The sequence below is a fragment of the Aliikangiella coralliicola genome (assembly GCF_007004725.1).
Classification (GTDB): Bacteria; Pseudomonadota; Gammaproteobacteria; order Enterobacterales; family Kangiellaceae; genus Aliikangiella; species Aliikangiella coralliicola.
This window is the reverse complement of the sequence record NZ_ML660160.1, coordinates 288358-346028: the sequence shown is the minus strand read 5'-3', so window position 1 is coordinate 346028 and position 57671 is coordinate 288358. Positions and strand designations below refer to the sequence as shown.

The 57671-nt window shown below is 41.2% G+C and carries 31 protein-coding genes (2 of these 31 only partly in view); 10 read left to right on the top strand and 21 right to left on the bottom strand.

Translation table 11 applies throughout. From position 1 onward, the window contains the following. Positions 1–69: the 3' end of a transposase gene (locus tag FLL46_RS01255; RefSeq protein WP_142891604.1), read on the top strand. It extends 921 nt beyond the left edge of the window; the window shows 69 of its 990 coding nt (coding positions 922–990); its start codon lies beyond the left edge, outside the window; its stop codon occupies positions 67–69. Between the two features lie 147 nt (positions 70–216). Here the strand turns inward: FLL46_RS01255 and FLL46_RS26885 are convergent, their stop codons facing one another. From FLL46_RS26885 to FLL46_RS01235, 5 genes are all read right to left on the bottom strand, one after another. Further along, complete coding sequence (locus FLL46_RS26885) at positions 217–375, bottom strand: hypothetical protein (protein WP_168203993.1); 159 nt, start codon at positions 373–375, stop codon at positions 217–219. 110 nt (positions 376–485) lie between these two features. Further along, positions 486–911, bottom strand: coding sequence for a hypothetical protein (locus FLL46_RS01250; RefSeq protein WP_142891603.1), 426 nt, complete (start codon positions 909–911; stop codon positions 486–488). Between the two features lie 215 nt (positions 912–1126). After that, a complete protein-coding gene (locus tag FLL46_RS01245; RefSeq protein ID WP_142891602.1) occupies positions 1127–1882 on the bottom strand; it encodes a hypothetical protein in 756 nt (251 codons plus the stop codon). Positions 1883–1908: 26 nt separating this feature from the next. Beyond that, entirely contained in the window at positions 1909–2271 is a 363-nt protein-coding gene (locus FLL46_RS01240; protein ID WP_142891601.1) for a hypothetical protein, read from the bottom strand. A 110-nt stretch (positions 2272–2381) separates the two neighbouring features. Next, positions 2382–4154 (bottom strand): WD40/YVTN/BNR-like repeat-containing protein, encoded by a 1773-nt coding sequence (locus tag FLL46_RS01235; protein ID WP_142891600.1) that lies wholly within the window; start codon positions 4152–4154, stop codon positions 2382–2384. A gap of 205 nt (positions 4155–4359) precedes the next feature. Between FLL46_RS01235 and FLL46_RS01230 the strand changes: the two genes are divergently transcribed. Beyond that, the gene (locus FLL46_RS01230) at positions 4360–4635 is read left to right on the top strand and encodes a hypothetical protein (protein WP_142891599.1); all 276 of its coding nucleotides are present in this window, start codon (positions 4360–4362) and stop codon (positions 4633–4635) included. Positions 4636–4685: 50 nt separating this feature from the next. On the opposite strand, the gene FLL46_RS01225 is transcribed toward FLL46_RS01230, so the two are convergent. The 4 genes from FLL46_RS01225 to FLL46_RS01210 all read right to left on the bottom strand — a co-directional run bounded on the left by FLL46_RS01225 (position 4686) and on the right by FLL46_RS01210 (position 13845). After that, positions 4686–9236, bottom strand: a complete 4551-nt coding sequence (locus tag FLL46_RS01225; RefSeq protein ID WP_142891598.1) for a COR domain-containing protein — start codon at positions 9234–9236, stop codon at positions 4686–4688. 829 nt (positions 9237–10065) lie between these two features. Then, positions 10066–11556 carry a DUF4407 domain-containing protein gene (locus tag FLL46_RS01220; RefSeq protein ID WP_142891597.1) on the bottom strand — a complete coding sequence of 497 codons (1491 nt, stop codon included), beginning with the start codon at positions 11554–11556 and terminating at the stop codon, positions 10066–10068. Between the two features lie 380 nt (positions 11557–11936). Next, positions 11937–13118 (bottom strand): hypothetical protein, encoded by a 1182-nt coding sequence (locus tag FLL46_RS01215; RefSeq protein WP_142891596.1) that lies wholly within the window; start codon positions 13116–13118, stop codon positions 11937–11939. 133 nt (positions 13119–13251) lie between these two features. Continuing rightward, positions 13252–13845, bottom strand: coding sequence for a TetR/AcrR family transcriptional regulator (locus tag FLL46_RS01210; RefSeq protein WP_142891595.1), 594 nt, complete (start codon positions 13843–13845; stop codon positions 13252–13254). A 178-nt stretch (positions 13846–14023) separates the two neighbouring features. On the opposite strand from FLL46_RS01210, the gene FLL46_RS01205 reads away from it, so the two are divergent. Continuing rightward, the gene (locus FLL46_RS01205; RefSeq protein ID WP_142891594.1) at positions 14024–14518 is read left to right on the top strand and encodes an SRPBCC family protein; all 495 of its coding nucleotides are present in this window, start codon (positions 14024–14026) and stop codon (positions 14516–14518) included. 100 nt (positions 14519–14618) lie between these two features. Here the strand turns inward: FLL46_RS01205 and FLL46_RS01200 are convergent, their stop codons facing one another. Continuing rightward, positions 14619–17195 carry a PKD domain-containing protein gene (locus FLL46_RS01200; protein ID WP_168203992.1) on the bottom strand — a complete coding sequence of 859 codons (2577 nt, stop codon included), beginning with the start codon at positions 17193–17195 and terminating at the stop codon, positions 14619–14621. A 747-nt stretch (positions 17196–17942) separates the two neighbouring features. On the opposite strand from FLL46_RS01200, the gene FLL46_RS01195 reads away from it, so the two are divergent. Then, on the top strand, positions 17943–20618 hold the full coding sequence (locus FLL46_RS01195) for a TonB-dependent receptor plug domain-containing protein (protein ID WP_142891592.1): 2676 nt from the start codon (positions 17943–17945) through the stop codon (positions 20616–20618). A gap of 150 nt (positions 20619–20768) precedes the next feature. On the opposite strand, the gene FLL46_RS01190 is transcribed toward FLL46_RS01195, so the two are convergent. Further along, the gene (locus FLL46_RS01190; RefSeq protein ID WP_142891591.1) at positions 20769–22904 is read right to left on the bottom strand and encodes a winged helix-turn-helix domain-containing protein; all 2136 of its coding nucleotides are present in this window, start codon (positions 22902–22904) and stop codon (positions 20769–20771) included. A gap of 1032 nt (positions 22905–23936) precedes the next feature. On the opposite strand from FLL46_RS01190, the gene FLL46_RS01185 reads away from it, so the two are divergent. Then, complete coding sequence (locus FLL46_RS01185) at positions 23937–26516, top strand: M9 family metallopeptidase (protein ID WP_142891590.1); 2580 nt, start codon at positions 23937–23939, stop codon at positions 26514–26516. A 124-nt stretch (positions 26517–26640) separates the two neighbouring features. Next, positions 26641–27558, top strand: a complete 918-nt coding sequence (locus FLL46_RS01180) for a PPC domain-containing protein (RefSeq protein WP_142891589.1) — start codon at positions 26641–26643, stop codon at positions 27556–27558. A 42-nt stretch (positions 27559–27600) separates the two neighbouring features. On the opposite strand, the gene FLL46_RS01175 is transcribed toward FLL46_RS01180, so the two are convergent. From FLL46_RS01175 to FLL46_RS01135, 9 genes are all read right to left on the bottom strand, one after another. Next, positions 27601–28749, bottom strand: a complete 1149-nt coding sequence (locus FLL46_RS01175; protein WP_142891588.1) for a GGDEF domain-containing protein — start codon at positions 28747–28749, stop codon at positions 27601–27603. Between the two features lie 274 nt (positions 28750–29023). Next, a complete protein-coding gene (locus tag FLL46_RS01170; protein WP_142891587.1) occupies positions 29024–29296 on the bottom strand; it encodes a hypothetical protein in 273 nt (90 codons plus the stop codon). Between the two features lie 87 nt (positions 29297–29383). Beyond that, on the bottom strand, positions 29384–40066 hold the full coding sequence (locus FLL46_RS01165; protein WP_142891586.1) for a Calx-beta domain-containing protein: 10683 nt from the start codon (positions 40064–40066) through the stop codon (positions 29384–29386). 364 nt (positions 40067–40430) lie between these two features. Beyond that, positions 40431–40703, bottom strand: a complete 273-nt coding sequence (locus FLL46_RS01160; protein WP_142891585.1) for a hypothetical protein — start codon at positions 40701–40703, stop codon at positions 40431–40433. Between the two features lie 45 nt (positions 40704–40748). Beyond that, complete coding sequence (locus FLL46_RS01155) at positions 40749–41024, bottom strand: hypothetical protein (RefSeq protein ID WP_142891584.1); 276 nt, start codon at positions 41022–41024, stop codon at positions 40749–40751. Positions 41025–41064: 40 nt separating this feature from the next. After that, a complete protein-coding gene (locus FLL46_RS01150) occupies positions 41065–45216 on the bottom strand; it encodes a Calx-beta domain-containing protein (protein ID WP_142891583.1) in 4152 nt (1383 codons plus the stop codon). Positions 45217–45242: 26 nt separating this feature from the next. Beyond that, on the bottom strand, positions 45243–47024 hold the full coding sequence (locus tag FLL46_RS01145; RefSeq protein WP_142891582.1) for a tail fiber domain-containing protein: 1782 nt from the start codon (positions 47022–47024) through the stop codon (positions 45243–45245). Between the two features lie 239 nt (positions 47025–47263). Next, positions 47264–51391, bottom strand: a complete 4128-nt coding sequence (locus FLL46_RS01140; RefSeq protein ID WP_142891581.1) for an ATP-binding protein — start codon at positions 51389–51391, stop codon at positions 47264–47266. A 242-nt stretch (positions 51392–51633) separates the two neighbouring features. Then, complete coding sequence (locus tag FLL46_RS01135) at positions 51634–53427, bottom strand: serine hydrolase domain-containing protein (protein WP_142891580.1); 1794 nt, start codon at positions 53425–53427, stop codon at positions 51634–51636. A 275-nt stretch (positions 53428–53702) separates the two neighbouring features. Between FLL46_RS01135 and FLL46_RS01130 the strand changes: the two genes are divergently transcribed. From FLL46_RS01130 to FLL46_RS01120, 3 genes are all read left to right on the top strand, one after another. Next, entirely contained in the window at positions 53703–54788 is a 1086-nt protein-coding gene (locus FLL46_RS01130; RefSeq protein WP_168203991.1) for a winged helix-turn-helix domain-containing protein, read from the top strand. Positions 54789–54922: 134 nt separating this feature from the next. Beyond that, a complete protein-coding gene (locus FLL46_RS01125) occupies positions 54923–55663 on the top strand; it encodes a DsbC family protein (RefSeq protein ID WP_142891578.1) in 741 nt (246 codons plus the stop codon). A 68-nt stretch (positions 55664–55731) separates the two neighbouring features. Continuing rightward, positions 55732–56331 (top strand): thiol:disulfide interchange protein DsbA/DsbL, encoded by a 600-nt coding sequence (locus tag FLL46_RS01120; protein ID WP_142891577.1) that lies wholly within the window; start codon positions 55732–55734, stop codon positions 56329–56331. Between the two features lie 117 nt (positions 56332–56448). Here the strand turns inward: FLL46_RS01120 and FLL46_RS01115 are convergent, their stop codons facing one another. Further along, positions 56449–57378, bottom strand: a complete 930-nt coding sequence (locus FLL46_RS01115) for a LysR family transcriptional regulator (RefSeq protein WP_210418561.1) — start codon at positions 57376–57378, stop codon at positions 56449–56451. Positions 57379–57539: 161 nt separating this feature from the next. On the opposite strand from FLL46_RS01115, the gene FLL46_RS01110 reads away from it, so the two are divergent. Further along, positions 57540–57671, top strand: partial view of a nuclear transport factor 2 family protein gene (locus tag FLL46_RS01110; protein ID WP_142891576.1) — the 5' portion only. Its footprint extends 255 nt past the window's final position; the window shows 132 of its 387 coding nt (coding positions 1–132); its start codon is at positions 57540–57542; its stop codon lies beyond the right edge, outside the window.

Sequence of the window (57671 nt, the reverse complement as noted above, 5' to 3'; positions counted from 1 at the left end):
GAATTAAAACTAAGATATCTCCGTGGAATTTCTGCTGCCCAAAAACTTTATAATTCAATCGCTAACTAATTCAATTATTAGCTTCCCTACTGACCTAATTTCAACATTGAAAGGCTTTTTGCCGTTTTATTTCTTCTCCCCCCTAACTTATTCAGTCAAAAGGACCATATCAAGACCAAAAATCAGCATATATTCAAGCTAGCTCTACAGAACTTTTTATCTTTTCTTTCTTGAAATTAGTTTTTTAATTTTTGTGGATAGAGTGTCTTTTAGTTTTACTTTTACAACCTGGATAAGTTCCTTAATCTTTTCTTGTTGTTGCTCAACGTCTTTCTTCAAAAGCGCTACTTCTGTTTCTAATGAATTTTTAGGCATCGTTTTTTCCAAATAAAAGACGCGCCGAAACCTACGGATATACCGTACGACGCTAGTGTTATTGCTTTTTATTTAAGGGAGAAAAAGAATTTCGGGTATAAAAAAAGCGTCTAATTTGACGCTTTTGGTTTGGCTTTTACTGCTGTATGCTTCTCGGGAATTTTCAAGCACCAAAGAGAATCTTCGGGAATAGTTCCATCTTTGTCTTTAATTATTTGCTTTTCTTGCATACAAACTGTTTCTTCAACATTATCAACTTTAAACGTAGTGACCGTAGCCCTACCTTTTTGCACGGCTTTTATAGCCTTATCATCGTTCTGAACAATCTCGAATGTTCGAGAAAAAGGAAACAGTTTAATTCCTACAAATCCTGTTCCATCCGAAGGTTTATATATGTTTGCAATCGCTTCAGTGCAGACTTTAGTTTCCATGTCACAACTTAACCTAAAGGCGTGTTCGTCAGCATATACAATAGTGGACCCTGGACCAGATACAAGATGCCACTTGCCTGTGACCATCAATTTATTATTATCCATGTATATGTCTGTATGAATACTTTCAACTTTGTGAGAGTACGCGGAAATCGAAAATGTGAGTAACAGCAATAAAAATGTAGTTTTCATATTTTATCCATAAAAAAAGCCGCGTCCCGTGAGGGCGCAGCTTTCAACATAGTTTTTTTATGGGCCTAATCTTAACATCTTGTTAACAGAATGCAAATATTTTTTAAACTGCCTGTGGATAAATTATTTTACGATGGTGGTTCTCCAAACAATCCCTTAACCTGAGAGGGCATTTCCTCCAACTGATTTAATCCCCAGAATACATTATGATATTTAATAACATAAAACCTTACAGGATATGAATCTTTCGCGTATCTTTCTAGACGCCCCATCTCTACTAAAGCCCAACCGATTAACTTCATCTGTTCATGGACTCTAAACGCTCGAGCCAAATCGGCGTCAGATAGATATTTAGTAATGGAGAATGTCGACGCTTTTGCTTTACCCCAATTCATTATGTGTTCCCCGACGTTTCTTGCGCTTGGCTCTCCCTGCCTTACCAACACAAAATCTGACCGTAAGTTCGCATGCAAATATTCATCAGCCATTTTGATGAAATATCTTAAGCTCTCGATTTGCATTACATGTTCATTATGTTGAATAGTTTGCTGCAATCCATCATTTGATGTTTTCATTTCCCCGCGTGCTAACTCCATTTCTTTACGAGCCAATGCCATTTCGTGCTTGGTCATACTGACAGATATAATTAACCATACAACAGCAACAAATGCGACAAGAGGGTTTAAGAACCCTCCAAAAAAATCTCCAGTAGCTCCCCAATCACCAACTTTCGATGATGCTTGAAGAGTTCCAAGATTAATCAAATATGCGAAAACCAATCCCACTACTACAACTGCGAAGGCAACTAGTGTGCCTTTTCCCATTCGGATTAACGATTTAATTTCTGGATCTAAACTTGATGTATTTTCAGTTACTGGCTCCATGTTAGTTCCTTTCTATTTTTCATTTATTAATCACAAAGATGAGAGATAACCCTTTTGCCAGTAGTAATAAGTGCACTGGCTTGATGTCGGCTTATTCTCATCGCTTCACCTATTTTGCTCACGTTGTAATCTTCGTGATAATGTAAATATACAGCGGTCTTTAAATCTAAATCCAGTGAAGAAATAACTTTATCAATTTGAGTTGCTCGGTCATCAGTAATGGTAATTGGTTGCTTTATCTCATTTGGGTTATATTCCCAGTCTAAAGGCGCACCGGCCAACCTTCTATATGAAGTCATCTTTGGATAACCAATGCCTGGATTGTTTTCAGTTCTGGCCCATAAGCCCCACTGAATTAATTCTTGATGTATGTCGTCAGAATTACTCATACTTTTTACCAAAGTTTTAGATTGAAAGTCGGGTGTGATTATCGGAGGTTATGACAAGGAACACATCCGAGTCGTAAATTTTCAAGAATCAATACAATGGGATGAGAATATTAAGGAGTAGTTGGCTTATTAATTAGATTTTCTATCGGAAATTGAGCCTGTTTACCAAACTCGAGTCCATGATGTGTTAATGCTAAAATTTCTTGGGCAGAACAGTTTTTCAATTGCTCTTCAGAAATAAGAGAAAACAATTGAACTCTAGAAAGATAAAAATCCGCTAGTTTAATTTGGTAGCGGTAGTTATTTAGTAATACCTGAACTAAAAAAATTAACAAACCTAATATAGAAATTCTAATAATAAGCTGAGTAGCCTTGATAAATATCGCTTGCTTATTTTGCTTATTGGCATCAATTGCTTCTAAAGCAGAATGTAGAGTATGTATATAACTTTCAAGTCGTATGGTAAAACTATCGAACTCATTAGGAAACTTATCTAAGATTATTTTTAATTTGCCTTCAATGATTTTAAAATCAACATTTCTAGCTTCTATATCTTCTATTATTTTTTTAATTTCCTGAATATCAGGCTTACTCGGCTCAGATAGTAACAAATAAGTTGGAGAATGCTTAGCAACAGGGAGCAGTTTAATCGAATCTGAACTTAAAAATACATTAAAAAAACCTTCCGAAGTTATCCTATCTAAATGTTTAACCGGCCCATAACTAATTTGGGTCCAGACTCGAGTCCTACCTTCGGAAAAAAATATTTTTCCACGGTCAGTGATAACAAAGATCGTCTCCCCAAAAGGCAGAACAGTATGGATTCGATGATCGTCAGGGAATCCTAAATCAAACCAACCTTTCGACGCTCCGGCTCCGTTTCTAAAGTATAAGGCACGATAGATATTTGCTAAAACTTCATTTGGCGACACGTGGTAGAGTCTATTAACCGAAATCATGCCCTGTATTTTTAATTTTTTAAGAGTATTTCCTACCAGCTCGAACCAACCCGCACCTACTTCATTATAATAAATCTGTTTAGGGTCACGACATGAAAAATATCCTAATTCCTTTTTTATTCCGCCTGTCCAGGACTTTCCACCATTACTTGTTTGGAATAAAGTACCTTTATCCACATACACGCCATTACCTTCTGAATCAAATGTCCGACATCTATCTGAAGGTCCGGGTACAAATGAACTTGGGAACATCCCAACTTCTTTGAATTTTCGAATATGATCTGTAGAATGAATTACTTTATAAGAAGTAGATAATACTTGGAGCTCATTCTTAAGATGCCTTGAAATTGAGAGTACATCTCCGCAAATTATGCAATCTAACGCAGTCCAGTTTAAACCATCATTCGTAGATATAAATAATTTGCTACCAAATACTCCAACTAACTTATCAGATATATAAATAACATTCTCAATGTTGCCTCTGGGTACACTTTCCAATTTACTCCATTTCTTACCACCATCAATTGTCCTATACATGCTTAATGAATCCGTAATAAAAAAGCCATGATTTTTATTCCTGAACGCCATATATTCGAGAGTGGCGCTTTTCTCAGGTAAAATTATTTTTTGTGGTCTTAAAATAAACTCAGGTAAATCGTTAATTAGCTGGTCTATTTTTCTTTTAATATTATATTGTCTCTCCGCTAGTTCAACTATTGGATCTTTTTGGATCCACTTATCAACATTAGATATCCAATATGGAATGAATACGAGAAGAACAGCTCCTAATATTAACAAAGCAATAATTCCAATAAAATTATATAGGGACTTGAGTCTTGCTTTTTTTTCTAGGTCTACGAACTGTTTTAATATAGGTGAAATTGTATCAGATAAAGGACTTCTATAATTTTTACGATCATCCATGACTTTTACTCTAAAAGAAGCGGCAACCTAGCTTTCGATTACTCTCAGATTCTAGTTCAGCTTATATCAATACTCAAGTTTTTACTAGGTTCTACAAGAATAACCTTTAAATCACACCACTTCATAGTTACTATAATTGCGTCAGTGATAGCTTGCCTCTTAGTCGCAACAATATATTTATAAATGAGATAAAAAGGAACGTCCAATGAAAGTATTCATCAGCTGGTCAGGCGAATTAAGCAAAGAACTGGGCGAAGTATTCCGAGACTGGTTACCCAGCGTTATCCAGAGTGTAAAACCTTTCTTTACGCCCAATGACATTGAAAAAGATTCCAGGTGGAGCAAAGACATTGCCCAAGAACTCGGAATCACGGGGTCAGATTCTCTGAATTTATCAAGGCTTCGTTCACTTGAACTGATTAGATTCTCCACCACCTCCCAAACGAAGCGGGATTTCAGCGAATCTGACCCCGTGATTTGAGCCGAGTGTCCGTTTGTTTTCTTACGCTTCCTAAGACTATTTTACAGCCGCTATATCTCCGCCCCGCTTTCCGAATTTCTTATCAAAGGCATAGGTTCTACAGTGAACTCCCCCTTTTCAATCAGTATTTCTAATTGACTTTTGAATTTTAAAATTAAATCATCAATGCTCTTAAAGGTCGTATAAAAATGTTCCAATTCGGCTAATTTTTTCTGAAAACTCCAAAGTGACATCAAGTCTTTTTGGTACTTAATATTACTTGAAACCTCAGTTTCTTGAAAGTATGTATATATTTTAGGCGCACCGCGTTGCTTGAAATGCTCATGAGCTTTATCAAATTCTTCTTCCGTGTATTTCCCTGTTTTTGTTTTAAACAAACTGACAAAAATATCGCATGATTTTACCGCTTTGTTATACTCATCTTGCATACGAGTTTCTGACATAGCATCCAGAAAATATTCCCAACGAATGACTTTAATATAAACTCCCTGCTTTATGAGACGATCATTTTCACGTCTAAGAAATAAATCAAATGCATCTCGCTCATCAGCTAACTCTTGAGATGAAGCCAAAAAAATTCTTATGGTACTATTATTTTCCAAAGAGCATGCTTGTTTTGTTTTAAAAGATTTCCCTCTTCCATCTTGATTATCAAGTTTCACGGTGTCTCCCCTCTCTACCCAGTCTGGCAAGTCCAACTTCAAACCTTCCAACAGCTCCAGAACACTCACATCTATTACACTTTTTTGGCATTCTACTTGAAGGCTATTTTTGTCTTTTTTTCGAATTAAATGGCTTTCCTCAAACAAGTGCGGTATATCAGATTCAACACACTCTTCGCAAATGCATGGAACGCATTTCTTCACTTTATTTCTCAAACCTTCGAACGAATGATTAATAGCATCAAGATCGTGAGCAATCACACTCAGTAATGCCTTGGCTTCAGGACCTCGTGAACGAAGAATAATCTCATTTCCTTTACTAGTTTCTTGAATTAAAAGTTCAGTTGCTCCTTTTTCAAATAAAACTCCATAGCTCCACGCCAACTCCGGCCGTTTAACATATCGATTCATGCGTACCATCAACCGATTAACAATACCTTTTGGTAAAAAATCGTACCGATACAACAAACACACTTCTTCAGAACCAGACCAGCTTGTTAACTCGCCGGGAATCTCGGCAGGTAATAGTTGAGTGGCCAACCAAGATTTTGAGTCTGTATCTGGCAGCGGATAACAAAGCTCAAACTTTTCCATCAACGCGAGTAATTCCCATCGCATATCTTCATATACCGAGTCGCACCAAATTCTTTGGCAATCTGCTTGAGAAAAGCGACCTAATGAATTTTTAATACTTTCGTCATCCAGTACTTTAAAAACAGCCTCAGTAGCCCATTCGTTTTGCAAAATAACTAATTTTTCTAGTCGCGGTTCATCTTGAAAATACAGGAACACACCAAGATCATGAAAATACTGGCTCAAAAACAAAGCTCGTTCTTGGTCGAATTCCAAATGCTCACTATATAAATCAAAATACTCTTTTCGCGAAATATAAGGTTTTTTATTTGCCAGAGTTTCTATCTCCTTACGGATACTCACCCATTTAGCAGGAACATCATCACCAATATGTTCTAATTGATGCGCGTAGTGTTGTATTCCGGCTCGAATATCTTCAGCACTTTCTGCTTCCATTAAATCACTTCCATAAAAGTCTTTGACATAAGCAAAACGCCCTTTAATACCTCGTTGATCAATAGTCTTACTGCGCCCACCAACCTGGTTTTGAAATATCAGCACAGGACAACCATCACTCAATGTTTCAATTACTCCCAACCAATATTTAAATACTTCATCCTGCACTGTTTTGTCACTGAATCGGCTGCTGTCCACTAATACGTAAAGAGATCGTTTAGTAAGAAAAAATTGATGAGTGGCGTGATAAATATGTTGGCCACCAAAATCCCATACATTTAAACGGAATTCACGATTATCTTTCAGCAAAAAACGAATGGGTTCGATATGAATACCCTTAGTTGTTTCCTCTTCCTTAGGCAATCCTTGTTCGGGGTAATATAGCCTGCGAATCAAACTTGTTTTGCCAGCCCCGCCTTCACCCACCACCAACATTTTGGCTTCAAACAATTGATCCAGTCCTTGCGACCTTAACTCGGCAAAATAATTCAAAACAGCTTGGCGACCTTGATTGATAATTTCAGGCGGGGGATGTTTTATTGGGCATTCGCATACTTCTATGTCACCTAAATATTCTTCTACAGATATGGCTAGACCTTTTTGAACAAGACATTCCAATGGCGCCAAATTAGTTATAGGATTTTTGTTCAATTTTAATGTCGTTAATTGGGATAAGTTTGCCAAACTTAGTAGAGCACTATTTTCTAAGTTATTTTTATTCAAATCCAGATATGTGAGATTCCTAAAAGCAGCCATAGCTTTCGCACCCTCGTCCCCAATTTGATTGGAGTTTAAACTCAAGGATTTAAGCCGCACCAACACAGATAGTGCTTTCGCCCCCTCATCCCCAATTTGATTGGAGTTTAAATTCAGCCAGGTGAGCTGACCTAACTTTGATATCTCTTTCACTCCCTTTACACCTAGCTCATTGTTATATAGGTTCAAGGAATTGAGCCGACGCATCCCAGACAACTCTTTCGCGCCATCATCACCAATCTTGTTATTACCCAAATCAAGAGAAGTGAGTTGCTCCAATGCTGACAGTGTTTTCACACCATCATTACCAATCTTATTATTACCCAAATCAAGGGACGTGAGGTGGCGTAATGCAGACAATGCTTTCGCGCCATCATCACCAATTTTATTATTACCCAAATCAAGGGATGTGAGGTGGCGTAATGCAGATAGTGCTTTCACACCATCATTACCAATCTTATTATTATCCAAATCAAGGGATGTGAGGTGGCGTAATGCAGACAACGCTTTCGCGCCGTCATCACCAATTTTATTATTATCTAATGCGAGGAACGTAAGCTGTTTCAATGCAGACAATGCTTTCGCGCCGCCATCACCGATATTATTCCAGCTGAGCCTAAGAGCGGTGAGCAGCCCCATCATGGACAGAGCTTTCGCGCCATCGTCGCCTAATTTATTACTATCTAAATCGAGGGAAGTGAGTTGCTCCAACTCAGATAATGCTTTCGCGCCGTTATCACCGATTTTATTACCACTTAATCCAAGGGAAGTGAGTTGTTCCAACGCAGATAATGCTTTCGCGCCGTCATCACCGATATTATTCCTCCCTAAATCCAGTGATGTGAGATTGTCCAACGCGGACAATGCTTTCGCGCCGTCATCACCAATATTATTCCAACCGAGCCGAAGAGCGGTGAGCGGCCCCATCTTCGACAGTACTTTGGCGCCGTCATCACCTATTCTATTACCACCTAAATCAAGGGACGTGAGATGGTCCAACGCGGACAATGCTTTCGCGCCGTCATCACCGATATTATTACCACCTAGAGCAAGGGATGTGAGATGGTCCAACGCGGATAATGCTTTCGCGCCGTCATCACCGATATTATTCCTTTCTAAATCCAGTGATGTGAGATGGTCCAACGCGGACAATGCTTTCGCGCCGTCATCACCAATATTATTATCACCTAAATCAAGGGACGTAAGATGGTTCAACCCAGACAATGCTTTCGCGCCGTCATCACCTATTCTATTACCACCTATATCAAGGGACGTAAGATGGTTCAACCCAGACAATGCTTTCGCGCCGTCATCACCTATTCTATTACCACCTATATCAAGGGACGTAAGATGGTTCAACCCAGACAATGCTTTCGCGCCGTCATCACCGATTTTATTCTTACCTAAATCCAGTGATGTGAGATGGTCCAGCGCAGACAATGCTTTCGCGCCATCATAATCGATATTATTCCAACCGAGCCGAAGAGAAGTTAGCTGTCTCATCGTCGACAAAGCTTTCACCCCCCCACCACCTATATTATTATTAGTTAAATCAAGTGACGTAAGCCGTTCCATTTTCGACAAGGCTTCCGCCCCCGCTTTTCCGATATTATTCCAGCCAAGCTGAAGAGCAGTGAGCTGCCCCATCGTGGACAGCGCTTTTGCCCCTAGATCGCCAATTTCATTAGCAACCAGATCAAGAGAGACAAGTTGTTCCATTGTGGATAGAACTTTCGCTTGCTTATCATTAATGTTATTTCTACCAAGCATAAGAGAGGTGAGTTGACTTAGTGAAGATAGAGCTTTAACACCGAGCCTAGAGTCTACAAGGCTTAGCGCAGATAAACTCGAAAACTGAGAAATTGCAGAAATCTGATCTTTAAGTGATATTTTCCATATAGCCAACGACCGAATATGACTAACATTGCGAAAAAAACGGTAAAAATCAACCGAAGGCTCAGAAAGATAAATAACTAAATCAAACAAATCTAGCTGAGATATCCAATAAGGATGTAAGTCACCATATCCTTTTGTCGTTGGTCCTAAAAGCGCCAATCGTTCGCACGCCTGATATTCATCCGTTAACAAACGCTGTGCTTCTTCGACTCTCGCGTTAATAATAACTGGTTCTTTTTTTTCATATCCGTCTCTCATATCCGTCTCTCATATCCTAAAGTACCAACAAAAATTGTTTCACTGTCTCATTAGCTATCGCTATACCTTCAGCTACAACTAACTATACGGCGAATAACTCTATCTGAGTTTTAGCATGCTTGACGAACCAAGCAGCTCTATAGATCGCATTAATAACTGAAGCAGCCACAAATCTTTGATCTCCGTGATAACACTCATACTTACCGTGGTTGCTCATTAACATTTAGTTTTTGTAGGACAAAGTGTTTCTTAGCCCGCATAACTAAACAGCAGAACCATAAACAAAAAAGGAGAGCCTGTATGAAAATCCAATAGCGGGGCTCCCTCCTCCCAATTTTTTCTATTCCATATCCCAAAAAAATAATTTTCTTGTAACTTTGTATATCAAAGAAACAGCAAACTCAAGTACAACAAACATACTACGTTGATTTTGGACAAATGATTAGCCACTTTAAAATCTTTTAGATAAAAACAGCGTTAAAAACTTAAATTAACTATCAAAAAAGAAATCAAAAATCTCCTAACAAAATATCTATTATCACCGTTAGCATTGACTACCAACTTAAAAACTATTCAGGCGCAAACAACCTCAAAACTCAAAAAGAGATAAATTAAAACTTCGGCATTTTCTAAATCTTTAAGCTTGTTTGTTGGATTTCCTTCGTCAGCCTAACCTAAACAATTAATGAAACCAATAGCTATAAGTTATTGAGTTAATGAGATTAAGTTTTGAAAAAGTATTGAAAGAGTTTTGAAAATCTATTGAACAGAACAATTTTTTGAAGAAAAACAGAAATATCAGCGGAAGCAAGAAACTCCCGCCTAAAAGCTAAATAGCATTCACAGCATCCAACTCCCCCGCCTCCTTAATTCGATTCTCTCTCGCCTTTTTGCGCTCAGCCTTCGCCGCCTCAAGCAACTCCTCCTCTTCCAAAAGCGCAATTTGCATCTTCCGATACATTCTTAAGGAATAAAAACTAAATGGAGAGAAAAACAATTTGATAATGACCGGCATCAACTCAATTGCAATAAAGAAAATCTTCAGTAGCAAACTAAACAAAGAAGCCGCCTGACCAATTTCCGGATCACTATGAATATTTTTTAACGCTAAATAACGACGCAACATACCCGTTTTCACTTCATAGAACAAACCATCCTTTTCAAGCTTAACCCGGTACTCATCCAACTTCTGCTGCTTCTTTTCAATCGCAAGATTCAAATCCGTTTTCGCTACCACCAATTTTTCCTGAAGACCGAAAATGTCCTCCTTAATTTGCTCATAGCTAGTTTCATTTAACACCAAATCATTACGTTCCTTTTGCACCTCGTTAAGCTCACTAGTCGCCGTCTCAATACCAGGCTTCAACGCCTCCAACTTGGCTTGTGCGTCAGTCAAACTCCCTTCCAAAAGATTTATCTGCTCCTGCAAATCAGTGTAAGTCGCAACCGCTCGACGATATTTAGGCCCTTCGGTAGGCGCGCGACCATCCTTGCCCGTTCTTTCTAGTAAAGCTTCATTAAACCAAAAACTATATTCTTCACGACTCTTAGCCAAACGCTCATTAATTGATGAAATCTCCGAAATCAAAACCTGCTGCGTGTGCTGCAACTCAGACAAATTACTCTGCTTTACCGCCAGCGTATTACCAAGCGTATCAGCATCATTCGTCTTTGAAGCCAATTCATAACGAGTCTTACGCTCACTCAATTGCTGAATTTCAACCTGAATGTCTTCAACTTTTTTCCGATCAACCGAAATACCTGTCTCCAACTCCTGCTCATACTTCTCCAGCTTGGCAAAATATTCCCGATTCTTTTCATTTGATTCTTTCTGAATTTGTTCATCAATAGCATTCGCCTGCAAACTGATTTCAGCCAACGTCGCCAAACCCACCGCAATAATCAATGAATAGATAATCCTGGGAAGTAACCCCATCAGACTACGAAAAGGAATCCCCCCTTTAAACGGATTTTTTAACGCCCAGTCAGAACCGATAATCGCCTGGTCGAGAAAAAACAATGTCAGCGCAAAAATAAATCCAACGACAATCGCCGCCTCAAAACTAAGGAACATCGATACGCCATAAGTAAATAAAAGACAGGTAAATGCGAAAGTGACCAGCTGACGAAAAACCATGGCATACACCAAAGTCCGGTCATACTTACCGCACTCTCTGAGCACTTCATAATCGGTTAGAGAAAGAAAAGAAAAAAACTTGAATAGCCTGCTATCTTGCTGTCCATCATGTTGTTTGTGTTGATTAAAGTCATTGCTTACAGCCATAACAGGCTTGTTTTCCGGTTGTGGACTATCCGACATGGGTAACCTCGGCGATATCTGATTTTTGACTGTTTTTGATGTTTGTTTCTAATGTTTAGTTGTTTCTAATGTTGAGTATTTCTAACCTTTGGATGGTTCTATGGTTGCTTTCCACCTCGAAACACCAGTATGCGTTCGATATTTGCCACCAGCGACAAGTATCTGTATTTAATTTTCATAAAGTGTTAAATACTTGAGACGTACGAATTGATATGAAAGTTTGTTGGATCTTGTAAATATTTGTGTTCAATTTCGGCGAGTTCAGGCCTAATCAGGTAGGCTTACGAGACAGGCTTAATAAGACAATCTGAGTTCGAGGTAAGAATATCTGGGTAAGAATATCGAGATAAATAAACTATCTGCTATTCCTTTCAAAATAGTTATGTTTGACAAGGAGAATAATCAGGATCATTCGACAACCTTAAAACTTCCTCCTGCAAGCGTATCGATGCCTCAACCTCACCAAACAATTTGAGTTGCTTAAACCAATATTTCTGTAAATCGATACCAAACATCATCAAATTACTCGCTTCAGTAACCGATTCTATCGCCTGCATATTCTCTCTACTTAACTTAGTCATTAGTGTCTCATTTTCAACATCTCCCAATGCTTTATAGACCGTTTTTTGCAGGCCATACCCAATAGATTGTGTTACCGCACTTCTAGCTCGTGTGGAAAGTGTAGCGCCGGCATCGAGACATAGCTGAGCAATATCGGCTCGGGCTACCGATTGTTCTCTACAGAATTTAAACAAGTCCTGTACAGGACCAAGTGCGAGCGCAGCCGAAAAACCTATCGCAGCCATCATTCTATAAGTTTCATGCCTTACCCCGCTCGACTCAAGCGCATGGTCAAAAACTTCAATGGAATCTGCCCAATATCCATTGTAATTGGGCGCAGCAACCACCTGTTCTAAAGCCTTGATGACACCAGTGATATTATTTTCCCCCGCTTCCAATACAGCAACCTGAAACCATAATGCGCCGTTATTGGGATCATTCGCCGTTGCTTGCAAAACAATATTCTCGTCACACGAATCAGGGTATTTTGCTTCACTGCATTTCGATACCAGGAAATAATGTACTAATTGATTATCAGGATATTTATGGACAAGTTCACTTAAAAGCGACACTTGATCCTTGGGAGGTTTACCGTTTTGTTCATTTTTGTTTTTGGAAATAAGCGCATAGGCTAACTGGGAGGATAAGTTATTAGTATTTTGAAATGAACTTTCAAGATAACCTTCTTCTTCGAACTTTTTTAAATCATCAGGAATAGTTTCGTCTTGCATTTTGGTAAAGCACTCAGAAACCAACCGAGAGATTTTCGCTTGCTTAGCAGCTCTATTCGCGGCAGTAACATCATTTTCAGATTGACGAGAATTAGAACTGGGTGTGGAATCGAGTTCAGGTTTTGAATTAAAGTTGGAATTAGAATTGGATTTAGAAAGAGGCAATAAATCAGACTTTTGTACTGCTTGTTCTTCGTGCGGTAGCATCCAGAAAAAAGCAAAACCAAATAAAAAAATGATGACAGCAATTTTAAATTGATTTTTTTTCATTTTAGCTATAGATGATAAATAAAGTCTGTAAATAACATTCACGAGATCTATCCCAAACGAGAGAGCTTACTTTTTATTCCTGAAATTCCCCTAACAAAAAAAGCCCTCAATGAGGGCCTAAGACAATATTGGACTAAGCAATAATCTGCTGATGGACATAATTCAACAAGCATTCATAGGCCTTTGGCGCGGCCTCACTACCACGAGTGCCCAGATGAATTACAATAGCACCACGAGACACGGCAACAATCATAGCGGCTAACGCCTTACAATCTGTACCAGCGACCAATTGCCCATCTTTAACCCCTTGAGCAAGGCGTTGCTCAATTTTGCCGAGCATTTCCTTTAATCCCTTGTCGATAAAATCAGCGACAAAGCTATCGCTGCTCCCCATTTCCAAAGCCGCCATAGTAGCGAAACACCGGGTCGGGTTATTATCACTATCAAAGCCCGGGGCTAAACATTCAATAAAATCCGTTATCGCGGTCTTGAAATCAGCGTGTTCAAGCTTTTCCAACGCCCAACTTGTGTAATGGGTGCGAAAACGCTCCAAACATTGACCATACAAAGCCTCCTTATTTTCGAAGGTATTGTAAATACTCGACTTATTCAGCCCGGTTGCCGATTCCAGCTCAGACATTGAAGTCGCCTTATATCCCTTGGCCCAAAACACGCCTAATGCCGCCTCAACGGCCTCGGTTTCATCAAATTGCTTACGTCCACTCATATTCAAACTCTCTATTCAAACCCTCTACACGGATTCAGGTTTATCTTCGTATCAATAAATTCAATCTTGACATATTAAACCGATTAGTTCAAGATAACTAAAACGATCGGTTCAAGATGAAATTTTAAAATTCATTTATCAAGCAAAACAAACGACTAACCCAAAGAGGATAAAACTCATGAAAATAACCAAGACCATTGTGATCGACAAACCTGCTAGCGATGTGTGGAAAGTAGTTGGAGAGGATTTTGACCAGGCCTATCAATGGATGAGCCCGGTTATTCATTCTCATGCGATTGAAAAACAACACCAATCAAACAATGCACCGATGAAAGGACGTATATGTGAATTCAGCGATAAGCCAAACGGCGTTTATGCGGAGGAATTTATCACGAATTACGACGAAAAAGAGAAGACAATCAATTTTGATGTAATTCCCAAAAATACGCCTGCATTAATGCCTATTCGGAAAAATCAAATTCAGATTTCCGTCAAAGCTTTAGGCCCAAACCAGTCAGAAGTTATCTGGACTTCTGTGCCTGATATTAAGACATTCGGAATACTTCTTTCTCCCTTATTAAAGATGGGCTTGGGTAATTTTTTCACCAAAATATTAGGAGAGTTAAAAACCTTCACTGAAAGCACTTTGCCTCCTGCACCTAATGCCGCTTAATCAATATTGGCCATGCTGTTTTAGTCAGTCGTTATGTATTGCATTGTAAAACGCCCTCAATGAGGGCGCTAAATTAAAAACAGATGCTAAGAAACAAAAGTCAATTTTCAATCAACTGCAGATAGATTACCGCACCAGAAAACTCCGGGTTTGCTCTCACATGAATATAGTTCCAACCTTTTTTCGCCGCTGGCACAAGTATGGTTTCACTATTGTTTGCGTTTGCGGAACGGTAATCCCAGGTGCTTGCGTTGGGCCGACTGCCATAGCGGTGCAATAGATCGGCATTACCGGTTCCATACCGCACAAGAATTTCCAAAGTTTTACCGACGCCGTCATCTTTAACATAATGAGCCATTTGAATTTGATCACTATCCGTCGTGCTTTCCAAACAATAGGCGATGCCGATGTCAATTCTTCCGCCGCTAATCGGTGTCTTACCTTCTGCGCACGCATCACTGATAGTGTCGTCAGTTTGGGTAACAACAACTTCAGCGGAATCCTTGCTGGTAGCCCCTTGCTCATCGGTGATAGTCAAAGTCGCCGTATAAGTTCCTGGTAAAGCGTAACGGTGGGTTGGATTTTTCTGCGAACTTTGATTGCCATCACCAAAATCCCAGTGATAACTGGAAACACTACCGTCGGGATCAAAAGAACCATCACTGCTTAAAGCTATCTCTGCGTCAACTAATCCAGAGTATGGTCCATTGGCATCAGCACTCGGTGATTCATTCGCTGAAACCTGGTAACTTGCAGTTAATTTAACTTCACTAAAGTTTCGATATCCTCTCAACATGATATGGTAAGTACCAGACTGTGAAGGAGATATCTCGCAACTTTCTTTGTTCCCATTTTTGTACGGGCGACAATCAAATTCATTAACTGTTACTGGCTGTCCAAAACGAACATATAAATCTGCATCACCCTCTCCACCATCAATGTTAACTTTAAGTGATGAACTTTCAGGCGGCACTTTAAAAGTAAAGTTTATTTCCTCGTCTTTCACCCCGTTGACTTTTCTGGGCACATTATTGGCCAGTTCGTTGCTCGAGCTTCCGGTAATTGAAACCTGCGTCTCCGCTCTATCACTTGCATCTTTGTCGTCAACAACGGTTAAGGTTGCCGTATACTCTCCCGCGGACTGATAAGTATAGGTTGGGTTAGCTTCGGCACTTTGACTACCATCTCCAAAATCCCATTGATAACTTTTAATGGTTCCATCTGAATCAGCGGAACCGTCACTGGAAAATAAAACGGCCTGACCAATACTACCCGAGTATGGCCCGTTGGCCACTGCAGATGGTGGTTGGTTTTCTTGGTTAGCATCTGTGTGTTTTATGGTGAAATAGTCAACGGTTTTTCCTGTTGGACCTATCACAGTCACGTCGAGTGTCTTGCCATTAACGTCAATAACCATCGACCCTCGTCCACCGTACATATAGTCTGCGGGGTGTCTTTTTTTGGTATCAATTTCATCAGCGCGAACCAATCTGGCGTATCCGTCTCCACCACCAGCGCCAGCACCATGAGTGATATAAACAGTTCCTGAATTTGCACTTCTTCCGTTCTTTAAGTAAGCACCATCACCATCTGTTCTTCCGTCACCGGAATTTAAATTATGTTTGCTGGCGTCATAGCTATCCGAATCACCATAGTGACCACTCATTAACGTGCTACGCGTGTAAAAATGATTATGGCCGGTCATTACTAAATCAACCCCATGGGCTTCTAAAATCGGCGCGAAAACTTCACGCATTTTAATCATGTTGATTTCTGTGTCTGAATCGTGGCCGCTCTTTCCATAAACTGGATGATGAAAAACCGCAATCAGCCATTCAGCCTGAGTTTTTGCCAGATCTTTTTTCAACCAATCGTCCATTGGCCCTGACACATCAAAATGTTCTTTGTCGCTGGAATTGAGAACAACAATATGAATATTCCCATAGTCAAAAGAAAAGTAAGCTTCATGACCAGATGCAACACCACCCGCTTCTCCACTTTTTGGCAAAGTGAAAAGATCATAATAACCGCCGGTGCCGGTTTCGACTTTAGCGGTTCGATTATCGTGGTTTCCCATGACCGGCCAAAGTGGCGATTGCTTAAGTAGCTTGGGGTACTGATTGAAAACTGCGTTTTGATATTCTTCGATGGTTCCGTCGTTGTAGGCATTGTCTCCCAACATCAACCAAAAGTCGGTGTAAGCACCGTTTGCAAATTGATAATAGCCATCGCGAACAATTTTTTGCTCGTCACTGTCTGGATTTGTTCCCGCTCGACCAGGATCCCCAAGAATCCAGAATCGAGTGGGCGTCGCCTGACCAATTGCCGGAGAAGTTTCAAAAAATGTCTCAGTGTCATTGCCCGCTAAAACTTCGCTGGTCGAGCCAACAGAATAGTAGTACCTGGTTAAAGCCGTAAGGCCCGTTAAGGAAACTTCATGATTAGTGGTGAGTTCCGATTGTTGCTTGCTATTGATTAGAGCATTGGGTGATGCGCCGTATTTTACCTGGCTGTTCGTTGGCTTATCGGTATTCCAACGAATAATCATGCTGCTCTCCGTCCCCAACTGTATATAAGGGCCACGTACAATATTAGCGGCAAGACATGAGAAGGAACTCCACATGCATAAAATTAATACTCCCGTTGTGGTGAGTTTTTTTAGTATTCTATTTGTCACAATATTTCTCCACGGTAAGTAAAAATAAATGTAATTCAACATCAACGTCAGTAGCGAGCAAAATAAATGACAAAAGAAGACTTGAATTTATTCGACGTCGAAAGAAATTCTCTAAACTTCTTAATTCGATTTACTTCTACCGATATTATTTGTTCTCATTTATTTTTGATCTAAAATAGTTTGGTCCACGTCCCCCTCCCGAAGCACGTACAAACATTAAGCGACTTAAACTCGACAATTAATAGAGGGGAAAACTGATATAAACGAATACTTTCTGAGGTAAAATGATGGCGATTGCCGAATGGTTATAACACTGGAAGTTAGGATTATAATAATCGGATTACTTATTCTGTTAGCTTTTCAAAGTGAACAATACACCCGCTCTCAATTTATTGTATTTGTTAAAAGTAGTCATCGAACTCAATAAACTAATCTTTTATCACCAATCAACTTTGTCTCTTTGGTTATTTCTCAACCACAACGGCGCTTACCAATTAAACATCAGAATCAAATTTCTTCTTGGTAAAAGTTGACTATTTTCTTATAGCGTTTTGGTTATATAAGAAGTGAGCTGACAAGTCTCAATCATTCAAAAAATTACAACGCTACTTTTCCCTTTGTTTTTCAATATGTTAAAGCATCAGGTTATATCGTTTTATATAAGACAACATCACTAGGACATTTTATATCTCCATATTAGATTCAGTCGTGCGATTTCTAAATAGGAAATTCTAACCCGGAGATATAATGAAAAAAACGATACAAAAACCTTTGAAAAAATCAGTGGTCAGCATTGTAGTTGCAAGTGCGCTTTCTATTAATGCTCATCAAGTATTCGCGCAAGATGACGCATCAATCAATAACAGTGACTCGTCATCAGCATCAGCAATTTCATCGACTAGTGAGGGAAAAAAGGACGAACAGAAAATAGTCATAACAGGCTCTCGCATTCAACGAACGGACATGGAGTCAGCCAAACCTGTTTCAATCATTACCAAAGAAGAAATCCGAGCCTCGGGGTTAAATGATATTGCAAGTATTTTAGCGCAAAGTATTTTTAATTCCGCAGGCGCGAGCATTGCTCACTCAAACAATTCTGCAGGAAACTTTTCTGCATCGAATTTACGCGGCTTAGGATCAAACAGAACATTGACGCTGGTTAACGGACGTCGCGTTGCACCTTCATCTTCTCTTTATGGGGCGAGTGTCAATGTTAATTTAATTCCCATTGAAGTCGTCGAACGGATTGATATTCTGCGAGACGGCGCTTCGTCTATTTATGGTTCCGATGCCATGGGCGGTGTTATCAATATCATTACCAAGAAAGATTACGACGGTTTGCAATTATCATTAAACCATTCAAAACCAACTCGCGGTGGCGCCGAGCAAACCGGTGGTGCACTCACTTTTGGTACAAGTAGCGACAAAAGCTCGTTGCTGGTTGTATTAGAACATCAAACAAACAATAGTTTAAAAGGTGGTGAACGTCCTCACCTGGATGCCGAGTTTAATGAAAGACGTTGGAGTAGCCGTTACTCTCCATGGGGTACCTACCGATACAGAGATGCCAATGGTGATTATGCTTATGCCCCAGGTCCCAATTGTCCAGAAGAAAACATCACTGAAAGGACTGGTGGAACCCAATGTGGTTATGATGTTCGTGACGGTAAATATTATTTACCCAAAGTTGAAAAAACATCAATATTTACCAACTTCAATTATTCGCTGAGTGACGATCTCGAATTTTACAATTCCATTTTATACACCCGGGACGATACCTTTACTTCTGCGACACCAATGTGGGCGTCAGGAACACTCGCAGCAGATAACCCCAACAACCCAACTTTCGGCACCAGCATGCAACAGGAGGTCAGGTATTATCACTACATGGAGGGTGCGTTACCGAGAGAATTTACCTTTGAAACAGATTTACTCGACATTAACGCAGGCGTTAACTGGGATACTGACCATGGAACTCTCTCTATTAATTTTGCCCACAGTACCGACCGCTTTGTTCAAGAATCAAACTACTATTACTTCCGTGATAAGTATGACGAAGCGGTAGAAAATGGTTTATATAATCCTTTAGCTCCCGCCGGCGGACCAAACGCTACTGAGGAAGTGCTGGATAGTTTTCGTCACTCCCAACATCGTATCGGTGAAAGCGTATCAAAAAGTATTACCATCGATTGGTCCGGTATGTCATCCATCGAACTTGCCGGCGGTGAAATTGGTTATGCTGCCGGTATCGAATCTAGAAAACTCTCAGTATCAGACGAACAAGATGCCCAATCCAACTCAGGCAACGTATTCGGCGCGTACGGCGGCGACACTGTCGGCAAACGCAATTATAAAGCCGCTTATCTGGAAGTCGAGTTGCCGGTTCTAGATAGCCTGACACTTTCCGCGGCGACTCGATACGATGACTACAGCTTGCCCGATCAAGGACAACTTTCCAGTAGTTTTTCTACCCGTTACGAAGCCACCGACGATTTGGTTTTACGCGCATCATTCAGTCAGGGATTCCGCGTCGCCGATCTGAATGAAGCAATGGGCGATGAAAGTATCAGTTATGGTTCTTACTCAGATCCGAAATATTGTAACCCGGTGCCGATTGAAGAAAGAGACAACTCGGAACTTTGTGAAAGAAACGAAATTCCCGTCAGATCTTTCTCAAATCCCGATCTCGAACCTGAAGAGTCAGAGCAATTTTCTTACGGAATTGCATATAATCTAACTGAGAAAACAGGTGTCACTCTGGATTACTGGAATATTGAAATTACCAACAGGATAACTTCCATTAGCGGAAAAACAATTCTCGACGAAGAATATTTAGGTAATCTGGGCAACTACACGGGTCTCTACGTTACGCGGGATTTAACGCAACCGAGGCAAGATGAAATTGTCGAAATCGGTTCTACTACCACTAACTATCTAGGGTTGGATACTTCTGGTATCGACGCATCGATAACAAGTCAGTTTGATTTCGATGAATATGGTCGACTTAAAGCGAATCTCGAAGTCAGTCATGTACTTGAATATAACTTCCAAAAAACTAGCGTCGATCCTGTCTATGATTACGCCGGGTATTACAATCGTCCGGAAACTCGTGCGAGCTTAAACTTTAATTATTTTTATAATAACTTTGAAGCCTTTTCAAAAGTTAGATACATCGACTCATTTCTTGGCGAAAGCCCAGAAGATGAAGCAGAAGGTATCGAGTATCTAGACTTTCCCTCTATGACAACTTTAAATCTTGGGGTTGCCTATGACTTTGGAGATTATGGAAGAGTACAATTAATATCAAATAATGTGCTTGATAAATTACCACCAGTCAACTCAGAGTTATCGCGAGGTTACAGTTACAGGATACATAGTATTATCGGGCGAACTATCCAGTTGAACTACACGAAGGACTTTTAACTGCTAGAATAAAAGGAGTCTGAGTAGTTGCCAAAAAAGGCCCATCAATTATTTGTGGGCCTTTTGATAACTTCTCTAACAACTTTTTTAGTTTAAGTTGGTTAATGACAATTTAGTTTGTCTGACATACTGTCTGATAGCTTGAGTCGTCTAATCATCCGACTCACTTTTGACATTCTCATAAACCATATCAAGTAGCCAGAAATCCCCTTCTATTTGTCGCTGACGAGTCGCCGTAAATCCATAAACCAAATCTTGTGGCCGGTATTTTTTTGAAAATTTCGAATACCTTCCTACCTCGATTAATTCGCTATTCTTTGCATCGCTATCGAATTTAAATTGATTTAACGAGCTTGAAGCTTGATCAGGTCTGTTAGTTAAAAAATAAACTGCTTCATTATCCACGTACCAGTTTCGATCTAATCCAAAACCCTGGCTTCCTTTTATCGGTTGAGGCTGACTATGCCAATCCCATATCCACAAATTCTTCCTGGAAGAGTTGATAAATACTAATTGCCGTTTGTCTCGCGTTATTCGTGCCTGATAAATATCAAACTTAGCCAAAGGTTCGCTTTTAACGCCTTCAATATTTAATTGATGTAGTCGCCAGTAGTATCGCGTACCTGTCACCTGTTGTTGGGTAAAAACAACCTCTCGTTCACTCCTCCACCCCACTAAATTGACTGGATTTGATGACAACCAATGAGTGTTTGCAATTCGATCTTTAACTTCAAAATACAAAACGCCATATCGATTTTTATTTTTGACAACGGCAGCCAAAACCTCACTGTTTGGCGACCAGGTAAGATCATAAATGCAATCGAACTCGGTATTTGGCACACTATCGATCCGGTTTCCAGCACGATGCCAAAGGCGTTTTTTACCAGTTCGATCTGAAACAAACGCAAAATGATAGCCACTCTTGCTGATCGCTAACTCGATGTCATTTGTCTGTGAGCGAGTTACGACAGCGCCGGCATGTGAGTTAGTCAGATCAACAACTCGACTTTCATGCTGGGTTTGGCGTCGACTCAGCAACAACTGTTGTTTACCTCGATTGACACGAAGATCATATGACGGCGTATTTTCAGTGAAACCTTGCCAAAATTGTTTCTCACCGGACAATGTATACTCGAAAATGCCATCTCTTTCTGAAACAAGCAAACGCGTTTCGTCCAGCCAGTCAAACCCATATACTTCGCTATTAAAGGTTGAAACTCGCTGGACATTTCCAACTAAGTCAGTGACAAATACGGCTTTTTCTTTGAACGCTGATTTACGCTGAAAAGCCACTTGCTGACCGGACGGCGAAAAAACGGGATGGCTATCACTCGCACCGAGAACCGACGGTGTCAGAAGCTGCTGCTGCTTTAAATCCATGTGCCATAAATACAAACCAGAATTAGATTGTTCGAGATGAGGTTGCGAATATACCAACAATTTCTTTGAAGGATGCCAGGCGAGTCCCTGGCTGATTTCATCGAGCACCAATTGTTGCTGATGTTCTTTCGAGTCCATATCAACCAGAGTGACCGCGATTTTTCCGTCGTTTACATTTTCAGTAACTACAGCCAATGACTGACTGTCACCGGAGAATGCAGGATAGTGATAACTTAAATTCTCTCGCCCAACCGGCAGATCAAACTTATCGACCAATGATCGAAAAATTAACTGATTTGGAACATCGAGTCGCTTTCCTACATAGGCAAGCCAACGACCATCAGACGAATAACTTGGTGACGTATTTTGTGATTCACTGTAAGTAAAACGATTAACTGGAAACTTAACTGGTTCATCGCCTCTATTCAACCAAAATACCAGGATCAAAATTGATACAAGGGAAAAGCCAATCAAATAGTGATATTTGAATTTAGTATTCAAGCTCTCAGGTGAGGTATTCTCGGAGCCGGCACTATCACTTTGCTCAGGTTCTGGCACTGATTTTAATTGCGGGCTTTCTAGTACGCTTACTGGAGCGACTAATTTATAGCCAACCTTTTTGACTGTCGCGATATATTTTGGATGACTTGAACTGTCTCTAAAAGCTCTACGTAAATTGGACATGACGCGATTGAGCGCGTCTTCAGTGACCACTTGATTTGGCCAAAATTGCTCGAATAATGTTTCTCGGGTGACAATTTTTCCTGGCTGCGCCGCCAAAAATTGCAAAATCATCATGGCTTTAGGTTCGATGCGAACTTTGCGGTTACCCTCCCAGGCCAGGTTCTGATTACAATCAATACGCCAGTTTTCAATCAAAAACAAAGTGGGTAAATCGTCTGGCATAATATTTTTGGCTTAATACAACTGTGGTTTAAGTATAAATTAATCCTTACAACATCACAAAATGAAGTAATGGACTTCAAGTAACGGGATAGTTAACGAGAGAAGAATTAGCAACTAGCGTATAAAACCAACCATATTTCGATTGATAGACAATACAGAAACAAAAGCTATTTAGAACAGTTTCTCACAGGCGACCCATAAAAAAACCGCTCAAAGGAGCGGTCAAAAACAACTCTTAAATCACTCCGTATCTAAAACACGAACGGTTAACTAAAACAAATAAACAACACTTAATACAGAGGAGAAATTTGTATTAAGAAAAGTTACTTAATTTACTTAACGCCACCAATGTAAACGACTTTCCTGTTTAACACCTAATTATAAATCCTGATGTAAAACGATATAAACTGATGCTGTAACCTGCTGTTTTAAATAGATTTTTATCATCACCCCACAGAGCATCTATTTTTATCTTTAATGGATATAGGTCTATTTAACAAATTTAGCTCCCCCTATTTCGTATTTTTCTGTGCAAATTTAAAGTTAATTTGGTGGCAAAACTTATGAAATTTATCCCTGTCAAAATATTCCGTTCGGTCTTCTCGCTGTATATCAATACAACACAAATAATACCGTTTTTTTCTGGTTGCAAATTATTCAATGGGGAGATAGACTCAATGGGTCGGTCAAGAAATGATCATAAAATGATCACTCACAATAGCGACACTGAAAATAAAAAATAAGAAACAAGAAGAATAAAAAAGCAAGAAAAAGTACAACAGTAAAAACAACGATAAATACCCAAATCACTCTGATATCTAAAATTTGTTGAAATCTAATTATTAGAGCATTTCTATGCTTTTGGCATGGCTATGTTTTCTGTGAACGCAGATTTGATAAATTTGATATCGCAACTCGTGTGCACTGCTATGTGTAATACATAAGTCAACGCGAGTCTTCAAAAAAACCTTCTGCAAGTTAAGGACGAATCTCACAGATAATAATTATAAAAACGTATCAGAGATTGTTGAAATGAAATTAAAAAAATTAACTAGTATTGCAATGTTTTTGATGGCAGGTAATACTGCCTTTGCTGGCACTACCCATAGTAACAGCTTGGTAAAATTAGAAGAGCATCACAAACCCAGCATTTTGTTAAAAACTGAAAAAGGCGTGCAACTAACAGACTCATTGGGACGAGATCAACTTGCTCGGCAACCGGCGCACCAAGCTAAAAAAACGCTTTCTCAAAGCAAATCCACATTAAGCAGTTCTTTACTGACCGCGTCTCAACCAGTGACCACTACTGCCGCTGCGACTAATGTTTGTGTCACATCGGACGAACTTGCTGCAATTTCAGGTGCAACACGGACAGCACTGCTAAAAACCGCGACGGATTTTACCTGCTTAGAAGATGACCTCTGGTCGAGCCCAAAAACCAACATGGGCTCATTATTTAACGAAGCATCAATGATAACCATCGCGCAGGAAGCGCGATTATTGGCTATCGATTATGACGGTACTAACGCCAATAACCTGCAAAACTTTCTACTTTATTTACGAGTGGGAGTTTGGGCGCAATATGGCAATGATGATGTTATCGGCGATCATTCTGTCGCAGTATCCGATGCAATCGCCGAATTTCTAGACGCTTTCGCAGCCAATCAAAATTACTACAACACTGACGAAACTCATGGGCTGACAGTGAAAGAAGCGATGGTGTTAATGTCTAGCAAATCCGAGTTTTATGCCCGCTATTTACCAGTCGTCATCAATTGGTTGAATAGCTATGAAAAAGACTGGGGCGCCAACATGCAAAGAATGTTGACCAAAAGCCTGATACTAATTTATCGAGCCCGAAAAACCGATGACTTCATCGCAATTGTTGAAAGTGATATGTCGTTGCTTAACGCACTGAACAACTTTCTTAAAGATAATACCGATTTAATTGGGTCGAGCGAAAGTTACCAGTTCAAAGACGTTGCCTCTGAACTCGGCCGAATTTTACGCTACAGCGGCGAAGTGCGTGATAGAGCGAAAGTGATGATCAAGGATTTTCTAACTCGATATACCGTTGACGGCGAAGCTTCTAGTGCATGGCTCAAGTTAGTTGGGCAAATAGAAGCTTATGATGCTGACAACTGTGACTACTACAATATCTGTAATTTTCGCGCGGAGCTTGAAGCAAAAATTTTACCGATTACTCATCATTGCAGTGATAGCTTAACGGTACGCGCTCAGGATTTAACCGGCCAGCAACTCACACAGATTTGTGATGACCTGAGCAGTCAGGAAACTTACTTTCATCAAAAACTCGCTACAGGTATGACCCCTGTTGCCGATGATAATAATCGTTTTCTAGAACTTGTGATCTATGATTCAAGCAGTGAATACAAAAAGTACTCAGGCATTATTTTTGGCAATAGCACAGATAATGGTGGTCAGTATCTTGAAGGTGACCCGTCAAAAGTGGGTAACATTCCTCGTTTTTTCGCCCATGAAGCCGAGTGGTTACTGCCTGAATTTGCAGTCTGGAATTTAACCCACGAGTACATTCATTACCTCGACGGCCGTTTCAATATGTACGGTGATTTCCGGACCGGTTACGCACACAACACAACCTGGTGGAGTGAAGGTTTAGCTGAGTATATTTCCCTGAAAGATCTGAATGACGATGCCATCGAAGAAGCTCGTAAAAATACTTACCAATTGAGTGAGCTGTTTAGCACTCGTTATGGCGACGGTTCAACCCGTATTTACGACTGGGGTTATCTGGCAGTCAGATATTTCTTCGAAAAAAGGGCATCGGATATCAGCAGCATTTTAAACCTTATGCGCAATGGTGACTATGATGAACTGGATGACTTCTTAGCCAACATTGGAACCAGTTATGACAGTGACTTTGCTAACTGGCTACAGGAAGTTGAAAGTAAAGAATCACCCACAAACGATTCAACCTTGGCAAACGGCGCTAGCATTACCATTAGTTCCAATGGCGAAGAACAACCTGGCTTTTTAATTAACCTTCCAGAATCAGCCATTAACCTGGAAATCAAAATTTCCGGGGGTAGCGGCGACGCAGATTTGCATGTGAAATATGGCGAAGGTGTCAGTGAGAGCGATTATGATTATCGACCATGGAAAGGTGGTAACAATGAAACTGTTACTGTCGATAAGCCGGCATCAGGGCTCTGGTCACTTATGGCAAATCCCTACAAAAATCGGGGCTTTAACGACGTCACTTTAACCGTGAGTTGGGAAGAAGATGACGGCTCATCAAACCAGGGGGTTTGCCATGAATTATCACCGATAACCCGCGGCAAGTTAAAGAGCGAGTCACCCGTATGTATCGGCGCTAATTTAGCGCAACTATCAATCTGGGTCGATTCTGGTATGACTGAGCTTAAGCTCACAACAATTGGTGGTGAAGGCGATGGGACGCTTTATCATAGTGATGACACCTGGACAACCACTTCACGCTATTACAAGCGCTCCAAAACTGCGAACACCAACGAAGAAACCATCATTATTCGTAATCCTCGCAGAGGTTGGCATTACGTTACAATGCGAGAACAAGGAGAAGGTGTAACACTTGAGGCCACGCTTCAATAAGAAGTAGTTAAACAATTCTCAATTTTAACGAAAACCCAAAAGACTCTATGCCAGTTCTTCGGAACTGGTATATTATTTCTAACAAGGTAAAAACTATGAGACCAGTGTTACCAAGGAATGAAGAATGCGCTTAGTGCACTTAGGATTATTACTATTTATCAATTGGGTCAATTCCATTCAAGCTGAGGAACTTATTTCTCCCGCCAGCCAGTGGCAATACTATGATTTAGCAGCCTCTCCTCCTCTCGATTGGTTTACGAAAGATTTTGACAGCAGCCAATGGCAAACGGGAAAGGCTCAATTTGGGTATGGCGAAAATGATGAAGCGACTGTGACAGCTTTTGGAAACGATCCGGAAAACAAAACCCTCGTTCAATATTTTCGCCGCACATTTGTTATTCAAAACCTCTCTGATATTGGTGAACCAAAACTCAGAATATTAGTAGACGATGGCGCTGTAGTTTATATCAATGGGATTGAGGCTTATCGAGTCAATTTGACAAAAGATACCGATCATACATTACGTAGTGAACACCAGACTTTAGCAACAGACTCTCTTATCGAATATGTATGGCAGGAAGTACCTTTTGATTTTAGCTTATTACAACAAGGTGAAAATTCGATTGCCGTCGCCGTACACCAACTGAGTCCGAACAGTTCCGATATTAGTTTCGATTTAGCAATTAGCTACACACTAGCCAAAGAATCGATAGAAAATGAATCTACGCAAACTCACTTACTTAGTTCCGGAGAAACCAAACAGTTAACATTACTCGAACCAAACAGTTACTCCAATATTTATCGGCTTAATATTCCTGAAGGCATTTCAGAACTAACCATCAGCACTTCCGAAGGACGAGGCGACGCCGATTTGCTTGTACTATTTGATGGAATTCCGAGTTTGAATAAATGGGATGAGCGCCCGTCAATTGGCGGAAATAATGAAACCGTTATTTTTCGTCAACCACAACCAGGGAGTTATTTTGTCCGATTGTTTGCTGTTCGTCCATTCGCCGACGTAAAACTGACCGCTAGTTGGTAGTTTTTTGCTTTTCTGTTTTTTACTCCATTTCTATTCAAAAACTCAGGCGCTATGAACAGTGACCAGGTTACGGCCATTTTTCTTAGACTCATAAAGCGCTTCGTCTGCGTATTTGGTGACCTTCTCCAATTCAGATTTTTGACGGTTTGAGGCAACGCCAATGCTAATGGTCAATTTCATCACCTTGCCGGAATATTCAAAATGAGTTTCACTGACTCTACTGCGCAATCTCTCTGCTACCTGCTCAGCTTGCTGTTGAGTTGAATCGACCAATAGTGCAATAAATTCTTCACCACCATAACGGCCGATAATATCATTTGGTCGCAGATTTTTAGCAAGAATATTCGCAATACCCTTCAATGCGACATCACCTGCAAGATGACCTAGCTCATCATTGATTAGCTTAAACTTATCAACGTCAACTAATAAAATATAGAAGGTTTCATTGTTATTTTGCAGTCGCTGGCAAATCGCCCTCGCTTTTTCAAAAAAAGTACGTCGATTGAAAATCGCAGTCAAACTATCGTACTGTGCCAACATTTTTAGCTTTTGCTGATGAAGCCCGGTTACCAGCAAGTTAGCAGAAAAAGCCAAGGTGATCATGACAATTGTTGACATCATTAATGTCAATTGATCAACGGTATTCGGCACGAATAACACGTTGCTCTTAAGAGAAAGAAATATACCAACGCTTCGACATAGATAAATCAGCGCAAGCAGAAGGAACAGTACAAAAATTAATTTAACATAGGAAAATAATTGTTCCCTGGGTAAGCGAATAATTTCATAGGCAACCCTCAGGTCGATTATTCCTAACAGAAAAGCGAGTGGAGTTATTCGCATTCTCGCCGGAAATTCTAACGCAATACTTAATCCATTATAAATAAGAAAAACGACCGCAACACTACAAATAAATCGGCGCGTTCGTTCCAGGTGTAAAGCTTTCACATAGCCCATTGCCAACATCACGTTCGCTAATATCACGATACTATTGCCTGACAATAGCACTAACCATTTAGGAACACCGGGCCAATCTTTAAAAATTAATCCCTGGATAAAATAAAATATGGCAAATAACAGCCAATATTTAGTCGGCACATAATCGCGGTTTTGTCGCCGCAAAATAAATAACACCAGGATCATTTGTAACGCGATAAGATCCCTGAAAATGGTAAGAGTAAAGGTATCCACAAAGAAGTATTGTTAGTTTTGTTTACCGTTAACTTATTTCAAGTATAGATGGAGATATGCGATATCGGCAGAAAATTTCTAATGATAGCCCACCGAGTTAGCTTCGCCGGAAGCTATATCAGAAGGTTGAAACCTACTCAACTTGATGTCGAGCTATTGCAGAGGTATTGAATTATTTTGAAAAAATATAATTGATTATTTTTGTAGTTCTACTAATAAAAAGGACAAGAAAAGTTAGAGTGCCCAGCCATATCGCCTGAGCACTCTCCTTTCTTTACGATACTAAGCTAACCTTGGCCCCGGCAGAATACAATTCCGAGTACAAAGGAAACTCGCTTTTTGGATCACCACAAAAAATAAAGTTGAGAGATTCAATCGGCACTTCCATTTTTGCTTTTATCCATTGAACAAACTGTTTCTCATATAACCAGCCATGGTCAGAAAAAATTAGAGTTTCAGTATTTTCTTCATTCGCAATTTGAACGTGGATTCTCACTCCGAATTCGTCGTTGCCGGCAATATACAAAAGAACATCGCTATTTTTCATAATTATCCTTGCATAACTATGTTGTTTAAATAATCTAACCTGTCTAAACAATCTAAGCTGTCTAATTAGTCTGAGTTATCTAATTAATCAGCATTGATAGGTTAATTTTCGTTGCAAACCGCTTCTTGACCAGAGCATGAAGAGGCCGAACAAAATTAACCACCAATGAAAAGCGCCGCCACCGCCGCCGGTTGTTGTCTCAGGTGGATCAACAACCGTTGGCGTCTCATCATTATCACTGATTGAAACCTGTGCACTGTCTAGGTTTCCAATACTTGTATTAACAGGGTTAGATAATGTCACCAGGAAAGACTCAAGGTCTTCATCAAGAGAATCTTCCTTGATTTCAATCTCAATTTGTTGACTCATCTCACCATCAGAAAAATACAAGGTTCCGTCTACCGCGACAAAGTCAGTACCATTAATTGCACTTTCATCTGTCACTGTGTAATCAACACTGACATCGCCATAACTACCTTCAGTTCTCATCACCGTTAATATCAAAATACCGTCAGACTCGTTCGCGGAATAGGACTCCCCGCTAAATTGCAAAATACCGGCAGGTGGTGTTGCTTCGTCTTCTAATATATTGATCGTCGTTGTGGCAATCGCGCCGATGGAACCATCTCCAACGAGCCCCGATAGAGAAGCGGTGAAGCTCCTGTCACCTTGGTAGTCATCATTATTGTGAATAATTAAACGCACTGTCTGGTTAGTTTCTCCATCAAGAAAAGTGAGTGTCGTCTCTTCACCTTGATAATCCACGCCATCGCGCGCAGTGTCGTCAACGGTATTCAAGTTCAATCTAACTTCACCATAACTACCGTTGCTTCGAGTCACAGTAAGCAGCACTTCACCGCTACTCTCATCAACCTGGTAGTTTGAACCGCTAAACTGGAATACTCCGGCTGGTGGCACTGCGTCATCTTCGCGAATGAATATGTCCGTTGAAGATTGAGGACCGATTCCTGCACCAACAGCGTTAGTCAGATCAAGAATGAAATACTCATCTCCTTCATAGTTGGCATCATCGTTAATTATCAATGTCACACTTTTCGACGTTTCGCCATCAGCAAAACTCAACGTTTGAGAAACCCTTTCATAGTCCTCCCCTTCCGTTGCTGTCGCTTCTGCTGAATTTTGACCAACACTGGTAATCTCAACAGTCGCTTCGCCAAAATCACCATCAACTCTGACAACGTCAATCTCGATTGACGCGGCATTTTCATCAACATAAAAAGTCGCGTTTTCAAATACGAAAATGCCAGAGTCAGGCGTTGGTTCATCGTCGACGATCGTAATCGTTGCTGCCTGCGAATCTAACACACCATCACCAGTCAAGTTAGATAACTGAACAGCGAATTGCTCGTCCGACTCGTAAACATCATCGTTGACCAAAGTGATCGAAATTGACTGACTGGTTTCTCCATCAGCGAAGGTCAAATTGCCACTCAACGCAACGTAATCGGTTCCTGCAATGGCACTGGCATCAGTCGTGTTATAAGACACGCCGAGTTCGCCAAAACTACCGCCGGTACGAATCACATTTAGCGTTACATTAGTATCATTTTCATTAACTGATTTGGCCACCTGCTCAAATCCAATTTCGCCCGCAGGAGGGATGGCTTCGTCTTCAGCAATAACAATCATCGCCATTGATAGACTACCAATAGTTCCATCGCCAACCAGGTTGCTCAACTGAATCGTGAAGGCTTCATCACCTTCGTAATCGGCGTCATCTACAATAGAAATAGTAATTGTTTTTGAAATCTCGCCATTGATAAATGTCAAAGTTCCTGCTTGATATTCATAATCGACATTCGCGGTCGCCGAGGCATCTTGCAACGCGTAATCGACTTGCAATTCACCATAATCACCACCGCTTCTATTCACAGTTACTTCCAGAGTACCGGCATTTTCATCGACGGAATATTCACTGACACTCAGGTTTAGCTCGCCGGCAGGTGGATAAGGAGTGTCATCGGAATTATCACCAATACCATCACCGTCAGAGTCTAGCCACTCTGTTTCATCAAGTGGAAATGCATCTTCATCATCGCTAACACCGTCGCCATCATCGTCGGAGTCAGCATTGTTTCCAATACCATCGCCATCAGTATCTAACGACTCATTTTCATCCAGCGGGAATGCATCTTCATCATCGCTAACACCGTCGCCATCATCGTCGGAGTCAGCATTGTTTCCTATACCATCACCATCAGTATCTAGCGACTCATTTTCATCCAGCGGGAATGCATCTTCGTCATCGCTAACACCGTCGCCATCATCGTCGGTGTCAGCATTGTTACCGATACCATCTCCATCAGTGTCTGATGATTCAGAGTTATCGAAAGGAAACGCGTCTTCATCATCGCTAACACCATCATTATCATCATCACTATCATTTAAATCTGAAATAAAGTCATCGTCGTTATCAGCAGGTATATCATCGCTATCAGTTGTTGATGTGCCATTGTCTTGTTCATCGGTATCACTGTAGCCGTCATTATCGTCGTCAGTATCGGCATTGTCGCCAATGCCATCGCCGTCATTGTCGGTTGACTCGGATGCGTCTTCGGGAAATGCATCGCTAAAATCTTCAACGCCATCACCATCGATATCCGACTGATTGTCAAAGCTGGCAATAGCAAATACTGAGCTATCTCCAGAGTTATCATAACCGGCAAAGAGCACATCGTGATTAGCTGATAAAGTGGCAGCGTAGATATTGAAGTCACGACTAAATAACCGCCGAGCTATACCATCGCTGTTAAAACTGGTATCTAGTGTGCCGTCCTGAGTTAAACGAGCAGCCAATGCAACTCGTCCATTCTGAATACTCTGGTATGCGGCGATAATAAAGGTACCGTCGTCCTGCCTGAATAGATTAATCCCTTGTAAATTTTCGTAATTCGCTTCAGCTAATGTGAACATTCCATCCGTTGCAAAGCTGGTATCTTCACTACCATCGCTATGCAATCGAATGACATGTAAACCATCTTTGCCATTAACGTCTTCGCCTTCAAGCAATATGGCAAATCTATCGTCAGCAAGTTTAACCATTCCCTGAAGACGAATAGTGCGATTTGAATCATAGGTAACATAACCACTTTCACCAAAGCTCGTATCTAAAACGCCTGCGGCAGATATTTTAATGATGGTTACGTCTAGGTAATTCTGAAGCCCCACCAAAATAGAGCCATCTGATTGCTCATGCATAAACTCTACCCTGGCCCTGAGCATTCCGGAACTAAATATGCCTGAGTTTCCAAAGTCACTAATAGAGTTACCATTAGCATCGAACTTACGAACTTGAGCTTCGTAAAATCGCGAAGAGGTTGCCGAAGACACTATCAAAGAACCATCAGTGAGTTCTAGTACAACGGGCTCAATTGAACGCTCTGCACCAGGAACTTCCCAAATACCAGGATAATCCTGGTCCGCAAAAAAACTCGTATCTAAAACACCGTTTTCGGTTACTTTTAACAACGACGCATCCCACTCCGCCGACACCATTAAGCTGCCGTCTTTTAACACATAAGTTTGTCTTCCATAGGAGTCTATTTCCATTCCTATTGTGCTAAAGAATCCATCATTGCCAAAACTGGAGTCTAACGAACCATCTAAATTTAAGCGCATAACGGTAGGTTCGGTATTATCATCATAAGGATAAATATAACCTGTCGCTAAAATCTGATTATTCGATGTGTTTAGTCCGTAAATATAATCTTCGGTACTGACACTATCATCGTAATTAACCGTTAAATACCCATCACCGTCAAAGCTGGTTGCTAATGGATTAAGCAAATCATTTGGATCACTTAAGTCCGTTCCATCAATTGCTTCGTCGGTATTTAATACACCATCAGAGTCAAGGTCTAAATTACCATCAGAACTATCCAATGGATCCAAGCCATTCTGATTTTCTATTTCATCTGGGATCTGATCGCCATCATCATCGGTATCTGCATTGTTACCGATGCCGTCGCCGTCAGTGTCGACAGTTTCAGTTCCATCATTGGGGAAAGCGTCACTATTATCTCCGACACCATCGCCATCGCTATCAGTTGTTTCAGTAGCGTCTAAAGGAAAAGCGTCTGAAGCATCATCAACACCATCGCCGTCATCGTCAGTGTCAGCGTTGTTGCCGATGCCATCACCGTCGGTATCTATCGACTCTGTCGAATCTAACGGGAATGCGTCTTCACTATCTTCAACGCCATCGTTATCATCATCGGGATCGATTGAGTCACTTAAATCATCACCATCAGTATTGGTTTCACTTTCAAAACGAACTGCAAACATAGTGTCACCTACGTTTTGCCAGCCGTAGCTCATTTCTCCGGCGACCAATATTTTTCCGTCTTTTTGTTGAACTAAATCGTTGATATCACCCAACTTCGATGAGCCACTCGCGTCGCTTAGCAATACATCGAGAAAACCATTGGTTGCAAAACTGGTATCGACCGAACCGTCAGCATTTAGGCGAATTGCTGTCAAGGTCCTCTGCGATTCAGAGATTGGATTGAGCCGATAAGATTGGACAACCAACATTAACTTGCCATCATTTTGCACAACAAAGGCATCAAAGCTGGACATGAAAAAACTTCCGCCATTTGCACTTATAGTCGCAATACCGTTATCACCAAAATTAGTATCGAGTCCGCTACCATCAGCTAGGACTTTTATTATTTGTAAATCCAAACTATCGTCTAGCCCAACCATTACAAAAATATTATCATCTGGCAATACCTTAATATTGTTATAGCGAATACTCTCAGTTAAAGAGATCGAATAAGCGCCATCGGTACCGAATGTAGTATCGAGATTGCCATCATTATCATACCGGGAAATAGTCGTGTCGCTGACGAGGAGTACTTTATCACTTGACTGTAAAGCAATATCTAGCCTCTCGGAGCTCGAGCCACCTGTTTCAATAATGCCATCGTCATTAAAGTTAGTATCCAATTTTCCATCTGCATCAAAGCGGGCAAGTAATACATCATCAGTAGTGGCTAATACTAAGAAGTTTCCGGCATTATCTTGTTCGGCGTCTCTACAATTTTGCCTGTCAGTATTTAGCGTATCAATAACTGCCAGGCCATCAACACCAAAATCAGTGTCTAAACTGCCGTCACTGTTTAGGGCTACCAGTCCACATTGGCGATCGGAGTTACTCCATTGATTTAACGCAACAACTTTTCCATTGGACTGTGGCATTACGGCATTTATTTCGTCCGATTGTCCTGCGATATTAAAGTTAACAATACCATCATCATCAAAGGATTCATCCAGGCTTGCATCATTATGAAAGCGAGCAATAAGTAATTCACCAGGGACGCCGCCTGCATCAGATTCACCCGCCAATAAAATTTTGCCGTCGTCTTGAACCGCAATAGCAAAAGCTTCGGCATCATAGTCACCATCAAATGGAAAAACGGCTTGGTGTTCAACCAGTCCTCGCACATTCCAACTGGCATCCAATCCATCAATCACACCATCATTATTATCATCATTGTCGTATAAATCAGAAATACCATCGCTATCGGAATCTGTCGGCTGATCAGTAGCATCGGTAGTTGAGGTTCCATTGTCTAATTCTTCATTATCACTGAAACCATCACCATCATCGTCATCATCCAAGCTATCACGAAGTCCATCGCCGTCAGTATCAGCTTCACTTTCAAAACTAAAAGCTATCACGGCATTACTTGAATCACTCGAAGCCTCTACCGTTACGCCAGCGACAAAAATACTACCGTTATTTAATTGGATCGCAGAGTTAAAACTATCGAGCGCCCGGCCATTATCTTCACCGCTGAAGTAAAAACTTTTGGCACCACTATCGGTAAAGGTATAGTCTAGTGAACCGTCACTATTTAATCTTACGCCAGTAAAACTAATAAAACGATTTGTTATTGGAGCTTGCAAATAAGTACTACCGACAAGCATAATTTTGCCGTCAGCTTGAACTAGCATGGCGTTATTCTCACCCAAACGGAAAATTTCGCTATCAATATCATGGGCAGCGATTCCATCAGTACCAAAACTGGTATCAAGCCCGCCAGCCCATTCGCTAACTTTTATTACCTTCAAATCATCATCGTCTCTCGTCGAAGTTGCAATTAAGAATTGATAATCATCTAATATAGACAGAGCAACGTTATTGATTCTGCCACCAAAATCGTATTCAAAACTTCCACTAGTCCCAAACGAACTAGATGTATTTCCAATCGAAGTGTATCTGTTGACTTTCACTTTATTGCTGTCACTTGTTCCGACAACCATGACACTACTAGTTCTTGTAATGACTAAAAATTCAGCAAATTGGGACTCTAAATCAAGGATGCCGTCTGAACCCCAAGAATTGTTAACACTACCATCAACATCAAATTGAACAACATAGGTAGTATCTGCGTCACTATCTTCGAATAATACAACTAGTTTATCGTTATCATGTTGCTTTATATCTAAGCAGGAATGGCGATTTGTATTAATAAAATTAATTTCAACAATACCTGCTGAACCAAAATCACTATCTAAAGAACCATCACTATTTAAACGAATTAATCCACACTGCTCATCGGCATTAACATAATCGACCAGCGCTACGATTTTTTGATCTTCTTGTACAACCAATCCTTTCACTTCATTATCTTGATCAGCTATGTCCAAATTAACCCGGCCATCACTATCAAAAGAAGAATCTAGAGAACCATCGGTATTAAAACGTAAAATCAAGGCTTGATCTGACTCACCAGGAATTAAAGTCCCACCACCAACTAAAACTTTACCATCACTTTGAATGGCTACAGCCTCTGTTGATGCTTCATAGTCAGAACCCAATGAATCAACTAATTGCGCTTCAATATAACCACTAGAATTCCAGTCTGCGTCGAGACCATCTACTACACCGTCGTTACCATCATCGTTATCATATAAATTCGAAATAAAATCGCCGTCGATATCCGATGGAAAAGACAATGCATTCGTAGTAGAGGTACCATTATCAGTTTCATCATAATCACTAAAACCGTCATTATCATCGTCTTCATCATTGATATCAGAAACGAAATCGCCATCGGTATCCGTTGGTGTACTGTTAGAACCTAAAGAATCAGTACCATTGTCACTTTCATCACTATCGCTATAGCCATCACCATCGTCATCAGTGTCGGTATTGTTACCGATGCCATCACCGTCGGTATCAGTTGTTTCTGTGTTATCTAATGGAAACGCGTCACTGTCATCATTAACACCATCGCCATCATCATCATCGTCTTGTGCATCATCCACAAGATCCCCGTCGAGATCACGCAACCAAATTTGCGTGCCACTTTCAAAAGCAGCCCAACCGAAAGTCTCATCGCCATGACTTTGCTCTGAATCAAAAACCTGATCTTCTTGGGCAAAAACACCCAGACTAAAAGGATGATTTCGATTGAACGATTCATGAACATTGTTTCCTCTTGCCCAATAGCCGTCACCATCATTAAATGACTGGCCATCGACAATAACATCAGGATAAATTGCCGCAGGCGTGTCACCAAAACTGTTCATACTGATACTATGAGGTCCATCGTCTACACCATCGGCAGTTCCGTCATTTTGAAACGAAATTTCGTAACTGTAGGCACCAATGGTTCCGTTATCGGCAGAAAAAGCAACCCAACCAATGGTTTCTGTAGTCACGTTCGAGCCTGAGCCTGCTGCTTCCTGTTCAGTATTGAACCCATTAGTAGAAACATTATCGATACGACTGGTCATAAAGTTACCGTTGTTGTAACTATTCAGCGAGTGAAGTACCACTGGCGGAAAATCAAAAGCACTTGAGAAACTAATTGCGTCTCCGTCATCACCAACATCTAATTCCCTATGAACGTTGTCAGTTTCAGTTGTGCCTGCTTCAACAACCAAACCACTTGCTAAAGTCCAACGACCTTTCTCAACCACTAAATAAGATACTGTCTCTGTTTCTGTTTGACTGCTGCCATCAGGTGCTTCAAGAAAAATATCAAAACTATTGGTGGAAACATTGGTTACACGAGCTTCCAGCGGTGATATGTTTGCCATTGTCGTGACAAACGGAATAACCACTGGGTCAACAAACGAATTTTTTAAGTTAATCGTCGTTGCTGAAACATTATCAATAGTGTTTGTAATGTCGACACTACCTGTTTCAATCAGATACGTTGCCTTGAGTGTTTTCGATGCGTCGTCTGGAAAATAATCTTCTTCATCGCTGACACCATCACCATCTCTATCATTTAAGTTAGTCAACTTAATCGTGTAAAAATCACTGCTAGCAGTACCAGCAAGATAAGCGTCATTACCATCAATTACAAAACCATTAATTCCCAAAACATCGTTATCAGTTGTTAATTGAACATCATCTAAATCAAAACTGAAAAAACCATTTTCTTCAAAATCACTATCGGAGCTTCCATCACTATTAAGCCGAATAAGATTTAGTTCATAGCGAGAGTTTGCGTTAAGACTTTGTCCGGCAATAATCAGTTTGTCATTCGCCAATTGAGAAATTGAATAAGCAGCATATTTTGAGTTTCCTGCAGATAGAAGACGATAACCATCATCATCAAAATTAGTGTCTAAACTACCATTAGAATTAAAACGTGCGACAGCAACATAGTGGACGCCACTTTGAATAGAAACCCCGACGACAACTAGCTTGCCATCATCCTGCTGAATCACATCATAGGCTGTATCATCTCCTCCTAGCTCTAAAGTCGCTATGCCATCGCTATCGAAAGATGTATCCAGGCTACCGTCAAGATCATACCTGGCAACAACAAAATCGTTTGCGCCACTATTGTTACGCGCACCAGCCACCACTAATTTACTATCCAGTTGCTGAATAATCGTGCTACCAATTGAGTTTTCAGTATCGACAACAGTTGTAACAATGCCATCAGTGTCAAAGTTAGTATCTAAAGAACCATTGGATTGATAAAGCGCCAAGGTGATTGCTTGAGTGCCTGATTGAGTACTGTCACCAACTGTCATTATTGAGCCGTCTGATAACTGTATTAATCCATTGATTGCCGCAGAAGTTCCAACGGAAGTTGTGACAATACCATCGCTATCAAACGAATCGTCAAGACTACCATCGGTGTTATATCGAACCAGAGTAAAATCTTGGGAATGGTTACGACCAGCAACAATCAACTTATCGTCCGACTGCTGCAAGAGCGCATTGCCGTAGTCTTCACCACTGCCACTAACAGCGGTCGTTACAATACCATCTTCGTCAAAACTGGTATCAAGGGTGCCATCCTGGTTATAACGAACAACAGCGATCAATTCGTTGTCATGGCCATCATCACTACTACCCGCAACAACTAACTTACCATCGCTTTGCTTAATCAGGGCTTTGAGCAAATCAGCCGTTCCAGCTTCATCATAATGCGTCACCAGACCATCATTACCAAACGACGTATCTAAGCTGCCATCACTATTAAATCGAGCTAGCGCGAAGTCACCCTGATCGTTATGAACGGTATATCCGGCTGCGACAAACTTGCCATCAGCTTGCTGAATAATCGTACGTGATTTTGATTCTTCAACATCTGGAAATTGAGTGGTTACTATCCCATCGCTGTCGAAAGATGTGTCCAGGCTACCGTCTTCATTGAAACGAACCAGGAGAAACTGGTCAATGTCGTCTGAAGATTGACCAGAGCCAACAGCAATTAACTTTCCATCTGCTTGCTGAACGACTGAGTAAAACCTGTCATTGAAATCTGCGAGGTTAAAAGAAGCAATTCCATCACTATCAAATGTCGTATCGAGGCTACCGTCAGCGTTTAATCGGATGAGGTGCCCGTTGCGTTTTGAATTGTCATGATGATAACCCGCAACGATAATCTTACCGTCTGCCTGTTCAAGAAGTTCCCGACCACGATCGTCGCCATCTTCGATTTCAATCGCAAAAATTCCATCACCCTCAAATGATGTATCCATGCTGCCATCTTGATTAAGACGCACAACAAATAAATCGTCATTAAGGGCATTAGTTGCGGACCCGGTGATTAATAACTTGCCATCGCTTTGCTGGATGATCGCTTCGGGATGGTCTCCTTCACCACCTATTGCGCCAAGCCTTAATAAACCATCACCGTCGAAACTAGTATCTAAACTGCCATCGGTGTTATAGCGGGCCAAAGCAACAAAATAGGAAGTACCATCATAACTTTCTGCCACTAGCACAGGCTTACCGTCGCTTTGCATTACCATGCCCGCAACGTAATCTTCCTCGTTATAACCGAAGTCAGTAATAACAATACCGTTATCACCAAAACTGGTATCCAGCTCTCCGTTACTTAGGTATCGAGCGACGGCAAAGTCGCGGTCGCCACTTTGGGTATAACCACCAACTAACAACTTGCCATCATCCAACTCATAAACTTTGCGTATCAGGTCGTAGTCGCCGACGGAAGTGGTCACCAGGCCATTGTCACCAAAAGTTGTATCCAAACTACCGTCAGCGTTATAGCGAACAAGGGCAAAATTATGACCATTTTCATCACTCTCCTGCTCACCAAAACTACGACCTACTGCCAGCAACTTACCGCTGGCTAATTGAATAATGTTGTAGACTCTTTGGCTGCCTGAATCGGCGGCTTGAACATTGGTAAGAACAATACCTGAGCTACCAAAATCTTGGTCTAACTGAACATTGGCGCCGACGGTCGGCGCAAATATCAGGCATGTAAACAGGCTTAAAAACAACGAATAGATGCGGAACTTCACTTTAGCTAAACCTCACTGAAAAGTATCAATAAGCACTAGATAATTTACTGAGAACGATCCTTTTTTCGTCTCATACTAGGGCTAAATTTACGTGAGGGTTAAAGTATCTTTTTAGCCGGACAACAACATTCATCCATACGCCAATTGGCTACAATGAGATGCCAAAATATATATAGCCAAGGTGACAAAACAATTTTAACTTATTGATATTTATAGAAATTATCTTTATTACGTGGTGTTTTTCAGAGAAATGAAGTATAGGCAATTTTAGGAGCGACTTTTTACTGGAATGTTAAGAATGTTATATTTTTACGAGGATATTATATTCGGGTTATGCAGGAGCAATAGCCTGCTAGTTTTAAATTCATGCAACCAAACTCACTTTTGCTCCAGCTGAATAAAGCTCAGAAAATAGTTGAAACTCCTTTTCCAGCCGCCCGCAAAGTGTAAAATTCAACGCACTGATAGGCAAGTGAGTTTTGGTTTTAAGCCACTGTAAAAAACTTTCTTCGTATACATGATTGTAGTCAGAAAAAATTAGTGTATTGACCCTCTCCTCCTTGCCAACCTGCACATGAATCCTAATGCCGGCTTCATCCTTTCCTGCAACATATACAAGTACATCATTTTCTTTCATGATCATCCTCAGCGTCGATAGAACTCGCAGTATTGAGAGTAAAATCTAATTCACCAGACTAACTCTGGCCCCCTTTTGATACAGCTCAGAATAAAGTGAAAAACACTTTTCCGACTCACCAAAAAGAGTAAACTTAAATGCATCAACAGGTGATAAAAACCGAGTCTCAAACCAGTCAATAAAATCACTTCCGAGGTGCTCGAAACTGATTCCAGAAAAGGTACTCGAAATAACGCCTTGCGCGCCATTAACAACAATATTCATCGTTGGGTAGTCATCAGATTCAGGTAACAGGTAGAGGTTAACTTCATTTTTATCCATGCTAAAAATTATCCACTGCTAAACGAACAAAGACAACGAGCTAAGCTCGTCGTCTATTAATCAATAGTAAGCACGCAAGCAATAACCAATAAATCGCACCACCACCTGAAGATGAATTTTGACCTTGTTCTTCTTCAACAGCTTCATCGTTATCGTTAATCGTTACTGTAGCGCCGGCCTCTCCAGCGATTGTTGTATTAACCGGGTTACTCAACTCGATACTGAACGATTCATTATTTTCATCCCGGCTATCATCAACGATATCGATAACCAGTGTTTGACTGGTTTCGCCATCAGCGAAATACAAAGTCCCGTTAGTCGCGTTAAAGTCTTCGCCGTTGATGGCTGTACTGTCGATAAATTGGTAGTCAACGCTGATATCACCATAGTTACCATTGGTTCTGATAACCGTCACAGTCAGTTCACTGAAGGACTCACTAATGCTAAAGGCGTTGCCACTTAATTGAATGTTGCCACTGGCCGGAACCGGGTCATTTTCTTCAATTGTGATAGTGGTCTGGTTAACACTGCCTAAGCTGGCATCGCCAGTTAGATGAGTTAATTCAAGAACAAAGTTTTCTTCCCCTTCATAGTCACTATCGTCAAGCACCAGGATTGAAACCGTTTTGCTGACATCACCATCGAAGAAGGTTAATTGACTGTCAGCGATTCGATAGTCAACCCCGTGAATCGCCGTCCCGCCGGTCACCGCTAAGTCGACTGTCACTTCGCCAAAACTGCCATTGGTTCGAGTGACTGTGACGGTTAAGTCGCCACCCGCTTCACTCATAGCGTAAGCCGCGCCGCTAAATTGAATCACCCCCGCCGGCGGCACCGCATCGTCTTCAATGATGGTTACTGTTGATAACATTTGATTGTTGAGCTCGGTGCCAACAGCATTCGCCAATTGTAAACTGAATGTCTCGTCACCTTCATAGGTTGAATCGTCCATTAAATTAACGGTAATCGTCTTAGTAACTTCACCATCAGCAAAGGTCAGGGGTTGATTCACGCCTTGATAATCTTCGCCAGCAATTGCTGAGTCGTTTCGTGACACTATGTCCGCACTCACTTCGCCAAAGCTTCCGCCACTGCGAACAATGGTCACTTCAAATGAAACGTCATTTTCATTCACTTGATAGCTAGCGTTTTCCATTCCAAGGACACCGGATGGTGGCAGCGGCTCATCGTCTAAAATGGTTACGGTTGTACTTGATGTACCTAAAGTCGCCCCGCCGGTTACGTTAGATAACGTCACTCTAAACGACTCATCAGATTCGTATACCTCATCATCCACCAGATTAATGGTGACGTCTTTTTCGGTTTCACCATCAGCGAAAGTTAGGGTCTGACTTAGAGCCGTGTAGTCACTTATTGCCACTGCGCTATCATCCTGGGTGGCTAAAACAACTGACACTTCTCCATAACTTCCACCGGTACGAACCACCTTGATAGCAAAACTGCCATCATTTTCATTCACCAACTCAGTATCAAACTCAAATCCGATTTCTCCGGCTGGTGGAACCGCATCATCTTCCTGAATGGTTATCGTGGCAATTGCGACCGAGCCTATTGTAGAGTCACCGACACTGTGGAGATTACTTAGGCTAATAGTAAAGGACTCATCGCCTTCATAGGTTGAATCATCCACAATATTAATCCTCACACTTTGCTCTACTTCACCATCAGCAAAGGTTAAGGTTCCGGCGGCAAACTCGTAGTCATTGGTGGCTGTGGCTGAACTATCCGGATTAGTACCATCTTGCAATGCATAATCAACGCTCAGCTCTTCATAATCACCATTGGTACGAGTGACTTTGACTTCAACACTGGTTCCATTTTCAGCTACCACATAATCAGTGAATTCGAAATTAATATCACCGGAGTAGGGATAAGGCGTATCATCGCTGTTGTCACCAATACCATCACCATCAGAATCCTGCCACTCGGTTTCATCCAGTGGGAAGGTATCTTCCTCATCTAAAACACCATCGTTATCATCATCGGTATCCGCATTATTTCCGATACCATCACCATCGGTATCAACTGACTCAGTTGAATCTAACGGGAAGGCATCTTCACTGTCTTCAACGCCATCATTGTCGTCATCGGTGTCGACATCATTCGGAATACCATCACCATCAGTGTCATCTCCCGCCACATTAAAGCTACGCACCACATCTGTCGCTGCCAGATAGTTACCATCGCCGGCTTGTGAGGCACTAATGGTACATTCTCCAATATAAACCAGAGACACGCGGCTCCCTGAAACGGTACAGACGGAAGGTGTGCTTGAAGCAAAACTGACTGCCAGTCCGGAATCTGCTGATGCAACTAAGTCAAATCCACCCTCACTAAATTCTCTACCAGCAATTGCAGCAAAGCTAATGGATTGGGAGGCCTGATTAACGGTAAAACTCTGCGCAACATTGGTTGCTGCATTGTAGTTGGTATTTCCAGCTTGCGAAGCCGTTATCGAACAGCTGCCTGCTGCGACTATCGAGACAGTAGAGCCTGACAAGGTACACACCGACGTGGTAGTCGAAACAAAACTGACCGCCAAACCGGAATCACTGGATGCGCTAATGGCAAACGATGCATCGCCGAAAGTCTTATCGACTAAAGCGGTAAAGCTAATCGATTGGTCAGCCTTATTCACGACAAAAGTTTGTGCAACCTCAGCAGCCGCGTTGTAATTGGTATTACCTGCCTGGTTGGCGGAGATTGAACAACTACCGGCCGCTAAAATCGAAACAGTTGAACCAGTGACCGTACAAACCTCGTTCGTTGTGGAAGCGAAAGCTACGGCTAAACCTGAGCTACTGGATGCACTAATGGAGAAATCAGCATCTCCGTAAGTCTTATCGGCAAGAGTAGTAAAACTAATTGATTGTTCCGCTTTGTTAACGGTGAAGCTTTGCACCATATTCGTTGCTGCGTTGTAGTTTGAGTCACCACTTTGTGAAGCGGTAATGGAACAGTCACCGGCCGAAACAATCGAAACAATTGAACCCGATACGCTACATACCGAAGTCGTGGTCGAGACAAAGCTCACCGCTAACCCGGAATCACTCGACGCACTAATGCCGAACGCAGCATCGCCGAAGGTTTTATCTACCAAAGACGCAAAATTAATCGATTGATTGGCTTTATTAATGGTAAAGCTCTGAGTAACATCTGTTGCGGCGTTGTAATTGCTATCCCCCTCTTGTGACGCAGTGATTGAGCAGCTTCCTGCCCCCACGATTGATAGCGTAGTTCCCGATACGCTACATACTGATGAAGTAGTTGAAGAAAAGCTAACCGTTAATCCCGAATTACTTGAAGCACCAAGAGCAAAGTCAGCATCACCATAAGTTTTATTTGCCAGAGCGCCAAAACTAATGGTTTGGTCGGCTTTATTAACAGTGAAAGTCTGAGTCACATTTACCGCGGCATTATAGCTTGCATTACCTGATTGTGACGCAGTGATCGAACAAGTCCCCACATTAAGAATAGAAACCGTACTGCCGCTTACGCTACATATTGAAAGCGAATTAGAACTAAAAGAAACCGATAAACCCGAAGTCGCCGTAGCTGCGACATTAATACTGCCGACATCGTAGGTTTGATCGGCCGGAGCGGGAAAAGTAATAGTCTGATCCGACAGTGCAGTTAAAACAACGTCATTTCCGTCACCGCCGGTATAACTAATACTCAAATTTTTTCCGGATAAAGTAAGAACATCTCCTTCTTCTAACCCGGTGAAAATTCCGGTAACAGAGTCAGCACCGTCATTGTCAATAATTTGGTACGAGTCGCCAGCGACCGGTACAAAAGAGTTGTAAGCCGACAAGTCGAGGATTGCGCCGAGTGCAACGGTACCGGTCACTCGTAATTGGTCATAACCGGTACAGGCAGTATCGCCGCCGATTTCAGCGGTTAGCGTTCCGCCACCGGAATAATCAAGATTGTTCATAGCAAGACACCCAGGGCTTTGACCCGGGTTTAAGCTACCGCCACTATTAACGATTACATCGCTAACGATAGTTCCACTGCCTTGGACAACACCACCGTTCTCCACGGTAATTGTTCCGGCTTTTACTATGCTCGATGTCAAAGCTAGAAATAGGAATAAAACATGAGTAGGCGCGCTCAGTTTCTGTCGATTTGCTTTGGTAGTGAAAGAGCCTTCTTGAATTAACTTCATCATTACTGTCCTTTAGACCCAAATAGTGACTACTTCGCTTCCAATAGCTTTACTAATGCTTCAATTTGCTTTTGCTGCTCGGCAATTTGTTTTTGTTGGTCATTAACCGCGTTAATTAATACGGGGATCATTGCCTGGTAATTAACTGACTTTATTCCATCTTTACCTTCGCTAATTAGCTCAGGGATCGCTGCTTCGACGTTTTGTGCGATCAAACCATATTGCTTTTTGTTATCGCGCTTAAGTTCCGGCTTCCAGAGATAAGTTACCCCCTCAATTTTTGAAAGCAGTTCGGTTGCGTTTGCTATTTTGTTGATTCCTTGTTTTAAGCGACGATCAGAGTTAACGGTAAGATTACCGGCGATAGTCACATCGCCATCGTTTTCTAGTGTAAGGATATTGGCGCTGGAACCGGACGCCTGTGAACTGACAGTGAGATCACCGCCGTCGGCAGCACTAATCGCCCACTTATCATCATCTGCACTACCCGCATCGGCATGTAAATCGATAGTGGCGGCACTGCTTGCCGCAGCATTGATCGAAACTTTATTGGAGTGAACATCTTTAAAGCGGTAACTACTAGTGCCAAGGCTGGTTACGGCATCGGTATTGGGATCCCAGCTAAGCGTATTGGCGCTTCCCACAGTAAAAGTGTAATTACCATGGCTTAGAGTTTGATAGCCCAGCACAATCGACTCCAGCTCATTACTGATTGCGCCACTACCTATGGCAATGCTGTTAAGATTCTCGGTACGGGCGTTATAGCCGATACTGATAGAATCATCTTCTTTACTAGAGGCAAAGTTGCCCATCACTGTGGTGCGGTGAACATCGGTATTTCCCGCGGTTTCCTGATGCCCTTCTCCAATGGTCCAGGCAGTCTCTTGCTTTAAGTGATTGACCTCGGTTTCATGGTCATAATTAGCTAAGCGCTTGCCGGAATCACTGAAGGCACCTATCCAGACATTGTCGGCACCGGTGCGGTTAGTATAGCCAGCATAGGTACCTAACCCGGTATTACGGTTGGCAATGTTCTCCCCATCTGTATTTGTACGGTTATTATCAAAACCAGCCTGAACACCGATAAAAGTATTAAAGTCCGCATGTTCGGTATTGGGGCAAGCGTTATCGCCAACACAGGTATTAGCAATACCTGCACCGATATCGAGACCTGCGGAATTCCCCACCACTGTATTGCGTACTGCATTAGTTTCACCGGCTCCTCCACTATACCAGGCCTGAGCATTACCAATTTCCCAACCGGCCTCAAAACCAATCGCCGTATTGTAGTACCCCGACTTATTAAAATAGAGCGCACGACTACCGATAGCTGTATTTTTATCGCCACCAGTATTGTTATAACCTGTATCCTCTCCAATAAAGGTATTATCGTATCCCTCAGTATTATTCATACCGGCCTCTTCGCCGATAAAGGTGTTATCTCCGCCAGTGGTATTAGCGAAGCCAGCCTTAGTCCCAATGAAGGTGTTGTCGGTTGCGTGGTTGGTATAACCCGCCTGTGTACCAACAAAGGTGTTATCGGTGCTGGTAGTTTCTGAGTAACCCGCCTGATAACCGATGAAAACGTTATCATCGGCTAAAGTGTTGCTATAGCCGGCCTCCTTACCAATAAAAACGCTGTAATCGGTCCCGGTCGCGCTAAGTCCGGCGCTCTCTCCGATCATGACATTATGATCACCGGTCAACTGCGACCCGGCATTGGTACCTTGAGTGGTATTTTCAGCATATGAGAATGGACTAACGCAATACACAGCTAAAGCAATTGCAGATTTTTTAAACAACGGGTTCATACGAATTTAACCTATTTTTTCGCATTGAGAGCTGAGGTAAAGGTCGATCAACGCGAGTGAACAATGAATAGGTTCAGGGTAACGATTTGGGAGAAATTGACATTAAATCAGACGTCAAATAGGTACGATGGGACGCCAAAATGACTATCCATAAGATGACAAAAAAATAGTAACACTCTGATTTTAAAGAAATTACCCTAGCGAAAGCAATTTTAGCCGCCTTGCCACTGTAGCCACTGCTATAGACTGTTCTCAGATTGATAATCAGAAGGGCTCATTCCATAGTGCGCTTTAAAGCACTGACTAAAGTAATTAGCGGTAGTAAAACCGACATCCAGCGATACTTGGGTTATTTGGTGTCCTTTGGCTAACAACTCAGCAGCACGTTGTAATCGATAGAGTCGCAGATAATCTCTTAAGGTTTGATCGAGTAATGCTTTTAATTTACGTTGAAGTTGGCGCTCACTCATCGCGATCACTTTTGCCGTTGTTTTTAAATCGAGATCAGGTTGCTGGTAGGCTTCGCCAACAAACACTTCGAGCCGATTTAAGAATTGTTGATCTTTAGGCGATAGCTCTGCTAAATCCGATTTCTTTTCTTGTTTTGACTTGGCATCCTGATTGGGTGAATGGATTAGATGCCCCAGACGGCGACCTAACATCTGACGAATATTGAGGATATTTTTTGCCCTAATCACTAACTCTTCACTGTCAAAAGGTTTAGCTAGATAGGCATCAATATCCGACTTCCAGGCATCAATCCTGCTTTGATTATCTCCTTTTGCCGTGAGCATAATAATAGGAATATGCGAAGTCCTTTCATCCGCTCTCAAAGTTTGCGCGAGTTCATAGCCTGATTTATTGGGCATCATCAGGTCGGTCACAATAATGTCCGGCACCATCTCCAAGGCTATTGCGATACCTTGTTGGCCATCGTCGGCAAAACGACATTGGAAATGAGGCGCTAAACATTGACCGATAAATTGCTGCATATCGATACTATCTTCGACAATTAGCAGCCTGGGCTTACCGTTGTAGCTATCAAGATCTTGATTATCGATTGAATCATCAGCGTTTAGTTTATTGTTAGCATTCTCCCAACTATCAAGAATATCCATTTCTTGCTGGATATACTCCTCATCCAACTCAACTTCTTGCTGTAAAGCCGGCACCTCAGCTTGTGGCAGGCTGATGGTAAAAGTTGTTCCCTCGCCTGTTTGGCTCGCGACCCTGATTTCACCATCTACCTGCTCGACTAATTCTTTAACCAACGCCAGTCCTAATCCGGAGCCCTGTATGTTTTTGTTATGTCGTTGATTTAGTCGCACAAAACGCTGAAATAGCATTTCCAGTTCATTTACATCAATGCCAATTCCTGTATCTGAAACACTTAAAATTATTTTTCCATCAACGCTTTTTAGTTCCAGATTAACACTCCCATTATCGCGATTATACTTAACCGCATTAGTTAATAGATTAACGAGAATTTTCTCAGCGGAATCACTCGTCAGTGCGACAAATAGTTCGCCTTCAATATCCATAGTAAAGGTGACCTGGTGGCTCACAAATAACGATTCCAGTGACTGACAAATATGCCTTGTCAAATCACTCATATTGATCACGCCGTTTTGTTCTTCTTGATAATAATCCAAACGGGCAAGTTCCAGGATCTGCTCAACCATTCTTTGCAATCTTTGCGCATTGCGTTTAACCAGCTGCAAATCATCACTTTGTTGTTTATTTTCTGAATGATTAATCAGCGATTTCAAAGGTCCTAAAATTAAGGTTAGTGGCGTTTTAAATTCGTGAGAAATATTAGCCAGCAGATTATTCTTTTTCTCAAGTAACTCTTGCACTAATTCCGTGCGTTCGGCCTTCATCTTTATCTCGGCCAACACTTTTTGTTGTGCGGATACCTTTCTAATTCGCCATTGCATCAGCCAAAATAAACTGACAACAATAACTAAACCAACCAGCCATTTAAACCATAACGTCTGATAGAAAAACGGCGACGCTTCAATGTTTAGCAAAATTGAATTTTCCGACCACTCACCGTGACGATTTGAGCCCTGGATAAGCAATTGGTAGTGACCCGGTGTTAGCGATTGATAGTTAATAAAACGCAATTCGGAAGATACCTCTTGCCACTTATCATCTGAACCAAGCATTTTGTAACGGTATAAATTTGATTTCGGTTCGGTATAATCGAGCGATGAAAAACGAACTGAAAAATTAGTTTGACCAGGCTTTAAACTTAACCCTTGCTCAGCAGAATTGACAACGACCTCCTCTCCTTCAACCTTTGCTTCTGTAATAACTAATGGAGGTTGGTACTGCCACGCTTTAAATTCATCAGGATTTACCAGGAGCATTTGCTGAGTTGAGACACTGATTATCCTTCCATCTCGCATATTCAGCAAGTCGGGTCTCTCTGTGTCATCGATATTGCCATCTGCACTTAGAAAATGTGAAAGTTCCCTTCCATTTGAATCAATATAATATTCTGTACCGTACCAAAAATTACCATTTTTCAATTGTAAAAGCGTCTTTACTCTTTCTGTTTTTTTTACAACTTCAGCTGCGAATGGCTCAAAAATAAGTTCGTCTTCGTCAATTTCAATCAACTTATCGATTCCATTATTGTGGCTTACATAAATATTACATTGATTATCTTTTTCGAAATTCCTGAGGTCGCTGCCTTTAACAGTTTCCAAACCACTACTTTTAGTAAATGCACGAAGTTCAGTTTTTCCTTTTGTCACCAGGCCAATTCCACCAGAGGCTAATAACAGTAGTTGCCCATCGCAGGTTTCAATGGCTTTTCTCTGAGTTGCTCTAATCATATCCCCGGCAGAATTAACGACTGGCTCAAATTCTAACGTTTTAATATTTAAACGATGATTTCCGGCAGATGATGAAAACCATAAATACTTTTCATTCTGAACAATAAGAACTTTGATATGATTAGCTTTGGTTACTTCGGGAGTTGGCGCTTTAATCATTAAACTTTCTTTTGATTCGGCATCGAAACGTAAAATTTTTCCATTGGCGCTACCAAACCAGAAAACAGTTTCACTTTCACGTATGACAGAATGAATTCCACCAACATCCTTATCAAAATTTTCGAGGAAAGTGCTAATGTTTCCATTGGTTAAATTAAATGTAACCACTTTATCTCTCGCAACTACGAGCAAGTTTTCATCACCAAGTAAATACACATTTAAGATGCCACTTTCAAATAGCTGCTTGCTATCTTCTTTGCTAGCGCTAATCATTTGAAAAGCTTTATTAAAAGGATTATAAAACTGTAATCCTTTTAGAGTAGACAACCAAACCAATCCCGACCGCGAAGTCATTAGCTCAAACACTTGATTATTTGACAAGCCGTGTTTATGCGGTAAATCAGCTTTAATTACATGTTCTAACGCACCTGTTACCGCGTTTCTTACTTGAACCCCCTCAGTGCCGGAAACCCAGATTTGATCACCGGCCTGAGTGATACCAGCATGAGTTTTACCTTTACCTTCCTCCTCCATTGGTAGAGCAAAGAACTCTCGCTTTTTATGGTCAATCACAAAGACGCCAGCGCTAAAAGTGGTTAACCAAATCCTTTCGTCTGACGCAATAAGAATGCGCGAAACAACAATATCTTTCAGTTCTTTTTTATACTCATCACTGCTGACGCTATCTGTATAAACTCGGTGAAATGCCTGAGATTCATGATCGAAATGTGCAATACCATTAGCTGTTGCTAGCCAAAGTCTATTGTCCGAATCGAAAGCTAAATCGAAAATATAATTAGCATAAGGATTTTTCGGTTGTTCGCTTGAGACAAAGTTTTGAAACGTTTTTGTAGTAGCGTCAAACCTACTTAACCCCTTAGAGGTTGTTACCCAAAGTTGAGAAGAGTGATCAAAAGCCAGCCCCATCACGTGAGTGTCGGCCAGGGAACTCGAATCACCTTTTTCTTTGTTATATTGAGTTGCTTCACCGGTCCGCATGTTATAATGAAATAGTCCTTCGCTAAGCGTCCCTATCCACAAGTGTTCTTTATCTGGCAAAAGCGCCAAAACATGTAAGCCTTCGACTTCGCCAGTGGGTAATTTTAACTTGGTCTTTTTATATTCATACCCATCGTAGCGGAATAAACCACCGCCCGAGCCATACCAGATAAAACCTTTATCATCTTGAGCTATAGCCGCATCGGGAGAAAATGTTCTATCACTGTTTGTATTGGCGCGATAGAGAATAGGTGAAAACAGGCCATTATTTATTTTGGTGGTAGCATTCGTAGCACTTACTTCACTATGAGCCGAGTAGCTTACAAAACAGAAAAGTAGTGCACAGAGAAAAGATGTCAGTCTCATCCAGCAGGAGTTCAACAATCCGGTTAATTTGCTATTATAATCTCATAGCCTAAATATATTAGCCAGTCATACCACCTGGAAAAGCCAAATTCCTAACAAAGTATTCGAGATACTCTTGAGCCTGCTCATTGCGTAATAGGTGACAATAAGAAAAGTAGAGAGAATCATATCAATCCTTGTAATAAGCAAAACTACAAGGATTGAGTATTAGTTGAGAGGAGATTTAATTAGATTTCTATTGCTTAACTTCCTAGCGACTTAAGCGCCTGAGCAAGTTGTTGATTCTCCGGCTGAATTGCCAACGCTTTCTTGAAATTCAAAATAGCGTTTTTCTTATCCCCTTTTTCCTGGTAATACTGAGCCAGCTTTCTAAAGCTATTCGGAGAATTTGAAAACAGGCGGCTACTCATCCTAAGCAGCGCGATGGCGGTGTCATCCTTGTTCTCACTTACCAACTTGTCAGCCCTCTTCAATAAATTCCATTCAACTGATCCTTTTTCATCCGGGTACTTGGCAAAAAATGTCGCGTATCGCTTTTCCGCTTTTTGCAACTGACCGGCCATAACCAACTCAAAAGGAACTATCTCACCCTTTTTCATCCGCGCTCGAACATGAGTACGCTCATTATTAATACCAAAAATTAAATCGACACTCCCCTTTCCCTGGCTTTTTTCAAATCGAAATTTTCTGGCAAATTCTCTGCGAACATATTGATTATCACCAATTCGAAATACTTCCATTGTGTCATCATTCAGATATTGCATAAACACGCGATCATTTTCGGCGAAGATAGTAAATATCATGTCGGGCGAAAAACGATATCGACCAACGATTCGCTGTTGCTCTGCTTTACTGATAGGCAAAGCAACTAGTTCAGGGTCTAAAAAGTTATCCCATTGATAGTAAGCTGCGACACTATTTCTTAATTCTTCAATAAATGCCGGATGGTTTGAATTAGTCATGATAACGACACCATAACCGTCATTTTTATGCGCCATTAAATCCGCACTAAATCCTTCATCCCAGCCGCCATGGCCAAAGTAAGTGCTGTTATTCTTAGACTGAATGAAAAAACCAAGCCCGGTATCTTTACTGACAAAAGGCGTTAGCATTTTATTTGTCATCGATTGACTTAATATCCTGCCCTTATCTCCCTTAATGGAAAGTTGAACATCAATGGCAAACCTGGCTAAGTCTTCCGCGGTCGTCCATAAACCTGCAGCCGCCATTTCAGGATAAGTATGCCGCTTACCCGGGACAGGTTGTTTGTTGGGTAAATACCCTGCTGCTGCGAATTTCAATTTTTCAGGTGGCAATGGTTGCTCGTAAGTACTGCGCGTCATCGCGAGCGGGGCTAAAACTAATTTATCCATAATCTCTGGGTAGTCTGTTTTAGTCACATCCGACACCAGTTTTTGCATCACAGTATATCCGCCACCGGAATAACGAAATTCCGTCTCAGGTAAAATATTTGCTCTAACCGCAGCGGAGTTAGCAGGTTTCTTACCGTCTAATACTTGTGTCACTGTGGGAACAGGAGAGCCAACTGCATAACCTCCAAATCCGTGTACTGTTAATCCAGCGCTGTGATTCAATAAGTGCTTTAATGCTATCGGTCGCTTTTTGGTATATTCGTTATCGGGTATTTTCCATCCGACCAATTGTTCATTAACTGGACTATCAAGGGAAAGCTTTTTTTGTTCAACCAGTTTAAGTGCACCATAGGCTGCAACCGGTTTACTGATAGAGCCAGCCTGAAACAAGGTGTTGTCATTAACCGCTTTATTAGTTTCTTTATCTGTTACACCGTAATGCTTAACCCAGTAAACTTTATAATCCTTAATAACAGCAATACTGACTCCTGGCACACCATAGTGCTCCATTCTCCGCTCAATAGTCCAAACCGGATCGTTGACAAACCGGGTTGTAGAACGTAGTCCTTTTTCAACCGCTTCGATTTCTTTGGATATTGAGTCAGCCAGACACGGCTGAATAGAAATTATTGCGCCAAGCGCAACCAGTAATTTGATTTTCAATGATATCCCCTTTTCTTAATTCTTTTTTTGACTACTCAGGTATGATGGTTAACGCGCGAATTGGTGATAAGGGTTAACCTGATTTAATAATACGTAACAAAAGAGGATTAGTTGGGATTTTTTAGCATCATTTTGCTAAAAAGCGATTAAGCTGTTCAAAAAACATACATTCGTTGTTTTTCACGTTAGAATAAATAATTAAAATGGGGATCTTGCAAGTTAGTCCGTTGATTGTTAAGTTCTTGCTTCGTACCTTAAAACTTCGAGAGAGCATCATGGCGCAAATTCGATTTTTAGACTTTCGGTTTAATACTCAAACCTATCATCTATATCGAGGAGAAGTTCGCTGTGATATTCGGCCCAAAACAGCCCAATTATTAGAATTTCTGCTAAGGAATAATGATAGAACCCTCACCAAGAAGGAGTTGTTTCAGGCAATATGGCGCTCTGAGCATGTACAAGACCATACGCTTTTTCAACTGATTGGTGAACTTCGAAAATTATCTCCAGATAATGAACTGATTCGAACCCAACCTAATGTGGGCTACCGTTGGGTCGCTGATACATCCGTTAAAAAGACATTGCAGTTATCCACGCCAATAAAGTGGGCCGCCTGTGTTTCTTGTATCAGCATTTTCGCAACCATCGCAGCAATATCAATCCCAGCTCATCAAAATAACAAACTCGAAAAGCATTTCGCTATGCCTGCAATTAGCGCCTACTCAAAAGCAGTTGTCGCCTTTCAACAAGGGGAAGATAAAGCAGCTGAGGAATGGCTTCGTTTTTCATTAACTGAAAATCCCGACTCCAGGGAGTCACGACTACTACTCGCAGAAATATTGTATCGGAATAATAATCTTCCAGAGGCAGAAACTCATCTCCAGACTATTTTATCCAGCGAGAAAAGTTCTGCTTATGAAACCTCTGCCGCGGCTAACCTTTTAAGCCGGCTCTATCAAAAGAAAGGTAATGTGATCGACGCTTTGCAATACGCCATTGATGGTGTTCAAAATCTGGACTTTGTTCGAGCGGAATGTACGGTCGAAGTATTCGATGAACGAATCCAATCACTCCAACAATTAATCGCGAACCAGAATAAAGCGACACAAGTTCCCGATAAACTTCAGGCTCAACTCAACCAAATCAATGCGAGCCAACTTGAGGCGGATTTAGAGCGGCAGCGCACCAGCATTAAAGCTCGAAGCGAGAAAGAAAATCAGAGTCCGAAAAACTTATCAATTGATTGCGGCCAGCTGAAACAAACCCAAAAGTCTGACGAAGAATCAGCCTGTACGACAGACCAAGCAATCACTCGTATTGCAGTTAACCAGGTTTTTCGTCGCTCAAGGCAACTTTCTTAACCTATTGTTTAATATGAACTTTTAGATAATTTTAGATGGTTTTCGGTTCATTCTTGGGTAATGATAGATAATTTTACAAGGCATTAGTTCTCTCTCGGTATATAAACGCTATTCAACTTGAATGGAGTTTACTGATGAACTTGAGAGCATTTCTGATAGCAGCCCTCGTTTTGCTGCTACAGCCTTACGGAATACTTAGCGCCGGTGACACAACCCAGAAGGATGAACTTTCTACGGATGTCGAAACCCAGATCAAACAGTTATTTGGTAACAATCCCCGCCTCAAACTAACGCGCTTTAATGATCGTCTTTACGAAATTAGTATCGATGCAAAAAGCTACTTCGCAAGCGCTGACGGACGCTACATTTTCGCCGGTCCAATATTAGATACGAAAACCGGTCAAAACATTACTGAGTTAAGGGCTCAAAACTACCGCAAAGAACGGATTTCTAATCTCGATGAAACCATGTACCTGTCATTTGAATCGTCAACACCGCAACAAAAAGTCGTCACATTATTTACTGACATCGATTGCACATTTTGTCGCCAATTTCATCAACATATGGACGCATTCAATGCAGAAGGCATTACCATCAATTATGTCATGTTACCTCGCGCCGGTATAAATTCGACGAGTTTCGAAAAAACAGTCGCGGTACTTTGTTCTAATGATCCACAAAAAAATATGACTCTGGCGATGAAAAACCAATTTTTTGGCTCTGCCCAATGTGCAACCTCTTTGCCCAAACAACTCAAATTGGCGCAAGAGCTCGGCATAAGTTCGACACCTACGATGATTTTGCCCGATGGTCAGATTAGGCTGGGATTAACGACGCCAGGTAAGTTGCGTACCTTGTTAGATTCAATTCAATAATGCGCCAGCTATCGCTATCGAAAACGTAACAACTCATTTAATTGTCTTTCACATTTAAGGAATATACTATGAAAAAATACTACTTGCTTTTCACCATGCTAATTCTATCAGTTCTGCAAAGTGCTTCAGCAAAAGGTAACTTCGAAAAAGGCAAAGACTACCAAGTCACAGGTCCGAATGTTAATAGCGAGCCAATGGTTGAAGAGTTTTTTAACTATGCTTGCAGTGCTTGTTACTCAATCGAAGGTTTTATGACTGAAATAAAGTCAGATTACCCAAACCTAAAAGTGAAGCCTGTACCAATAGAATTAAGACCATCGTGGAAGATCTACGTAAAAGCGTATTTCCTTGGAGAAAAATTAGGTGTTCTTGACCAGAGCCATAGTCAAATATTCCATCGTATTCATGTAGAGAAAAAACCATTTAGGGGTGAAAAGGACATGAAAGAATTTTTTATTGCTCTCGGCGTCAGCGAAAAAAAGTATGACGAAGTCAATAATTCTTTCTGGTTAAAAAACAAAGTAAAACAATCAAAACTTTATGCACAACACCATCGAGTTGGAGTATCACCGACCCTGTTGGTTAATCAGCGATATAAACTGAACAATCAAAACCTGGGGTCCTATCAACGAATAAAAGAAGCGATTAAGGAATTTTCCGGTTCTTAGTTTTCCCAAGTGTTGATAGACCACAACCAGCTTCTTCTTTAATAACAACTAAAGCTGAAGCTGGTTTTTGTTAGCCATCACTTGATTAGCTATTGCTTTATCAACCATCTCTTTACTTCAGGTAATCGCTGACATTTGACTCTTAATAAAGTCGATAGCTAATTTCACATTTAACGGCGGGTTACTACCAAAAGCATGAACGGAATAAACCGGCACTGAAGGCAGCAAATAATCACTAAAGATATTTTCTAATTCATGCTTTTGTTGACAGGGATAAAATAAAAAATCAGGAATTAAAGCGATACCTGCGCCCGCTTTAACCATTGCGATCACTGAGCTTAAAGAATCATTAAATCGATTAGCATGAAAAGTAACTGTCCCTTTTTTACCTGTATTTTTATGAGAAAGTTCGTGATTAATATTCTTACCCTGCCAGGTATTGGCAACATAATCACAACTCTCGGCAACTTCAGGATCCTTGAGTAGCGCTACAGCGGATAAGTTTTTTTCTCGAATGTAATCTGGACTAGCACACAAGACTTCGCGAAATTGGCCGACTAATCTCTGTCGGTATTCACTTGAAGGCATTTCTCCAACTCGGATAGCTAAGTCGACTCCTTTCTCTATTAAGTCAACTCTCTGATCATTAGCCAGTATGGTGGGGACTATTTTGTTATATCGATTAACCATCGCACCAACGGCAGGCGAAATCACAGGCTCGATCAGCGCGTGTGGAGCGTTGACTGAAATCGAGCCGGTTGGTTCTATCTGACTATCCCTGGCATCATCCCAGGCTTTCTGGGTGAGCTGATTAATCTTTTGGCACTGCAGATAAAACGCCTTGCCTACCGGCGTCAAGATTTGTTGGCGAGTTGTTCTTTTCAACAACACGACGCCTAGCTCTGCTTCCAGAGACTTCAGCTGTTGACTGACCACCGATTTAGAAATGTCCAAATCTTCAGCGGCGGCGCTAATCGAACCGGCTTCGACTACACGAGAAAAAACCACCATGTGACGCAGGTATTTGATTGTGTTTGTCGATATCATTTTGTTTGATACTTTTTAATAATGCCCTATCCTTTAATATAGCTCTACCCTTCAATATTGTTCGGTATTTTAGAACAGTAATTATTGATTTGCTATCTTTTTCTAAACACTTAATCTCTTTATCATGAACCTATAGTCAACCGAACAGATAGGACAGATCAATGAATACCGAACAGAAAACAACGCTACTAGCAAAAGTGGGCAGTGCTAGCGAAGACTGGAAAAACGCCTTTAATCAAGGGAATTCAGCCGGATGTGCTAACCAATATACAGCGAACGCAACTATGCATGCT

What these genes read in the sequence shown, in the direction of transcription:
- FLL46_RS26885 (WP_168203993.1), bottom strand. Translation starts at nt 375, where the DNA reads ATGCCTAAAAATTCATTAGAAACAGAAGTAGCGCTTTTGAAGAAAGAC.
- FLL46_RS01250 (WP_142891603.1), bottom strand. Translation starts at nt 911, where the DNA reads ATGGATAATAATAAATTGATGGTCACAGGCAAGTGGCATCTTGTATCT.
- FLL46_RS01245 (WP_142891602.1), bottom strand. Translation starts at nt 1,882, where the DNA reads ATGGAGCCAGTAACTGAAAATACATCAAGTTTAGATCCAGAAATTAAA.
- FLL46_RS01240 (WP_142891601.1), bottom strand. Translation starts at nt 2,271, where the DNA reads ATGAGTAATTCTGACGACATACATCAAGAATTAATTCAGTGGGGCTTA.
- FLL46_RS01235 (WP_142891600.1), bottom strand. Translation starts at nt 4,154, where the DNA reads ATGGATGATCGTAAAAATTATAGAAGTCCTTTATCTGATACAATTTCA.
- FLL46_RS01230 (WP_142891599.1), top strand. Translation starts at nt 4,360, where the DNA reads ATGAAAGTATTCATCAGCTGGTCAGGCGAATTAAGCAAAGAACTGGGC.
- FLL46_RS01225 (WP_142891598.1), bottom strand. Translation starts at nt 9,236, where the DNA reads ATGAGAGACGGATATGAAAAAAAAGAACCAGTTATTATTAACGCGAGA.
- FLL46_RS01220 (WP_142891597.1), bottom strand. Translation starts at nt 11,556, where the DNA reads ATGTCGGATAGTCCACAACCGGAAAACAAGCCTGTTATGGCTGTAAGC.
- FLL46_RS01215 (WP_142891596.1), bottom strand. Translation starts at nt 13,118, where the DNA reads ATGAAAAAAAATCAATTTAAAATTGCTGTCATCATTTTTTTATTTGGT.
- FLL46_RS01210 (WP_142891595.1), bottom strand. Translation starts at nt 13,845, where the DNA reads ATGAGTGGACGTAAGCAATTTGATGAAACCGAGGCCGTTGAGGCGGCA.
- FLL46_RS01205 (WP_142891594.1), top strand. Translation starts at nt 14,024, where the DNA reads ATGAAAATAACCAAGACCATTGTGATCGACAAACCTGCTAGCGATGTG.
- FLL46_RS01195 (WP_142891592.1), top strand. Translation starts at nt 17,943, where the DNA reads ATGAAAAAAACGATACAAAAACCTTTGAAAAAATCAGTGGTCAGCATT.
- FLL46_RS01190 (WP_142891591.1), bottom strand. Translation starts at nt 22,904, where the DNA reads ATGCCAGACGATTTACCCACTTTGTTTTTGATTGAAAACTGGCGTATT.
- FLL46_RS01185 (WP_142891590.1), top strand. Translation starts at nt 23,937, where the DNA reads ATGAAATTAAAAAAATTAACTAGTATTGCAATGTTTTTGATGGCAGGT.
- FLL46_RS01180 (WP_142891589.1), top strand. Translation starts at nt 26,641, where the DNA reads ATGCGCTTAGTGCACTTAGGATTATTACTATTTATCAATTGGGTCAAT.
- FLL46_RS01170 (WP_142891587.1), bottom strand. Translation starts at nt 29,296, where the DNA reads ATGAAAAATAGCGATGTTCTTTTGTATATTGCCGGCAACGACGAATTC.
- FLL46_RS01160 (WP_142891585.1), bottom strand. Translation starts at nt 40,703, where the DNA reads ATGAAAGAAAATGATGTACTTGTATATGTTGCAGGAAAGGATGAAGCC.
- FLL46_RS01155 (WP_142891584.1), bottom strand. Translation starts at nt 41,024, where the DNA reads ATGGATAAAAATGAAGTTAACCTCTACCTGTTACCTGAATCTGATGAC.
- FLL46_RS01150 (WP_142891583.1), bottom strand. Translation starts at nt 45,216, where the DNA reads ATGATGAAGTTAATTCAAGAAGGCTCTTTCACTACCAAAGCAAATCGA.
- FLL46_RS01145 (WP_142891582.1), bottom strand. Translation starts at nt 47,024, where the DNA reads ATGAACCCGTTGTTTAAAAAATCTGCAATTGCTTTAGCTGTGTATTGC.
- FLL46_RS01140 (WP_142891581.1), bottom strand. Translation starts at nt 51,391, where the DNA reads ATGAGACTGACATCTTTTCTCTGTGCACTACTTTTCTGTTTTGTAAGC.
- FLL46_RS01130 (WP_168203991.1), top strand. Translation starts at nt 53,703, where the DNA reads ATGGCGCAAATTCGATTTTTAGACTTTCGGTTTAATACTCAAACCTAT.
- FLL46_RS01125 (WP_142891578.1), top strand. Translation starts at nt 54,923, where the DNA reads ATGAACTTGAGAGCATTTCTGATAGCAGCCCTCGTTTTGCTGCTACAG.
- FLL46_RS01120 (WP_142891577.1), top strand. Translation starts at nt 55,732, where the DNA reads ATGAAAAAATACTACTTGCTTTTCACCATGCTAATTCTATCAGTTCTG.
- FLL46_RS01115 (WP_210418561.1), bottom strand. Translation starts at nt 57,378, where the DNA reads ATGATATCGACAAACACAATCAAATACCTGCGTCACATGGTGGTTTTT.